The sequence below is a fragment of the Bdellovibrio sp. MYbb2 genome, assembly GCF_056175685.1.
Map to the genome: position 1 here is coordinate 1622803 of NZ_JBJKJI010000001.1, position 55857 is coordinate 1678659.

Annotated in this window: 54 protein-coding genes and 1 tRNA gene (2 of these 55 cut by a window edge); 23 read left to right on the forward strand and 32 right to left on the reverse strand. The window is 50.9% G+C overall.

From position 1 onward, the window contains the following. Positions 1-218, reverse strand: the 5' end (the start) of a protein-coding gene (locus tag AC04MQ_RS07835; protein WP_041577906.1) for an MFS transporter. Its footprint begins 1276 nt before the window's first position; only the first 218 of its 1494 coding nucleotides appear in the window; its start codon is at positions 216-218; the stop codon falls past the left edge of the window. A 258-nt stretch (positions 219-476) separates the two neighbouring features. On the opposite strand from AC04MQ_RS07835, the gene AC04MQ_RS07840 reads away from it, so the two are divergent. Continuing rightward, a complete protein-coding gene (locus tag AC04MQ_RS07840) occupies positions 477-1376 on the forward strand; it encodes a DUF4382 domain-containing protein (RefSeq protein ID WP_015091960.1) in 900 nt (299 codons plus the stop codon). 85 nt (positions 1377-1461) lie between these two features. Next, a complete protein-coding gene (locus tag AC04MQ_RS07845; protein WP_015091959.1) occupies positions 1462-3294 on the forward strand; it encodes a MutS family DNA mismatch repair protein in 1833 nt (610 codons plus the stop codon). Between the two features lie 210 nt (positions 3295-3504). Here the strand turns inward: AC04MQ_RS07845 and AC04MQ_RS07850 are convergent, their stop codons facing one another. Then, complete coding sequence (locus AC04MQ_RS07850) at positions 3505-4188, reverse strand: class I SAM-dependent methyltransferase (RefSeq protein ID WP_475391784.1); 684 nt, start codon at positions 4186-4188, stop codon at positions 3505-3507. Positions 4189-4379: 191 nt separating this feature from the next. On the opposite strand from AC04MQ_RS07850, the gene AC04MQ_RS07855 reads away from it, so the two are divergent. From AC04MQ_RS07855 to AC04MQ_RS07875, 5 genes are all read left to right on the forward strand, one after another. Further along, entirely contained in the window at positions 4380-5000 is a 621-nt protein-coding gene (locus tag AC04MQ_RS07855; protein WP_475391785.1) for an HdeD family acid-resistance protein, read from the forward strand. A gap of 37 nt (positions 5001-5037) precedes the next feature. Then, positions 5038-5988, forward strand: coding sequence for a hypothetical protein (locus tag AC04MQ_RS07860; protein ID WP_475391786.1), 951 nt, complete (start codon positions 5038-5040; stop codon positions 5986-5988). Positions 5989-6091: 103 nt separating this feature from the next. Next, positions 6092-6286 carry a hypothetical protein gene (locus tag AC04MQ_RS07865; protein WP_015091955.1) on the forward strand — a complete coding sequence of 65 codons (195 nt, stop codon included), beginning with the start codon at positions 6092-6094 and terminating at the stop codon, positions 6284-6286. Between the two features lie 163 nt (positions 6287-6449). Beyond that, positions 6450-7985 carry a L,D-transpeptidase family protein gene (locus AC04MQ_RS07870; protein ID WP_015091954.1) on the forward strand — a complete coding sequence of 512 codons (1536 nt, stop codon included), beginning with the start codon at positions 6450-6452 and terminating at the stop codon, positions 7983-7985. Between the two features lie 73 nt (positions 7986-8058). Next, a complete protein-coding gene (locus tag AC04MQ_RS07875) occupies positions 8059-9351 on the forward strand; it encodes a beta-sandwich domain-containing protein (protein ID WP_148278851.1) in 1293 nt (430 codons plus the stop codon). 73 nt (positions 9352-9424) lie between these two features. Here AC04MQ_RS07875 and AC04MQ_RS07880 read toward each other — a convergent pair whose 3' ends face one another. After that, positions 9425-9805 (reverse strand): hypothetical protein, encoded by a 381-nt coding sequence (locus AC04MQ_RS07880; RefSeq protein WP_015091952.1) that lies wholly within the window; start codon positions 9803-9805, stop codon positions 9425-9427. A gap of 101 nt (positions 9806-9906) precedes the next feature. Further along, positions 9907-11205 carry a hypothetical protein gene (locus AC04MQ_RS07885; RefSeq protein ID WP_475391787.1) on the reverse strand — a complete coding sequence of 433 codons (1299 nt, stop codon included), beginning with the start codon at positions 11203-11205 and terminating at the stop codon, positions 9907-9909. A 346-nt stretch (positions 11206-11551) separates the two neighbouring features. Here AC04MQ_RS07885 and AC04MQ_RS07890 point away from each other — a divergent pair, with 346 nt between their 5' ends. Both AC04MQ_RS07890 and AC04MQ_RS07895 read left to right on the forward strand, forming a co-directional pair. Further along, the gene (locus AC04MQ_RS07890) at positions 11552-12610 is read left to right on the forward strand and encodes a zinc-dependent metalloprotease family protein (RefSeq protein ID WP_475391788.1); all 1059 of its coding nucleotides are present in this window, start codon (positions 11552-11554) and stop codon (positions 12608-12610) included. Further along, the gene (locus AC04MQ_RS07895) at positions 12600-13067 is read left to right on the forward strand and encodes a hypothetical protein (RefSeq protein WP_475391789.1); all 468 of its coding nucleotides are present in this window, start codon (positions 12600-12602) and stop codon (positions 13065-13067) included. The genes AC04MQ_RS07890 and AC04MQ_RS07895 overlap by 11 nt, the downstream gene beginning before the upstream one ends. Before the next feature lie 78 nt (positions 13068-13145). Here AC04MQ_RS07895 and AC04MQ_RS07900 read toward each other — a convergent pair whose 3' ends face one another. Beyond that, complete coding sequence (locus AC04MQ_RS07900; RefSeq protein ID WP_015091947.1) at positions 13146-13646, reverse strand: fascin domain-containing protein; 501 nt, start codon at positions 13644-13646, stop codon at positions 13146-13148. Between the two features lie 135 nt (positions 13647-13781). Here AC04MQ_RS07900 and pepT point away from each other — a divergent pair, with 135 nt between their 5' ends. Continuing rightward, complete coding sequence (pepT, locus tag AC04MQ_RS07905; protein WP_475391790.1) at positions 13782-15008, forward strand: peptidase T; 1227 nt, start codon at positions 13782-13784, stop codon at positions 15006-15008. Between the two features lie 202 nt (positions 15009-15210). Then, positions 15211-15287: transfer RNA gene (locus AC04MQ_RS07910), tRNA-Arg, on the forward strand. An 18-nt stretch (positions 15288-15305) separates the two neighbouring features. Here the strand turns inward: AC04MQ_RS07910 and AC04MQ_RS07915 are convergent. The 7 genes from AC04MQ_RS07915 to AC04MQ_RS07945 form a co-directional block, all read right to left on the reverse strand. Continuing rightward, the gene (locus AC04MQ_RS07915; RefSeq protein WP_475391791.1) at positions 15306-15902 is read right to left on the reverse strand and encodes a nucleotidyltransferase family protein; all 597 of its coding nucleotides are present in this window, start codon (positions 15900-15902) and stop codon (positions 15306-15308) included. Continuing rightward, entirely contained in the window at positions 15886-16245 is a 360-nt protein-coding gene (locus AC04MQ_RS07920) for a winged helix-turn-helix domain-containing protein (protein ID WP_475391792.1), read from the reverse strand. The genes AC04MQ_RS07915 and AC04MQ_RS07920 overlap by 17 nt, the downstream gene beginning before the upstream one ends. 217 nt (positions 16246-16462) lie before the next feature. Then, on the reverse strand, positions 16463-17314 hold the full coding sequence (locus tag AC04MQ_RS07925; RefSeq protein WP_475391793.1) for a YihY/virulence factor BrkB family protein: 852 nt from the start codon (positions 17312-17314) through the stop codon (positions 16463-16465). Beyond that, positions 17305-18210: an MBL fold metallo-hydrolase gene (locus AC04MQ_RS07930; protein WP_475391794.1), complete on the reverse strand. Its 906-nt coding sequence runs from the start codon at positions 18208-18210 to the stop codon at positions 17305-17307. The genes AC04MQ_RS07925 and AC04MQ_RS07930 overlap by 10 nt, the downstream gene beginning before the upstream one ends. Then, positions 18185-18955, reverse strand: a complete 771-nt coding sequence (locus tag AC04MQ_RS07935) for a lysophospholipid acyltransferase family protein (RefSeq protein WP_011165276.1) — start codon at positions 18953-18955, stop codon at positions 18185-18187. The genes AC04MQ_RS07930 and AC04MQ_RS07935 overlap by 26 nt, the downstream gene beginning before the upstream one ends. Continuing rightward, on the reverse strand, positions 18952-19896 hold the full coding sequence (locus AC04MQ_RS07940; RefSeq protein ID WP_475391795.1) for a phosphatidate cytidylyltransferase: 945 nt from the start codon (positions 19894-19896) through the stop codon (positions 18952-18954). Before AC04MQ_RS07940 ends, AC04MQ_RS07935 begins: the two co-directional genes overlap by 4 nt. Beyond that, positions 19896-21254 carry a sigma-54-dependent transcriptional regulator gene (locus AC04MQ_RS07945; RefSeq protein WP_041577899.1) on the reverse strand — a complete coding sequence of 453 codons (1359 nt, stop codon included), beginning with the start codon at positions 21252-21254 and terminating at the stop codon, positions 19896-19898. The genes AC04MQ_RS07940 and AC04MQ_RS07945 overlap by 1 nt, the downstream gene beginning before the upstream one ends. Positions 21255-21364: 110 nt before the next feature. Here AC04MQ_RS07945 and serA point away from each other — a divergent pair, with 110 nt between their 5' ends. Next, positions 21365-22570 (forward strand): phosphoglycerate dehydrogenase, encoded by a 1206-nt coding sequence (gene serA / locus AC04MQ_RS07950; RefSeq protein WP_475391796.1) that lies wholly within the window; start codon positions 21365-21367, stop codon positions 22568-22570. Positions 22571-22572: 2 nt separating this feature from the next. Here serA and AC04MQ_RS07955 read toward each other — a convergent pair whose 3' ends face one another. From AC04MQ_RS07955 to AC04MQ_RS07975, 5 genes are all read right to left on the reverse strand, one after another. Beyond that, positions 22573-25299, reverse strand: coding sequence for a fibronectin type III domain-containing protein (locus tag AC04MQ_RS07955; RefSeq protein WP_235046140.1), 2727 nt, complete (start codon positions 25297-25299; stop codon positions 22573-22575). A gap of 133 nt (positions 25300-25432) precedes the next feature. Beyond that, positions 25433-26818: an FAD-binding oxidoreductase gene (locus tag AC04MQ_RS07960; RefSeq protein ID WP_015091935.1), complete on the reverse strand. Its 1386-nt coding sequence runs from the start codon at positions 26816-26818 to the stop codon at positions 25433-25435. Between the two features lie 11 nt (positions 26819-26829). Beyond that, a complete protein-coding gene (locus AC04MQ_RS07965; protein ID WP_011165270.1) occupies positions 26830-27036 on the reverse strand; it encodes a YgaP family membrane protein in 207 nt (68 codons plus the stop codon). Between the two features lies 1 nt (position 27037). Next, complete coding sequence (gene grxD / locus AC04MQ_RS07970; protein WP_015091934.1) at positions 27038-27343, reverse strand: Grx4 family monothiol glutaredoxin; 306 nt, start codon at positions 27341-27343, stop codon at positions 27038-27040. 14 nt (positions 27344-27357) lie between these two features. Further along, positions 27358-27588 carry a BolA/IbaG family iron-sulfur metabolism protein gene (locus tag AC04MQ_RS07975; protein WP_015091933.1) on the reverse strand — a complete coding sequence of 77 codons (231 nt, stop codon included), beginning with the start codon at positions 27586-27588 and terminating at the stop codon, positions 27358-27360. 123 nt (positions 27589-27711) lie between these two features. On the opposite strand from AC04MQ_RS07975, the gene AC04MQ_RS07980 reads away from it, so the two are divergent. Beyond that, a complete protein-coding gene (locus AC04MQ_RS07980) occupies positions 27712-29649 on the forward strand; it encodes an LTA synthase family protein (RefSeq protein ID WP_015091932.1) in 1938 nt (645 codons plus the stop codon). A gap of 40 nt (positions 29650-29689) precedes the next feature. Here the strand turns inward: AC04MQ_RS07980 and AC04MQ_RS07985 are convergent, their stop codons facing one another. Then, positions 29690-30103: a CBS domain-containing protein gene (locus AC04MQ_RS07985; RefSeq protein ID WP_015091931.1), complete on the reverse strand. Its 414-nt coding sequence runs from the start codon at positions 30101-30103 to the stop codon at positions 29690-29692. Between the two features lie 125 nt (positions 30104-30228). On the opposite strand from AC04MQ_RS07985, the gene AC04MQ_RS07990 reads away from it, so the two are divergent. Further along, positions 30229-30837, forward strand: coding sequence for a DUF4337 domain-containing protein (locus AC04MQ_RS07990; RefSeq protein ID WP_015091930.1), 609 nt, complete (start codon positions 30229-30231; stop codon positions 30835-30837). Here the strand turns inward: AC04MQ_RS07990 and AC04MQ_RS07995 are convergent. After that, positions 30834-31520, reverse strand: coding sequence for a PilZ domain-containing protein (locus AC04MQ_RS07995; protein ID WP_015091929.1), 687 nt, complete (start codon positions 31518-31520; stop codon positions 30834-30836). The genes AC04MQ_RS07990 and AC04MQ_RS07995 overlap by 4 nt on opposite strands. Before the next feature lies 1 nt (position 31521). Next, positions 31522-32664: a cyclic nucleotide-binding domain-containing protein gene (locus tag AC04MQ_RS08000; protein ID WP_015091928.1), complete on the reverse strand. Its 1143-nt coding sequence runs from the start codon at positions 32662-32664 to the stop codon at positions 31522-31524. Positions 32665-32774: 110 nt separating this feature from the next. Between AC04MQ_RS08000 and AC04MQ_RS08005 the strand changes: the two genes are divergently transcribed. Continuing rightward, a complete protein-coding gene (locus AC04MQ_RS08005; RefSeq protein WP_015091927.1) occupies positions 32775-33104 on the forward strand; it encodes an HNH endonuclease in 330 nt (109 codons plus the stop codon). A gap of 11 nt (positions 33105-33115) precedes the next feature. Here the strand turns inward: AC04MQ_RS08005 and AC04MQ_RS08010 are convergent, their stop codons facing one another. From AC04MQ_RS08010 to AC04MQ_RS08035, 6 genes are all read right to left on the reverse strand, one after another. After that, positions 33116-33880 (reverse strand): substrate-binding periplasmic protein, encoded by a 765-nt coding sequence (locus AC04MQ_RS08010; protein ID WP_015091926.1) that lies wholly within the window; start codon positions 33878-33880, stop codon positions 33116-33118. A 26-nt stretch (positions 33881-33906) separates the two neighbouring features. Continuing rightward, a complete protein-coding gene (locus AC04MQ_RS08015; RefSeq protein ID WP_015091925.1) occupies positions 33907-34560 on the reverse strand; it encodes a hypothetical protein in 654 nt (217 codons plus the stop codon). 96 nt (positions 34561-34656) lie between these two features. Further along, on the reverse strand, positions 34657-35880 hold the full coding sequence (locus AC04MQ_RS08020) for a hypothetical protein (RefSeq protein WP_015091924.1): 1224 nt from the start codon (positions 35878-35880) through the stop codon (positions 34657-34659). Further along, positions 35877-36209, reverse strand: a complete 333-nt coding sequence (locus AC04MQ_RS08025) for a pentapeptide repeat-containing protein (RefSeq protein ID WP_475391797.1) — start codon at positions 36207-36209, stop codon at positions 35877-35879. The genes AC04MQ_RS08020 and AC04MQ_RS08025 overlap by 4 nt, the downstream gene beginning before the upstream one ends. Before the next feature lie 108 nt (positions 36210-36317). Beyond that, positions 36318-38135, reverse strand: a complete 1818-nt coding sequence (locus tag AC04MQ_RS08030) for a hypothetical protein (RefSeq protein ID WP_080602418.1) — start codon at positions 38133-38135, stop codon at positions 36318-36320. A gap of 138 nt (positions 38136-38273) precedes the next feature. Then, positions 38274-38897 carry a hypothetical protein gene (locus tag AC04MQ_RS08035; RefSeq protein WP_475391798.1) on the reverse strand — a complete coding sequence of 208 codons (624 nt, stop codon included), beginning with the start codon at positions 38895-38897 and terminating at the stop codon, positions 38274-38276. 125 nt (positions 38898-39022) lie between these two features. Here AC04MQ_RS08035 and AC04MQ_RS08040 point away from each other — a divergent pair, with 125 nt between their 5' ends. After that, positions 39023-39655 carry a hypothetical protein gene (locus tag AC04MQ_RS08040; RefSeq protein WP_015091920.1) on the forward strand — a complete coding sequence of 211 codons (633 nt, stop codon included), beginning with the start codon at positions 39023-39025 and terminating at the stop codon, positions 39653-39655. Here AC04MQ_RS08040 and AC04MQ_RS08045 read toward each other — a convergent pair. From AC04MQ_RS08045 to AC04MQ_RS08055, 3 genes are read right to left on the reverse strand one after another with little or no spacing between them, the layout of a single operon-like run. Beyond that, positions 39645-40916 (reverse strand): outer membrane protein assembly factor BamB family protein, encoded by a 1272-nt coding sequence (locus tag AC04MQ_RS08045; RefSeq protein WP_015091919.1) that lies wholly within the window; start codon positions 40914-40916, stop codon positions 39645-39647. The genes AC04MQ_RS08040 and AC04MQ_RS08045 overlap by 11 nt on opposite strands. Next, on the reverse strand, positions 40913-42064 hold the full coding sequence (locus AC04MQ_RS08050; RefSeq protein ID WP_015091918.1) for a hypothetical protein: 1152 nt from the start codon (positions 42062-42064) through the stop codon (positions 40913-40915). The genes AC04MQ_RS08045 and AC04MQ_RS08050 overlap by 4 nt, the downstream gene beginning before the upstream one ends. Further along, positions 42061-42498, reverse strand: a complete 438-nt coding sequence (locus AC04MQ_RS08055) for a pentapeptide repeat-containing protein (RefSeq protein WP_475391799.1) — start codon at positions 42496-42498, stop codon at positions 42061-42063. The genes AC04MQ_RS08050 and AC04MQ_RS08055 overlap by 4 nt, the downstream gene beginning before the upstream one ends. Before the next feature lie 176 nt (positions 42499-42674). Here AC04MQ_RS08055 and AC04MQ_RS08060 point away from each other — a divergent pair, with 176 nt between their 5' ends. From AC04MQ_RS08060 to AC04MQ_RS08075, 4 genes are all read left to right on the forward strand, one after another. Continuing rightward, positions 42675-46010, forward strand: coding sequence for an Ig-like domain-containing protein (locus AC04MQ_RS08060; protein ID WP_475391800.1), 3336 nt, complete (start codon positions 42675-42677; stop codon positions 46008-46010). A 183-nt stretch (positions 46011-46193) separates the two neighbouring features. Beyond that, a complete protein-coding gene (locus AC04MQ_RS08065; RefSeq protein ID WP_041577896.1) occupies positions 46194-47975 on the forward strand; it encodes a DNA topoisomerase VI subunit B in 1782 nt (593 codons plus the stop codon). Continuing rightward, positions 47975-49138, forward strand: a complete 1164-nt coding sequence (locus tag AC04MQ_RS08070) for a DNA topoisomerase IV subunit A (RefSeq protein WP_015091914.1) — start codon at positions 47975-47977, stop codon at positions 49136-49138. The genes AC04MQ_RS08065 and AC04MQ_RS08070 overlap by 1 nt, the downstream gene beginning before the upstream one ends. Positions 49139-49371: 233 nt before the next feature. Further along, entirely contained in the window at positions 49372-49773 is a 402-nt protein-coding gene (locus tag AC04MQ_RS08075) for a hypothetical protein (RefSeq protein WP_015091913.1), read from the forward strand. Between the two features lie 21 nt (positions 49774-49794). Here AC04MQ_RS08075 and AC04MQ_RS08080 read toward each other — a convergent pair whose 3' ends face one another. Then, entirely contained in the window at positions 49795-50436 is a 642-nt protein-coding gene (locus tag AC04MQ_RS08080) for an O-methyltransferase (RefSeq protein ID WP_015091912.1), read from the reverse strand. 158 nt (positions 50437-50594) lie between these two features. Between AC04MQ_RS08080 and AC04MQ_RS08085 the strand changes: the two genes are divergently transcribed. Then, entirely contained in the window at positions 50595-51263 is a 669-nt protein-coding gene (locus tag AC04MQ_RS08085; RefSeq protein WP_015091911.1) for an energy transducer TonB, read from the forward strand. 73 nt (positions 51264-51336) lie between these two features. Here the strand turns inward: AC04MQ_RS08085 and AC04MQ_RS08090 are convergent, their stop codons facing one another. Next, positions 51337-52914, reverse strand: coding sequence for an ArnT family glycosyltransferase (locus tag AC04MQ_RS08090; protein WP_475391801.1), 1578 nt, complete (start codon positions 52912-52914; stop codon positions 51337-51339). Positions 52915-53001: 87 nt separating this feature from the next. On the opposite strand from AC04MQ_RS08090, the gene AC04MQ_RS08095 reads away from it, so the two are divergent. After that, complete coding sequence (locus AC04MQ_RS08095; protein ID WP_015091909.1) at positions 53002-54042, forward strand: MBL fold metallo-hydrolase; 1041 nt, start codon at positions 53002-53004, stop codon at positions 54040-54042. A gap of 14 nt (positions 54043-54056) precedes the next feature. Continuing rightward, positions 54057-55475 carry an aspartate ammonia-lyase gene (aspA, locus tag AC04MQ_RS08100; RefSeq protein WP_475391802.1) on the forward strand — a complete coding sequence of 473 codons (1419 nt, stop codon included), beginning with the start codon at positions 54057-54059 and terminating at the stop codon, positions 55473-55475. Here the strand turns inward: aspA and AC04MQ_RS08105 are convergent. After that, a protein-coding gene (locus AC04MQ_RS08105) for an FUSC family protein (protein WP_015091907.1) crosses the window boundary here: on the reverse strand, positions 55472-55857 show its final stretch. The gene runs 649 nt beyond the window's last position; 386 of the gene's 1035 nt are visible here — the last part of the coding sequence; the start codon falls outside the window, past its right edge; the stop codon is at positions 55472-55474. The genes aspA and AC04MQ_RS08105 overlap by 4 nt on opposite strands.

A 55857-nucleotide genomic window follows, 5' to 3' on the forward strand; every position in this document is an offset into this window, starting at 1 on the left:
ATGATCCCGAACTGTTCTTTGGTCATCATGTCGCCCATGGCGTTCTTTGACACATTCAGATTGTAGCGGGCCATGTACAGGAAGGCATAGCTCATGCCCAGTGGGAACCAGTTGACGAAGCGCCTGAAGATAAATTTTTTCGAGTGATTCAGAGGGTTGTTATTGAAATACAGAAAGATGACGGCGGCTAGACAGATGCTCACGAGTAAAAGGGCCATGGCGTCTCCGATACGTTTTGCGGCCACAGTAGGACTAAAACTTCAGCTTGGCAAACGATAGGTTGGAATATGAATGGATCTACGAAATCCACCGGGGGGATTGGGGGCATTTTCTTCAATCCTACGGAAGGCTTAAATCTATGGAAAACTGTCCAGGTCGTTGACAGCACTCTCAGAATGACTGAACCACTTTGGGTAATTTTGGGTATTTCGGATCCCGGGTGTACATTTAGGGAAAGATTCTGCCAGGAGGGTAGTATGAAAAATATGTTCTTAAAGACAGTAAGTCTTGGCGCGATGGTGGTGATCGCCGCTTGCAGTCAGAAAGTGTCAGAGTCCCCGTCGGACTCGTCAGCCTCAGGGCTGGGACAAAGCAATGCTGAAAAGGCTGTCGTCAGCTTCAACCTGACAGATGCGCCGAACAAGGACTTGAAATCCGTGGTGGTCGATATTGATCACATGGAGGTTGTGGTCGCCGGGGCAGGCAAAGCCGGAAGGCTTATTTTGGCCCAGGGGCTGGGGCCTGTGGATTTGCTGACTCTGCAAAACGGGGTGACCCTGCCTTTGCAGGATGTGGAAGCGCCAGCCGGGATTCGCATTCAGCAGATTCGCCTGGTTCTGAAACCATCCGGACACTATGCCGTGAAAGGTGACGATTCTGTCTGTGAATTGAAAACGCCCAGCGCCCAGAAAACGGGTGTGAAAATCATCCTGACTAACAAAGTGCAGTTCGAGGCTGGTCATCACTACAATATTGTGGTGGACTTCGATGCGCTTAAATCCGTAGTTGTGCAGGGAAATGGCGGCTGTCTGCTGAAGCCTGTTTTGAAACTGAAGTCGGCTTTCAAAACTCCGATCGTTCAACCCGAACCTCCAGTTGATAACGGTGGTGACACTGGTTCTGGTGGTGAAGACAGTGGCAGTGGTGAAGAGCCATCTGAGCCTGTTGTTGAAGAACCGGTGCAGCCTGAACAACCTGCAGTTGGAGAAGAAACCGGCAGCAATGAAGAATCCGGTGGTGAGTCATCTGAAGGTGAAGAGCTTGTCACTGAACCGGAGCAGAATGATCCTTCAGACGATGGTTGGGATTATACGCCAATTGTCGATGGTGAGGACTATCCTGTTGTGACCCAGGATGAACTGGGCCAGCTTCTGTAAAAATATGTGTGAACCCAACTTCTTCGGAAGGTGGGTTTTTTCTTTTGGGGTTGCCTGCATGAAATGGCGTCGGCATCATTAGGGCATGACAGACACAGCATCCATTCCCGGCACCCTGACCAAGTCTTTGAATAACGCCCAGGCCCTTCATCGGAAAGAGCAGCGTTTGAATCTGCTTCTGACAAGATGGCAGGCGAAACTGCAACGTCATCAAAGCGGGCGCCTGGTTTCTGGACTGCTGTTCTTTGCCAGCTTAATTCCATTGTCAATGAATGCCGAGGCTCGTGTCGGCTTTGCAGTTCCCGCAGTTGTTCTTTTGGTTTTCATTTATCTGGTGATTCGCACCCGCAATATCGGCCGCCATTTACTGCATTTACAAAGACTGCAACAGTTCGTGGGGCGCCAGAAAAAGCGCTGTCAGGGGCAAATGTCCGGGCGCAGTTGGAAGCAGGCGCTTGACGCTTCCGCGGAATATCCCCTGATTCGCGATCTGGGGTTGGTGGGGTCTCATTCCCTGTGGACGGTACTGGATGAAACTTTCTCGGAGGGTGGCTTGCGCCGCCTTTTGCACTGGATGAGTGTTGCGCCGTTAACTCCGGACTTATTGCAGAAAAGACAGCAGCAGATTCAGGCCCTGCGTCCGCAATCGTGGTTCTTTACCCGTCTGGGGATTCAGGCCAACTCCAACGAACTGAATCTTTCAACCCTGCAGATTCAGGAATTTTTGAAAAACTCTTTCGTGGGTCCCCAGTTTGTGAAACTGTTCGTGGCCAATCTTGTATTGTGGGTTCTGACGGTGTTGTTGCTGGTTTTTGCCGTGACCACCAAAACTGCCCTGCCGACGATTCTGTTTGCGGCATTCCCACTGCTAAGTTTGTTCAGCCTGGGGTCGGTGGGGCGTGCGTTCATGCAGGGAACGGGTCTTTCCCATCACCTGTCGGCCTTGGCGCCATTGTTTTTGTCCATTGAAAAGAAATGCGAAAGCAGCCCGGCTCTGGCACAGTTGTGCGCACAAATTTATAAAGTTCGCCCTTCACGAACTTCCCAAAAGCTCGATACTGTTCTGGGGTTCGTGGGAACGCAGACCAATCCGATTTTGCATTTCATTTTGAATGCGATGTTGCCGTGGACAGTGACCTCGGTTTTTTTCCTGGAACGCCTGCGCCAGAAAATGGTGAAGGACTTCCCGCAGTGTGTGGAAGAGCTTTCCGAGTTTGAAGTGCTGGGATCCCTGTTGATTTTTGATAAGTATCAGACACAAACTTATCCGGTCTTAAACGGAGCGATGAATCTGCAGTGCAAGCAGGTGTTCCATCCTCTTTTGGATCGCAACAAAGCTGTGGCCAATGATTTTGGGTTCCCGCACAGCAAATCGCTGGGTCTTTTGACGGGATCGAATATGTCAGGCAAGTCGACCTTCCTGCGTACTATGGGGATCAATCAGATTCTGGCCAATATGGGGGCGCCGGTCTTTGCCGACAGCTATCAGACTGTGCCGATGAAAGTGGAAACCTGTATTGAAGTCAGCGATTCCCTGCGTGATGGATATTCGTATTTCTATGCGGAAGTTCGTCGCCTGCGCGATATTCTGCAGACCGCAGCCACGAACACGCCGGTGCTGTATCTGATTGACGAAATCTTCCGCGGAACCAACAACCGCGAACGTCAGATTGGTTCGCGTGCAGTGATTCAAACTTTGGCCAATGAAAAGACTTCTTTGGGCTTTATTTCCACTCACGATCTGGAACTGACCGTTTTGGAACAAAGCAGTCCGTCGGTGATGAATCTGCACTTCCGTGAAGACATCGACAGCTCCGGTAAAATGGTTTTCCATTATCATCTGAATCAAGGCCCATGTCCTACGACCAACGCCCTAAGAATTATGGCCGCTGAAGGTATAAAGGTAGATGAAGTCTGATCCGAATTTTCTCGGGTAAAAAGCAGTGCTTGTTGGCATCACAGGCACTATGAAGACTGTTTTCAGCTATACTATGAATGAAACGGTACTTTTGGAGTTGAAGCGCAAATTTGGATTTTTCTTGATTTGTATAGCTTAAGTTTTCAATCCAAAAGGGATCGTCCGAGACGGGACTTGGCCGAAGGGTCGGGGCCCGTTTCCATTTTGGGTTTAGGTGATTTTTCTGAGGATGAAGCCTTGGGTAGAGAGGGACTGCACGAATTTGCCTTCTACTATCAAACCGTGGGGGGCGCAGATTTCTCTGAGGCGGTCTTCAGTAATCGGAAAGAACATGGAGCGCAGTCTTAAGGGGAAATTTCTTAAAGCGTCTTCGGGCATGCCGTTGTATTTGGCCCAGAAGTAAGTGGAAGCGATGTGTTTGTCGCCTACCGGGTCGGCTTGTTTCATCATATCAATGACAATTAATGGTGCGCCTAGTTTCAGCATTCCCGCCAGTGCGGCGAAATACTTTTCTTTTTGGCCGTCATCGGGCAGAAAATGTGACACCAAAACGGACAGGGCTCCATCGTACATTTCGTCAGTGTGGTAATCCTGGATGGTTGATTCGAAGAAACGCAGATTGCTTTTGAACTTTGTTTTTTGTGTACGACTGACCGCTGTGGCGATCATGGCGGCGGAAGGTTCAATCCCATCCATGCGCCAGTCTGGGTGCTGTGTGCCCAAGCGTAACATCTCTTCACCGGTGCCACTGCCAGCCACCAGCAAATGAGGGGCCGAGGCAAACTCGGTGTTCAGTACAGAAGCCAGCAGGTCCTGGATCAGATCGTATCCGGGGATCTTGCGGCGAATGTCCTGGTCATAATCCTGAGCTACGGCAGTGTCGAAGTTTTTCATTGCTGAACTTTGATCTGAAGGCCAAAAAACTGTCAATGGGTTCACATTCGCGGGACCTAAATGGTGCTGATTTCTCATCTGTGTTTCAGTCGGTTTTCATCTGGCGCGTCTTCGTCCGGGGACAGTGTCAACAATCTGCAATACCCCGCTCTCGGCCATTGTTATATTGAGGAAAAAGCGGGAGGTCTGCGATGAGAAGAATATCAACTCAGCTTATTTTTTTGGGATGTGTCTATCTGATTCTCGGGGCCACCGCCCTGGCATTTGCTTCGGCGGCGACCTTGGCATCAGTGATGGTCCTGGGGGTGGTTTTGTTCTGCGTGGGTGTTGCCCAGATCGTGTACGGGATCCAAGGGCGCAAGGAAGGGCAGCTGTGGCCTCATTTGGGGTTGGGATGTCTGGCGCTGGTGTGTGCTGCCTTGATTGCTCGCAACCCGATTGAAAACACTTTAGGACTGACCTTGGCTGTCAGCTTTCTGCTGATCGCCAGTGGGCTGACGAAGTTTATCGGTGCCGTAACCGAGCGTTCGTTGGGCTGGGGGTGGTTCGCGGGCAGTGGCTTGATCTCGCTTCTTTTGGGTGGATTGATACTGGCGACGTTCCCGGTGTCGGCGTTCTGGGCTATTGGAACGCTGGTGGGTGTGGATTTGGTCGCGGCAGGGATTGCCACCATGGGCCTTGGTATTTCGATCAAAGAGATACGCGAAGACCTGCGTGAAGCGGGTTATAACAGTTCCAAGATGACCAAGGCGGATCGACGTCACTATGAAAGGGACCGCGACGAGGATTCTCGCACGCCGCCGCTACATTAAGTTGAAAAAAGACCGGGGGCTGCATTAATGTAGCCTCATGGCAAAACGCAGAAGCACAAAAAAGCCTCTGACCGAGGCGCAAATAGAGGTCAATCACTTCGTCAAGGATCTGCAAATCCTGGGCGAGCAGCCTGTTTCCCGCAAGCATGCAAAACTGCTGCTGGAAGATTATCCTTTTGATGGTGCGATGCTGAATGCCAGCGCAGTTTACCGCAAAAGCCGCGAGCTTTATCTTTCATTGGGTGGCACGTTCACTGCCCGTGTGTGTTCGACGATGCGTTCTTTAAGTGCGCAGGATCTTTTCAAGGACAATATCGAGTTCACGCCGACAGCGGCAGAGCTTGTATGGTTTCGGGACTTCCACCACGAGGTGGCCGATCCGTTGAACGAGATTCAGTCCTTGATGCGCTTTAATGAAATATCTCTTTTCCATGAACAAAATCACCGCGTGATCTGGCGTCTATTGCCACCAGCCCCGACAGAACAGCGGGATATCAGCCGCTATCTGAATTTCGCGGAAAGTCTGGTCGTGACCCTGGATCTTGCCTTGGGAGACCAACTGGGTAAAAAGGTCTCGCCGGTTTATGAGCGCATGAAAGTGATCTATCGTTCGGGCGGGGAAGACACCTGGATGCAAAAGTCCAAGGCGGAATACCGTCAGTATCTGCTGGCGATGTTTGTTTCAACTTACTATCTGCTGGAAATGATCAATCCCGAAGACATTCTGAAAGCCGTTGACTATGTTTTGCCGGGTCAGAAAAAGATGAACAAAGACGCCGTTCGCCGCGGGCTTGAGCTGAGTGAGCTTTTCACCCGGGTCACCAATCCCTTGTGGCAGGATCGTTACTGGCAGACGGCGTCGACCAAGCTTCAAAAAATGCATGCCGACTCAACAGAAGATGCTTTGTATTTGCCGGAAGATCCGCTGGACTTTGAGGATTCTGAATTCTTCTTTGTTTACCGGGTGTTTGATTACTTCGGTCTTTGATCCTGAAAAGAGTCCAGTTCCTGTGTCTTGCCAGATGTAATTCACAGAAAGTGCCCGGCGACAGTTAAGCTGAGAGGACGTTCCTTTCCATGAAGGGGTAAGAATGATCCGAAAGCTCAGTCTACTGAAGAATCGTGTGGTGCAGTTTTATGATTTCCTCAAGGCCATGGATGAAATGCCCATGCGCCGCCTGTTAGGTGATTTTTACGAGGAAAAAGAACCCCGCCGCAAGGCCGTTCGCCGCGAAACTAAAACCTCGGTCGAAGATCTGCGTCCACAGAAGAATACCGAACAATAACATCGCCACCGCTCGTCACCCGTGCCGAGCGCCACGCATCCATTCGTTGTCCGACTGATTTTGGGCAACTGTCTCATATTCTCTTTAGCAACCAATAATAAAACGTTCAGAATCAAACGGCACCAAGGGCCTATCAACTTGATCATCCAAGGAGGGATACATCATGCGAGTGGCAGTGTCGTCACTGGTTCTGACTTTATTTGTACTTGTCTCCACGACAGCCAACGCCGCTGCCGTCGACTACAGTTCGGCATTAAGCCAACTGAGTCTTTCGGAAATGCGCCAGGCTGCATTGGGAATTTGGAAACATGGAATGAATCCGAAGACCTATTGGACTGACCGTCTGGAAACTTTGTATCGCAGCGGGGGAAATCTTGAAAAGACCCTGCGCCCGCAGGCCAATCAGGCTTTCTTGCGCATGCTGCGGGACCTGCAAATTGGCAGTGTTGATCCGGTGAACGTCGGTCGCGATGTCAAATTGGTGCGACGGGATTTTTTAACGCCCAAGCAGTTTCAAATGATCGCTTTGGCAGCGGGAAATGATGCTCAGAGCTTTGTAAATCTGGTGGCTCCGCAAAACGCTCCTTATATAGGTGTGCAGGCGGCGATGCAGAAAATATATCCCCACTGTATTGATGGCACCTGGCAGGAAATTGTGCCGCTGACGACGCCGTTGCGTTTGTATTCGATTCATCCGGTGATTCGTCAGATCAAGAGCCGTCTGGCTTTGCTGGGCTATCCGATGAACAACCTCGATGATCGCTTCGACGGCGATCTGCTGAAGGCTGTGACAGATATTCAGTGGAACATGCGCATTCGTCCTGATGGCGAGATTTCGCCCAAGGGTAAAGTCTGGTCGTTCTTAAGTGTGTCGTGCATGGATCGTGTCCGTCAGATTCAGGTGGATCTGGAAAAAATGCGCTGGTTCCCGCAGTACTTCGAAAAAAAGTACATCTTCGTGAACTTGGCGATGTCGTATTTCATCATGATGGATGTGGCGACCGAATGGCCCCGGGTGATGAGCTTCCGCACGATCAATGGTCGTCCGGCGCGCAAGTCTCCAACGATGCGTGATGAGATCACCAATGTGATTATCAACCCTTACTGGGTGGTGCCACCTACGATCTTTTATGAAGATAAGGTCAATGACCTGAAAGATCTGACCAGTGAGCAGATTCGGGAATACTTTGATTCCCACCACTATGAGGCCTGGGTGGGTGGCTTCCGCCGCAAGGTGGATCCGACCACGATTGACTGGAAGGGGATCGCGGACGGGACGGTGGATCCGGATATTATCATCCGTCAGCTGCCGCATCTGGGAAATGCCCTGGGAGTGCTTAAGTTTGATCTGACCAACAGCTTTGCGATCTATCTGCATGACACGAATCAGCGGGAGCTGTTTGATACGCCGATGCGCCAGCTTAGTTCCGGATGTGTACGTTTGGAAAAGCCACTGGATCTGGCCGAATACCTTTTGGAGGACACTCCGTGGGACCGGCAGACGATCGCATCGATGATGGCGCGGCCGGGGGAAGTGGTGGCAAAGCCCACCGAGATTCCGGTGCCATCTTACAAGCGCTTGCCGGTGTATACGGCGTATTTAACGTCGATGATGAACTCGGACGAAGTGGTGCGGTTTGTAGATGATATCTATGGTCAGAACAATGCGGTTCTGCGGTATTTGGATGGACGTTTTTAAAGAAGCCCGTTTGGGGCGAAAAGAAGCAGGAAAACTTAACAACGATATATCACAATAGTGAAAGGGGTTCGAAATGTTACTGAGTAGAGTACTCTTGTTCGTTTTAGCAGGGGCGCAGTTCAGCTTTGCGGCACCCGAGGCGGGTAATAAGCCGGATCTTCCAAAACCACCGGCACCTCCGTCTCAGCCTGCACCTCCTCCAGGTGAGACTCAGTATGAGGGGGTGGGGCGTATTGATCAGGTAACACGTGAAAAAGGCGGGGATCTGTATCGTCTGGATCTGATCAAGACTTTGCCTTTGGTGCGTATCGAGGCGAAATCCAAGCTGGGTCGCATGAAAATCTATTCTGTGTCACTGGTGACGGACAAGAATGAAAAAGTTCCGGTGCGCCAGTTGATGGGAGTGAATGTCGATGAGCCGATGGCACCGATCAGTTCCGAGATCTTCCAGACCAAAACCGGCATCACGGCTATCGAGATCCTGACCGAGGCCATGGGCGGTGAGGCCGCTTTGGAAATCAAGGCGTTTTCAACCAAGGAAGCGCCACGATTGGCGTTGGGATCCCGCATTCCGGCGTTTTCCTGCAAGCGCAATCTTGATGCGCTCTTGAAAGACAAGCTGGATCCGGTGCAATTGTGGGTGGGACGCGCGGAAGCGGCAGCTCCGGGTTCTGTCCAGGAAAAATTCGCGGGCAATCAGTTGCGTGACCAGGTAAAGGACTTTATCGCGACCATGAACACCGGTGGCACATATACGTCGACGTCGTATATCCTGACGCTGATGAACTTCTTCGTGGATCAGTACAATGCGGTTCGTGGTGGTGGCGTGTCTGAACCTGCCTATAAGGGTCTTCTGACCGGAACCTACGACATGCTGATTGTTTCCATCCAAAATGAGTTGCCATGCAGAAAGTTCCCAAGTGCAGATCTGATCAAAATGGCGATGGATTTTGCGAAGAAACACCAGTCCATGGCAGCAGATGCCCGCGGTCGTACACTGTTTGCGACAATGATGTCCAAAGTGCGTGACTATGCTCCGGATCAGTATCGCAAGGAATTGGCAGCGGCCAACATGACCTTCCGTGAAGCTGATGCTGAAGGTACCAAGTACTATAAAATGTACGTGGGCAGCAAAGACGGCGATTTCCTGAAAGACACCAACAAGAACATGAGCGCTTACGCGTTCATGATCGCCGAGCAGGCCTTGAAGGTGGAAGTTAAAATGATGGACATCGAGCAGAAGTATCAGCTGATCGTCGAGTATCAGGCGAAGTACAACTCGAACAACGAGTTCCCTCAGGCAGTGGCGATGCGCTATCTGAATATCCTGTCGGAAGAAACTTTTGGTCACCCAATGTTCTATTAAGAACTTGGGATGCGCTGAAAATAAAAAAGCCGGATCTTTCGGGATCTGGCTTTTTTATTTTGTGCAATCGGGATTAGTTGACGCGCTCAACTTCGCCCAGGGATTTGATACTGCGCACTCTAAGATAGTCACAGTCAAATTCGCCAGTCAGTTTAAGTCGCAGTTTGTGATCTTTTTCCGGAGAACGATAATTGGAGCGGTCAAACTTGATCACCAGTTCCGCAATGTACTCCTGATTGTAGGATCCCGGAGTCATGACCTCGTAGGAGGTTACTTCAATCCTGTCATTTTTACTCAGAACAAAGTTGAAGCGGTTGGAAGTGTCCACCACGTTGAAATAGGCTCTGGTGATCTGAGCCACGCGGGTTTCACACTGGACACCTTTGGAGTCTTTCAAAGCCCAGACATTTTGGGATACAAAAATCAGCCCCGCAATCAGCATCTTTTTTTTCATGGTGACTTCCTGCCTTTATAAAGCGCTTCTACCTCAGCAGCAGGGGAAACGGAATATGAGATTGCAGAAGCGAGGTCGCAGGCAGAAGCCACATGCAGAATTTACAGGTTCGGAGACCAGCCTCCCCAGGATGGGCAGTAGCGGGCATGGTCCGAGGGGCCGCGCAGAACGCCCCAGCGGTATTCGCCGCGCTCGTTGGGGTTGTTGGAAATCCAGCCCGCGAACAGCCTGCGTTTGAATTCGGCCATGTCCATGGTCCGACTTGAAAGATAGTTCACAACACAGACCGAGTCCTCGGTGATGCTTTGCTGCGGCATCTGGCGGGTTTCACTGGAGGCACTTTGATTTATATAAGGAAAGATCTTGGTCAATTCGGCCTTCTGATCTGTTGTCAGATTTTGTCCATTGTTGCGCTGAAGGATTTCTTTGTAGGTTCTTCTTAGCAGCATCAGGTCGTCAAAGATGCGTTCGTCCCGGCTGGGAGAAGAATAAATATCAAAAGCCTCATAGGACATGCAAGACGGGTATTGGCGTTTGTAGGAAAGAGCTTCGTTAACATAGGACACCCGGTCTTTGAACCCCACACAGACGTTTTCAACCAGACGCAGGATCATCGAGGTGTCGTCCTCTTGCTGGGTGGCCAGGCGGGACTGCAGCGTTTTAGTCCACTTCGATAAAGAGATCTGGAACTGTTCAGTGCTGTATCCCGGGACCTCCCAAACCGGTCTGCTTAAATATGAAGCCGGCCGCCAGTAGCGAAAGCCCGCGCCGCTGGAAGAACTGAAGTCCCCTTCAAAGACCCAGTTGGGATTGGGCCAGGACTTTCGTTCCTGCATGGTGAAGCCGGAGTGTGATCCCACGACGGAATTGTAAACCAGATAGGGCACTCCGATGGGCAGGATTTCTTTGATCGTCCAAGAGTGGTGGTTCACGGCAGTGGTGGCAAGGACCCCGCCTGCACGGATGGCTTTGCGGTTGATGGCCACCGGATAAGTGTCGCCGGGAAGAGACCGGGTGCTGGTGATTTCATGGATATAGTTCAGGAAGCTTCGCACGCGCTCGATTTCTCTTTGACGGTCCCAGCGGCTCATTTTGTTTGAAATTCTTGATCCTGAATAAGTCGGATCTTTAATGACGAATGGAAGCCGGTTTTCATAGGAAAATATCAGGCGCATCGAATAAACGGCATCGGCGCAGTCGACGCGAAATCCGTAATAGGGATTTGATTGTCCGTTGGGCAATAGTTGGCGTGAGAAAAAATATTTGTTCCATTCGTTCTTCACCCACGAAGAATATCGGCTTTCCCAGTCCTGAGACCACTGGTTGACGTCCGCCCAGACCGCGGATTTTGCTTCGGTGCTCATCATGATGGTCGCGATAAGTATCATCATTAGTTTCATGTTTCACTCCGTAGTTAATATGAAAACATGAACCCTTTGGTATGCGCAGGTCCTGTGCAGCAGATCAGTGGACTGCGGACTGTCAGATATTTTGACATTTCAATATGTCGTTCCTCCCATGAAATTCGGTGAACGCCACGTACAAGGCATCCCACTGTAGAGTCACTTGACGCTTTTCACTCTGAAAAAGGTAAAACACAACAGATCGCGAGGGGTTATGAGCAGAGTGTAAAGACTGTGAACCCTCGACACCCTGACGGGGGCTGTGCGCGAAATAAGAAGGCGCAGAGGCTGGATTTTCTTTTGCAATGAGCCTTTTCGGGGATTTTGAGATCAAGGGGGATGGATGAAAGCGTTGTGGGGAACTTTGGGGGCGGTGTTAATCTGTTCAGCGGCAACGGCTACGGAACAAGAGGATATCACCAGAGCGCATCTGCCAAAGATTGATGCCGAAGTGGAGTGGATCCTGGGGGACAAGACCCCAAAGCGTGCGACTGGAAACCAAGCCTGGTTTTACGGCAACAAATTCACTTTCGTCTATAACACGGGTTCTCCGGCGAATTCGGCGGATATTTCTGTGGGTTACTTTTTGTACCGCACTTATGACATGTACTGTGCTTTGAAAAAGCAAAAGGCATTCTGTCTGGGTTCGAAGCTGCATGTGACATTTTCGATGAAGGGCTCTGAAGCTGATGCCGGTCGCACGGTCTATGTGCGCACAGCCAAAGGCAGCTTTGCCAGCAATTACCTTCAAGAGGCGCGTCGTCGGTTCTTCGAACACTTGGAAGCCATCGGCGGCAATGTGCCGGATCGCAACCGTGTGTATGCTTTGTTGGATGCAGACAAAATCCTGCGTATTCGCACTGATATGGTTGTGACTTTCGATGACGCCGGAAATGGCAATACTGCATGGAAGAAATTCTTCTATTCCCGTGAAGTTCTGGCTCGCGCGGCTAAGGTGTTGGGGAATATCGTGGGATTTGATTTGAAATCCCGTTCGACTATTCGGTCAACTTCACTTTACAAGGACAAATCACAGTTGCCGCATCTGAAAAGAGCGCAAAGCGGTTCGGGTGGCAGCAAGATTCAGACGGTGGTGTCGGGTCCGGGTACGACAAGTTCTTCCGGCTTGTCTTGGGTGGGCAAGAACTATCGTCCGCACTTTGCCATGCGCTCAAGGTACAACGACTGGTCCAGCACCGCTAAATATGCAACAGCTTCGGCTTACGACAACACTGCCAAGATCTACTTGCATGAGCTGGGACACAACATGGGACTGGATCATTGCGGTAAAAACCAGAAGACCCTTTGTACAGATAACTTCTTTAACTTGAATGACGGCCGCTCTACTTTGTTGAATTATCTGAAACAGGTTGGTGGTGTGAAGGTGACTTATGCGTTCTAAGCTGATGATTGTTGCAGGATTGGTTGTGGTGGGCTGGCTTTGGTGCAGCCCTTTGCGGACAGGGCAAGAACCCAAAGCTGCTGAGCCCACCAAATCCTTTGCCGCGGAATCTCAGGTTGAAGAGCCTGAAACCATGACGGAATTTGCAAGTTTTGCTTCTGAAAGCCGCCCGAGGCACGATCATAAACATGAGCCGGGTCACGATTGCGAAGAGTCCCGTCGCTTTGCCGCTGAAGCGGCGGCGGGTAATGATGAAGGTCCCATGAGCAGTGAAGAGATCCTGCAAAGAGAAATGGGCACTGACTGGAAAGAGCAATTTGCCGTGACGGAACAGGATTTTGTGGGAACTGACGGTGAGCCTCTGGATCGTGCCGCATTCTTGCGGGAACAAGATGAGCAGGCTCGGCAAAATGCGACTTTGCCCATGGATTCATTGGCAGCTAAGGCGGGCCGATAATCACTTAACTATTCGCGATCGCCGGGCCTGCTGATTGCCGTGCAGCTTTATCGCAAGCCCGTTAAATCGCATGCCTGATCAGTTGCAGATAACTCTGAATTTCTCCCAGTTTCTTATTTGAGTCGCATCGCTGTGGATAGTGTCAGTGATGCGGCCGCCACCACCCACGGCTGTTAAGTAGTGACCACTGATGGTCTGGATGGCATAAGCACCATAGCCCAGCGAAATCAGTTTGAACTTTTCCCAAGCCTGCAGTTGAGTCGCATCAGAGTGGATCACATCGGTGATGCGTCCGCCACCGCCAACGGCTGTCAGATAGTTGCCGGTCGCTGTTTTAATTCCATAGTTGATCACTGAGTTTCCGTCGCAGGAATCCACCAAAGTGAAGCGTTCCCACGAGCCCACCTTGGTGGCATCCGTGTGAATGACATCAGTGAGCCGGCCTCCGCCGCCGACAGCGGTGACGTAGTTGCCAAGATAGGTTTTGATCACACACGAAATGGGCGCATTGCAGGCCTGAGCGGCAGGAGCGGCCATGCCCACAAATACAATCGCGGATAGAATAAATTTTATTTTCATTGGTTTCTCCTCGGGTCATCCATGACCTCTTCAGCCCTAGCTGATAGCAGGCGAGAGTGGGATTCAATATTTAGCTTGGGAAAATGTCGAGATAATGCTTCGGCTCGGTCGAGTCCTGTGTCAAAATGGAGGCCTATGATGCAAATTCAAAAACAACTGGTCGATCGTTTCTTTCGTTACCTGGCAGTCAGCTCACAAAGTGATGACAATGCTTTGGCATTGCCAAGCACTCCGGGACAACAGAAGCTCGCAGAGTTGTTGGCGCAGGAACTGAAAGATCTGGGACTGCAGAATATCGTGGTCGATCAGAATGCCACGGTGACGGCCGTGAAACCGGGCACTAAAAAAGGCGGCCCGCGCATTGGCTTCATCACCCATATCGACACGGTGGATGTGGGTTTGAGCCCTGATATTCACCCGCAGATTCTGAAATTCATGGGCGAAGATGTCTGTCTGAACAAAAAAGAAAATATCTATTTGAAAGTGTCCGAGCATCCCGAGATCAAACCTTATCAAGGGCAGGATATTATCTTTAGCGACGGCACCAGTGTGCTGGGGGCCGACAATAAAGCTGCTGTCAGCGTGGTAATGACCTTGCTGGCGAACCTGCGTGATGATCAACAGTATGGCGACATCGTTGTGGCCTTTGTACCCGACGAAGAAATCGGCCTGTTGGGTGCCAAAGCCATGGATCTGTCCCGCTTTGAAGTGGATTTTGCCTACACCATTGACTGTTGCGAACTGGGCGAAGTGGTGTATGAAAACTTCAATGCGGCAACCGCCGACATGACGTTCACCGGCGTGACCGCGCATCCGATGTCCGCCAAAGGTGTTTTGGTAAATCCGATTTTGATGGCCCAGGATTTTATGGCGCTGTTTGATCGGGCAGAGACGCCGGAAAACACCGCCGGCCGCGAGGGTTACATCTGGTTTAACGGCATGACCGCCACCCAGCAGGAAGCCAAGCTGACAGCTTCGATTCGGGACTTTGATGTGAACTCTTTTGCAAAACGAAAAGAGAAACTGGCAAAGGCCACGGAATCGATTCAAGCCAAGTATCCAACCGCCCAGGTGCAGCTTAAGATCACCGACACCTACAGCAATATCAGCTCCGCGATCGGCGAAGATCGCCGCGCGATTGACCTGATTTTTACGGGTCTTAAAGAGATCGGCGTTGAGCCCAAGGTCATTCCCATGCGTGGGGGCACGGATGGAGCAGCTCTTTCTGCCAAGGGAATTTTGACTCCGAATTTCTTCACCGGTGCTTTAAACTTTCACTCCAAATACGAGTTCCTGCCTATTCCGTCGTTTGTGAAGTCCTATGAACTGGCCGAGAAAATCTGCCTGCTGGCGGCTCGCTGAGCAGAAAAGAAGGATTCTTGGGTTTGATCTCAAGTTATTGATATTACTGATGTTTGTGATGCCCGCAATAAAGGCATCTGAGCTGGGCGTGGGCTTATCTGCGTGAGGGTAAAAGTTTTCTCCGCAGTCTGAAAGTCCAAAGAAGTACTTGAAAACAGGGGGTAAAACCCCTATAAAGGAACCTCACTTCAAGTGAGACCGTGGTTCCGTAGCTCAGCTGGATAGAGCATCTCCCTTCTAAGGAGAGGGTCGTACGTTCGAGTCGTACCGGAATCACCATTTTTCCTTAGCCAAATATCATTTATCTTGTGACTTATTGTATTTCTCGATTGCGGTCTTGCATGTGTTTATAATGCGTTGATACTGATCATCGTTGGCCATAGCATCAGTCTTTGCCCACTTCTCAATGGCACTAAGATTTACCATATGTCTTTCGCAGATTTCACGGGCTTGATCCAGCCCTTGAGGATCTTTGCTTGCTATGTAGTGAAGTAGGCGATCCATCACGGATTGAGTTGGGCTCAAAATGCGAATAGTGCCACCCTCTATTTGTTGCTCTGGGATGTGTTCATATCGAATCGGAGATCCACCCAGATTTACGGGGCCAGTGGGAAATTCGACTAATATTTTTGTATCAGGGTGGGTTAAATGCTTATGTGTCGGTCTGGCTTTTTTGAATCCAATTATTTCCATTACTTCCATGATTTTTTGGTGATCGGCAGGGCTTATGAAATCCAAATCTCTGGATTCATAAAAATTGGCATCCGTATAAATTGTAACAACAGAGCCGCCAGAAAGTACCGATATGATCCCATGAGATTTGAGGTGTTCAGATATGATGACGGCCAGCTTTGCAATTGAGATGTTTTCGTCGATTTTATTTTGATCGCTCATAAGCTCCACCTAATTTTTTCCCGCGACTGCGTGGTCTTTTGCGAATGAGATAGAAGTCAGGGTTGGATTCTTTGGGCATATTTGTGTCGATGTATTTTTCCAGCAATGCGCGCAGTTCGTTTTTGATAGGCGAGCGAGGGTTGAAGAAGTAAATGCGTAAATTTCCAATCTCGCGGCTTGAAAGAATTCCTGCATCTTCTAGTTTGGTTAGTTGTTGGTAGAGTTGAGTTTTTGAAACATGAAATGCTTTGGCCATTTCGCTTACCGCAGCCTCTTCATAGCGAGCTAGAAAAAGCAGTGCAGATGCGGCAGTCTGGTTTCCGAATAGCTTATCTAACATCATATCATCTCCTGCTTTTTATTATAGCAGTTATCGTCATTAAATCAGTAATGATTAACATTAAATTAATATTATTCGATAGTAAATCAAGTTCATTAATCTTGTAAGATATTGATATTATTTGTATAATGTCTGTAATATTATAACACATTAAAGAGCTGTGATAGGTATTAAGTCAAATATATGAGATTTGATGGCAGCGTGGGGAAACCTAATGCCCTTATGCCACGTGCCTCTTCTGCAGGCTAGCGCACAAGGCAACGCCGCCAAGAATCACGTACCACAATGTCAGAATCCACAACAGCAACAACGGCAGGGCTGCAAAAGAGCCATACAGCTTGTTATAAGCGAAGAACTTTTTAGCAAGAAGCACATAGCCTTTGTGAACTCCGAACAGGGTCACAGAGGCTAGAAACGCGCTGATAAACGCCGCCCGGGTTCGCACATGAACATCCGGAACCATTTTGTAAACCAAAAACAGCGTTCCGACCAGCACCAGCGAATTTGAAACCTTTGCCGGAATCAGGCTGTGAACAAACTGAAACTGTTCAAGCGACGTAAAGCCCACGTAAATAGCCAGGAACACCGGGATCGCCAGGACAAGGCCCCAATGATAGATCAGGCGTTTATAGAACGGTCGGGTGTTGCGCTGGTTCCACACACGGTGAATTCCGACTTCCATGTCGTGGATCAGACGGATGGACGTGATAAACAGGAACACGGCCCCGGCGGTACCGAGTTTGCCGGCATTCACGTTTTTTAAAACCACTTTCATCATTTTCGTGAATCCGCTGCCTGCGGCTTCCTTCATGTTTGAAAGCAGCAACGCTTCGACTTTAGGGTAAAAGGCCTCAAGGCCTCCGATGGACTGAAAGGTCGCCAGTACAACGGCGATAAAAGGAACCAGCGCCAGAGCGGTGGAAAAAGACAGGGAGGCGGCCACCAGCTGCAGCTCGCCATCGCGCATTTGTTGAATAGTGTCCTTGAGTACACTCCAAAGTCGTTTAAACAAAATGAAGTCCAGTTCCGCGGTTGCCCGCTGCACATCCTGCGCGGACGCGCTTAAAGCCAAAATCTCGTTTTAACGGCAAAATCGTTTCCTTGTCTTTCGATCTGAGCAGCGTCGCAGTAAGGATCGTGCTCAAAGAAAAGATACCATGATTGGTCGGCCGCTTCACCTAGATACTTCTGTTTTTCTTCGATCAGCATCAGCGGGTGCAGGTCGTAACCCATCACCCAAGGCAGTTTCACGTGAGTGCTGGTGGGAACCATGTCACCGCAATAAAGCAGTGTCGTGGATCCATCGGTGATCTTCACCACCTGTTGCGCCAGTGTGTGGCCGTTGCTGATGATCGCGGAAATGCCCGGCAGGAAGTTGTCTTGGGCGCCGTCCATGATGTTCAGTACGCCGGCATCAATCAAGGGCTGGAAGTTGGCAGCATAGTAGCTGGCCTTTTCGCGCACATTGGGATGGCTGGCGGTTTCAAGATTGCCTTTTTGCACCCAGTATTTTGCATTCGGGAAGGTTGGCACAAGCTTGCCGTTTTTTTCGGTCGTAGCGCCACCGGCATGATCAAAATGCAGGTGAGTCAGAACCACGTGATGAACGTCTTCCGGCTTCAGGCCATGGAACTGTAAAGACTTCAGCAGGGAAGGGCCGTCGGATTGGATATTGAACAAGTCCGCAAACTTGCTGCCCATCTTGTCGCCGTACTTGGCAACAAAGTCACCCCCGTTACCAGTGTCGATCAGGATATTGCATCCCGGGGACTTTAACAGCAATCCGCGGGCTTCCATCGAAATGCGGTTTTTCTCATCAGGGGGATTGCTTCTTTCCCAAAGGACTTTGGGAACTGTGCCGAACATCGCACCGCCATCCAGGCCAAAAAGACCCGTGGGGATCGGGCACACCTCATAGGGCCCGATTTTCAGTTTCTTGTTTTCAATTTGAATCGTTGTCTGGCTCATGGGGTTTTTCCTCCACGGGAACGGCTGGGAAAGCATCCGGATTGATCGTCAGCACCCAGCTCTTATAAGCAGCATACACCTCTTGGATCGGCCCTGGGGGATGAACCGGACCTACGTGCAGGATCAGTTTTCCCGGGCGGGGCATGGATTGACCTTTGGGCCAAAGTTCCATCACACCATCCAGATAGGTGAACAACAGCGGTGTCTGCGTGCGCTCCGAAAATATAGATACGCCACGTTTGAATTCCTGAATTTTGCCGTCTTTGGAACGTGTGCCTTCCGGGAAGATGATCAGCCACATGCGGGGCAGTTCAGTCAGAAGCTTCAGGATCAGATTGATGGCTTCACCTTTACGGTCTTTGCGGTCAATCGGAATGGCGCCCAAACAGTGCTGGGAAAAGAACATGAACACCGGGTTGCTGAAAAAATAATCCTTCGCCGCCGCGATGTACAGATTCAGCCAGTAACGTCTTGGGATGGAGGCTGCGATAGACACGGCATCCAGGTGACTGGCGTGATTGCTGATGATGATCAGTTTGGGCTGGGTTCTGTAAATTTCAGCAAACGGGGTGCCGCGAACTTCCAGACGGATATAGAACTTGTACAGGATGTTCTTCAGGATCACAGACCACAGAAAACGCATGCACACACTGAACAAGTCAATGTGGCGGGTGAAAAGCGGCAGGTGCTTCAGATAAGTGGGAAGCTTCGTCCACTGTTCGTTTTCGTAGTTCCAATCCTTCATAGAATTACCGTCATCACGTAATAATAAATCGGCGCCACAAAGATCAAACGATCCATGCGGTGAAGGAAGTCCCCACGGCCAATGATGAACGGGCCCACGGTTTTCATGCCGGCATCACGGCGAACCACAGTCATCAGGTAATCCCCAACGAAACCACCCATGGAAGCCACAAGACCTGAAGCCAACCAGTACTTTTCAGATCCATCCGGCAACAGGAAGCGCATACAACCCGCAAGGAACAGCGTCAGCAGAGCAGATACGATGGTACTGCCGACAGTACGGCGCGGGTTGATGCCCGGGAACATTTTCCAGCCACCAATATAACGGCTGACCGCCAAGTTGGTGTTATCGCAGAACTCGGTCAGGATCACCAGGTACATAACCTGAAAAACGCCGTTCGGCATTTTCATGATCAGACCCAGGTGCATGAAGGACCAGCCCAGGAAGATGAACGCCAGCAAGGTCAGGGAAATATACTGAATCATGCGTTTGTACGAGTTCTTCACCAGCGGCACCAAGCAGGAAAGCCCCAGTACCACCATCGGCATGGCATTATAAATATCCAGACGGTCATACCAAGCACAGACCCCCAGGCCGATAATGCCGGCATAACAGATCATCACGAAGTAGCTGCGATGGAACATTCCCATGATCTGGAAGAAAATCTTTGCTCCCAGAATCGCCAGGGCGGTCAAAGCCACCAAGGGCCACGGTTCCGGCATTCCCATGGCAAGGAACATCAGCGGAGCGGCAATCAGCCAGGATTTGATGCTGGCCCAGGATTGAACGAAGTAATAGTTCTTCTGACGGAAGAAAAAGACGATCAGGCCGGAAGCAAAGATGATCGACAGAACGATCAGAACTGTCTGGCGGTAAATGTGGTTTTCCCAGGCGGTGGGCATGGCCATGCGGATGGGAAGATCCAGATCAAAAAAATCCATTACGAAGGTTCCTCTTCAATTTTGTAGTCTTTGATTTTCTTGTAAAGGCTTGAGCGCGAGATTTGCAAAATACGCGCAGCCTCTTCGATATCCTTGGTCTGTTTCAGGCAGGTCTTGATGGCGTGGGCTTCGAACTCCTCGACCAGATTGTTTAAACCTTTGTTGAAATCAATGACCGTGTAAGACGGGGCCGTGGTTGCAGTGGCTGCTGGCTTCAGCCAGGCGGCCACGTCTTCACCGCGAATAAACGGCAGTGGTGATGTCAGGCTCAGCTGTTCGCACACGCGCTTTAGTTCGCGCACGTTTCCTGGCCAGTTGTACTTTTTCAAAGCTTCCAGGCCGTCTTCAGTGAATGATTTGTTACGGCGCGGGCGTTCAGCATCCAGAAAGTGCGCGGCCAGTTCGTTGATGTCTTCAAGACGGTCACGCAACGGGGTCAGCTGAATGCGCTGGGAAGCCAGACGATACAAAAGGTCTTCGCGGAATTCTCCAAGGGCCACCATTTTTTCCAGCGGTTTGTTGCTGGCCACGATCACGCGGGTTTTCACCTGCGTCGTTTCTTTGGCGCCGACTTTGCGAACTTCGCCGGTTTCCAGGAAGCGCAAAAGTTTTGCCTGTTGGGTCAAAGGCAGAGCCTCGATTTCATCCAGGAACAAATCCCCACCGTGGGCCGCTTCCGTCAGACCCACTTTGTTTTGATCAGCACCCGTGAAGGCGCCTTTGATATGACCAAACATTTCAGATTCAAAAAGATTGTCCGGGATGCTGGCAACGTTCACTGCGATGAACGGGCGTTCGCCTTCTTGTTCATGCAGCAGGCGGGAAACAACTTCCTTACCGCAGCCGGTTTCACCCTCGATCAAAACGGGGCTGGTTTCACCTCGCAGATCCGCGATACGTTTTTTGATTTTTTGGGAAGCATCAGATGCTCCCACCCAACGCGTGGATTTGCGGTTGGAGGCAGGGTCCACACTGCGCAGATCCCACAGGGCTTCGATTTTTTCCAGCACCAGCAGAGTCTCTTCCGGCATCAGGGGCTTGGCCAAAAATCTTTGCGCGCCGGCTTTAAGGCAGCTTTCCATCAGGGGACGGCTCAGGTCCCCGGACATCGCCACGACTTCCAGTTGATTGTTATGCTTAACCAGCTTTTCAATCACCGTCGGACCCACGGCTTTGGTAGAGCCCGGCTCCAAATGCATATCGACGAAAGCCGCATGATAAAAACGCTCGTATTGAATGGCTTCCAAAGTTGGAGCCGAGAAAACCTTCCAATGGTTTGGCAGGGACAGCTTCAAGGACTGATGGATCAGTGGATCATCATCGACGATAAGTAGAGAGAATACTCGAGTTGTTGCCATAGGACTTTAGCATACCCGACGGCCCTTAATTAGCCATCATTAGCACGCCTCGTCACCGTGAATAGTGACGAAGGACGGGAACAGAGTTACCATTTTCCAGTGGAGGCCCTATGAGCGCTCAAAGAATCTTGTTGGTTGAAAATATTCACACCGTTGCGAAGGAAAGGCTGGAGGAAGAAGGCTACAAAGTCGATCTTATTGCTCATGCACCTTCCGAAGACGAGCTGCTGAAACTTCTGCCAAACTATGATGTTCTGGGCATTCGCTCTAAAACTGAAATCACCAAAAAAGTTCTGGATTCCAACAAGCACCTCGTCACGATTGGCTGCTTCTGTATCGGAACAAATCAAGTGGATCTTCTGACCGCGCGTGAACAGGGGATTCCGGTGTTCAATGCTCCTCATTCGAACACTCGTTCTGTGGCAGAGCTTGTAATCGCAGAAATGATTTCCCTGTCCCGTCAACTGGGCGACCGAAACACTCAAGCTCATCTGGGCGAATGGGTGAAGTCTGCCGTGGGCTCGAAAGAAGTCCGTGGCAAAACTTTGGGAATCGTGGGTTATGGTCACATCGGAAGTCAGGTCAGTGTCCTGGCGGAATCCATGGGCTTGAAAGTGCTGTTCTATGATGTGCTGAAAAAACTTCCTTTGGGGAATGCCATGGTACAGAACTCGCTGGAAGATCTTTTGCGCAGTTCAGACTTTGTGACCTTGCACGTTCCTGAAACGCCGGAAACGAAAGACATGATCGGTGCGCGAGAACTGTCGATGATGAAAAAAGGCAGCTTCCTGATCAATGCCAGCCGCGGCACCGTGGTGGTGATTGAAGATCTGGTAAAGTCCCTTCAGGAAAAACATCTGGGCGGTTGTGCGATCGACGTGTTCCCGGAAGAGCCGGCTTCCAACAAAGAAAAATTCAAATCCCCATTGCAGGGAATTCCCAACGTGATTCTGACCCCGCACATCGCGGGCAGCACCGAGGAAGCCCAGTATGCCATCGGTCTTGAGGTGGCGGAAAGCTTCCGTCGTTATTTGAAAATTGGTTCTTCGCCGGGGGCAGTGAATTTCCCGAATGTGGATCTGCCAGTGAAGCAGGGGACATCGCGTATTTTGAACGTCCACCGCAACGAACCGGGGGTCTTGGGTGAAATCAACGGTTTGATCTCCAAAGCCGGGGCCAATATCGAAGGTCAATATCTGTCGACGGATGAAAAGATCGGTTATCTGGTGATGGATCTGCATTCCAGTCAGGCGCACACGCTGGCGGCGGATATCGAGAAGTTGTCCCGTTCCATCCGCACACGTGTGGTTTACTAGATTTAGTTGTTCTGAGTGGCCAAAGCTTTGATTTGGTCGTTCGCAAGTTCCTGATTCCAGATCAGGATTTCTTTCGTAATGCCGCGAATCGGATTGCTGGCACCAGCTGTCCCGCCGGCAAAGACATGCAGGGGAGTTCCTCCAGCCGGAGCAGCATAGGCCGTCATATTCCCGGTGGCTCTTGTTGCAGCGGCGGATGCTCCCACCGTTGCCGTAATCACATCTCGTTTCATCGTTGAAGTGTTGACCACAAGGGCAAGCCCCCGTTCGCTGGCGCTGCTTGCTGCTCCTGTCGTGGTTTCCCAGGTGTTGCCATCAAGGGCCGTGAGGCCCAGCCAAGTGCCGGTGGTGCCGGTGTTCTTGCTCAGATGGAATCCGGATCGGGAACCAGCTTCATGTGTTCCGTACGAGAAAAGCTCTTTAAGCACACTGTCGGCCGTATAGAAGAAATTCATATAAATCGTGTTCGCGGTGGACGCCGGGAAATTTGGCACCGTCAGCGCATGGGCTGCTGTGGAGGTGGTGATATTTAAAATCCCCGCCGTCGTAATGCTGACGTTGGGCTGATAGGCCGCCGTTGTTTGGACAGCATCAATGCCGTTGCCACTTTGATCATACCATCTTACCAGGGTCGGCGTGCCGCCGCTTCTGAAAGTGTCGAAAGCGGTTTTATTCACCAGGCCGTTGCTGTCAAAATAAATGTCTGCTTCAGCATTGTCGGCTGTGCGACGAACACGAATGGCCGGGCCGCCGTAAGACCCGTATTTTTTCCAGGAATAGATTCTTTGCGCCGCTGGCAGACGGTACACACTCAAGTTCGTCGTGGAGCTGGCCTGACCGTCAGAAACAACAATGGAAACCGTGGCAAATCCGGAAGAGCCTGCCGCCGGAGTGACAGAAATATTGCAGTTTAATCCGCTGCCGCCAATGACGATATTTCCCTGCGGAACAATCGTGGGATCGGAAGTCGTCGCAGTCACAGAGCTAGCGCAATCCACGTTGTCTTCGGGATCAGGATCAGCAATGGTGAAATTACGCGTGGTGATGCTGTTCAGGGCGGCAATCGTTGTGGTCAATTGCCCTGTCCAGGTCAGTGTCGGTGGATTGCTGACCGGAGTTCCCGTGCGATTCGTCGATGTGGTGGTTCCGTAGGCGTTCACAGCTTCAACCCGGAAATTGTACAAAGTTCCGTTGGTCAGACTTTCAATCACATAAGGGGAGGTGGCAGATGCCGAGGCCACGGTGGTCGGCGGATTTGTGGTGCCGTATTTCACGGTGAAAGAATTTGCGCCGCTTCCGCCGGTCCAGGTCAAAGTTGCTTTCTTGTTCCCCATGGTCGGTGCGCCAAAAGTGGCGGCGACAGGAACGGCAAGGCTGCAGGCAATGTTGCCAGTGGCAGGACCGGTGCCGACAGAATTGATGGCTTCGATCGTGTAGTTGTATGTCCCGCCGGAAAGCCCTTCTTCAGAGCATGTTCTGGTGGCGATATTTTCGCAAATCACTACATTCACACTTGGATTCACAATACGGCGAACGGTGTAAGTGATGGGTGGAGCCCCGCTGGCGGGCGGCATCCAGTTCAGCGTGCACTTGCCGATCTCTGGCACGGTCACAGTCGGCGTCAAGGGAACCGTTGGAGGAATGTTCGGGGTGGCGCTAAGCGTGTTGGTGGAAATTTTCGAACCCACCGCATTTGTTGCCGTCACCGAGAAATAGTACGGAACCATGTTGGTCAGACCGGTGACGATGTACGGGGATGTCGCCGTGGTTGAGGCCACTGTGTTTATAGTGCCGACACTGGTTCCATAACGAACGGTGTAGGCAGTCGCAAGACTGCTGGCTTCCCAAGTCAGGGTTGTACGGCCATCACCCGGCGTCGCGGTCAGCATTTGGAATGCTCCCGGCAGTCCGACCGGGCAGGACACCTCACTTGATTTGGCTCCAGTGCCAGAAGCATTTGTGGCTTCCACGGTATATTGATAGTTGCCTGCGGCGATGGTTTCTTCACAAGCCAGAAGGGGAGTGTTGGTGCAAACAGCCACATCGGTGCCCGGACCTGTCACACGACGGACCGTGTACACGAAGGGCGCTGTGCCAGTGGCGGGAGCTTCCCAGGTCAGCGTGCACTTCGTGGAAGCGGCGGTCGCCGTCAGGTTCAGCGGTGCTGTCGGCGGAGGACTTGGTGTGGCAGACAGGGTGTTTGTCGAAGTGGCATTGCCAACCGAGTTCTTGGCGATGACAGAGAAATAGTAAGTCGTGCCGTTATCAAGTGTGGATACTGTTTTCGCCGTGGTCAGTGAATTTCCGGCCGAGGTTGTCATGCTGCCTGCGCTGGTGCCATACATCACCGTGTAAGAGGAAGCTTCGGGGCTGGCTTCCCAGGTCAGAGCCACCTGGTTGTTTCCAGGCAAGACGGTGAGCAGGGCAAATTCGCCCGGAGCGCCCATGTACGGATAGCTTTTCTCAGAGGAAGAATCCACTGTACCAATTTCATTGCTGGCAGTGACGCGGAAGTAATAAGTCGTTCCCGGCACAAGGCCGCTTTCAATCACAACCGGGGACTTGCTGGCTTTGATTGAATTGGTATAAGTGCCGGCAGTCGTTCCGTATTTTAATTCGTAAGAAGAAGCACCTTTGGAAGTGCTCCAGGAAACCAGCAGCTGGTGATCAAATCGCTGAATGGTCGCAAGGTTGAATGCGCCCGGTGCTTCGGTGGAAGGTTGATCCAACGGATCTTCTTCGCCCAAGGGTTTGGTACACGAAACGCACAATAAAAATAGAAGAAGTATTAGCTTACGCACAGCCCTTTCAGTCTATCAGTGCAGACTGGAAAGAGCCATGGGTGCAGGTCCTAGGGTGGGTCTAGATAACTTTGCCCGGATTGATGATGTTGTCCGGGTCGAAGACTTTCTTAATTCCGCGCATAAGCTGGATTTCAGCTTCAGAGCGAGTGTAATTCAGGAAGGTCTTTTTGGTCAGGCCCACGCCGTGTTCGGCAGAAATGGATCCTTTGTACTTTTTAACTGCATCAAAGACCATCACGTCGACCTTGCGGCATTCTTTGACGAATTCTTCCTTGGTCATGCCCTCTGGGCGCAGGATATTGATGTGCAGATTCCCGTCGCCAATGTGACCGAACCAGACCACTTCCCAGTTCGGATAAGCCTTGGACAGGACCTGGTCCAGGTCTTCCATGAATGGCGGAACTTTGGAAATCGCCACGGCGATGTCGTTTTTGTATGGGGAATATTTCGCCAAAGATTCAGAGATGTCCTCGCGGTATCTCCAGAAGGTCTTGGCTTGAACTTCCGACTGGGAAATCACGCCATCCAGAACCCAGCCTTCTTCAAGGCACTTTTCAAACACGCCCAAAGCGTGTTCCTGGTCCTGTTCGTTGCGGGTTTCAACTTCCGCCAGAACATAGAACGGGCACTCGGTCGCCAGCGGAGCCGACAAACCTGTGCTGTCCAAAACTTTGCTCAAAGCTTTGTCTGAGAACATCTCAAACGCCACCAGCGGAGTTTTGGTTTTGAATTCCGCAAAGATTTTCATCACGGCATCAAGCCCGGTCACACCCATCACCAGAACATTCATTGGCGGGGGATTGGCAGCAAGCTTGATGGTGGCTTCAGTGATAAAGCCCAAAGTTCCTTCAGAACCGATGAACAGATGGCGCAGATCATAGCCCGTGGCATTTTTCACAAGGCCGTTGTTCAGCTCCAGAACTTCACCGGTACCAGTCACCACAGTCAGACCCACAACCCAGTCACGAGTCAGGCCGTAACGAACGACTTTGATGCCTCCGGCATTGGTCGCGATGTTGCCACCCATTTGGGAAGAACCGCGTGCCGCAAAATCCACCGGATAGAAAAGCTGTTTGGAATGCGCGAACTGTTGCAAAGCCTCAGTCACAACACCCGGTTCAATCACCACGGTTTGATCCACGGAATTGAACTCTTTGATTTTGTTCATTTGATCAAAAGACACGACCACTTCGCCTTGGGTGGCGACCGCGGCGCCGGAAAGACCGGTGCGGCCCCCGGAAGGAATCAGAGCAATTTTGTTTTGACGGGCCCATTGAACCAGCGCAACCACGTCAGCGGTGGAGTGAGGAAAAACAATGGCGCTGGCTTTGATATCGAAATAGGTTGTCCAGTCCCGGCCCCAGTATTTCAGACTCTCTTCGTCGGTTTTGATTTGGTCTTTCTTCAAGATGCTTTCAAGGTCGCGGAGAGCTGTGGTGGACATGGGCTACAATCCTATTCTTCGTTGATCGGGCGGTGATAATCTTTCAGAGTTCTGATTCTAAAGAAAGCATAGACGGGACACAAGCCCCAAGCGGCCGTGATCAGACCATAGACCCCAATGTACGCCCAGAAAGGACCGCCTGCCACAGCGTAAGCGGTCAAACCCACGCCGAACAGAAATCTTAGAATGCGGTCCCACAGGGCGACATTGCATCTCATGTTACTTCAGAAGTTCCTGAAGTTCACCGGACTGGTACATTTCCATCATGATGTCGCTGCCGCCAACCAACTGGTGGTTGATGTAAAGCTGTGGAATTGTCGGCCAGTTGCCGTAGTCTTTGATGCCCTGACGGATTTCGTCGTCATCAAGTACGTTCACATCGTGGAACTGAACGCCCATATCCTGAAGGATTGCGCATGCACGTGCAGAGAAACCGCACATTGGGAACTGTTGGGTCCCTTTCATGAACAATACGATTTTGTTACCTTTAACAATCTGATCAATTCTTTCGTGTGTCGTTGCCATTTTAACGGTCCTTTTTATGATTTAATCTTAGTCTTGATTGACAGGGCATGAACCTCGCCGGTCTTCAATTCTGGACCAAAGCAAGCCATCACGTTCTGGTGCTGCTGAATGCGGGACATGCCGGCAAATACAGTGCTTTCCACGAATACTTCCCAGTGATCCTGAGTTCCGGTCAGATCGAAAACTTCGATCGTGGATTGAGGATAATGCTTCTCTAAACGTTCTTTCATTTGTTCTGCTGTCATAGAAGGGGAAACTAGCAGAGGGGCCTCCCTCTGTCCAGCCTTCGCCAAGGCAGAGGACTCGTCACGCCAAAGCTTTAGCGACGGCGGATTGAATGACGCGCGCCGCCAGTGTACTATGGGCCCATGTTTGGACCGTCCTACCGCCTGATTAAGATATTCTCTCTGGTATTGCTGACTGTGCTCTTCTATTTCTTCGCAAGAGCCGAGTTCCTTATTTGGAATTGGAGTTTATTCAAAAACAAACCCGCCCAGGACATTTTGTGGTCCTTTATTGTGGGTCTGCGCTTTGATGTGGCGGCCATCCTCAGTCTGACGGCGCCTTTGTTGCTACTGGCTTTTGTGCCGTGGCCCAAGGCCTGGAACGGACTTTGGGCGACAGTGACGTGGGTGGTTTTCAGTATTTTGCAGGTGCCCTTCCTGATTCTGAACCTGGGCGACACCGAGTTCATCAACTTCGTCGGCCGCCGCTTCACTTTTGACAGCCTGTTTGTGGTAAATGAAATCCCCGGCAAAGTCTGGAACTTCGTCAGCAGTTACTGGCTGCTGTTCTTGGTGAACACCCTGATTGTGCTGTTGTTCGTGCTGCTGGTGCGCAAGGTGACACTGGCAGGTTTTGAGAAGCTGCAATGGAGCGGCAAAGATGGAAAAGAAAAAGCCAGGCTGTGGCTGGCTCATGGTTTCCTTTGTTTTGTGGCGCTGGCGATTTCGGTGATCGGTATCCGCGGGGGGCTTCAGGCCAAACCCGTCAGTTTTGTGAACGCCAACGTTTTCACTGCGCCCTTGCTGAATAATCTGGTGCTGAATTCCACTTTCACGTTTATCAAAAGTTACGGTGCCAAAGGGCTTAGCAAAGATAAATACTTTGAAGACCAGCACGAAATGCTGTCCCTGCTGAATGGATCTTTGCGTGGCTCCCTGATGGAAGGCCGCCGCCCGAAGGCCCCGCAGAATGTGGTGATCATTATTCTTGAAAGCTTCGGTGAAGAATACATCGGTCCGGTGAACGGCAAGTCCTACACTCCGTTTTTGGATTCTTTAAAAGCCAAGTCGCTTAGCTTTGAAAATGCCTATGCCAATGGCCGCCGTTCCATCGAAGGGGTGGGGGCGATCATGGGTGGGATTCCGGCGCTGATGAACGAACCGTTTATTTCCTCGCACTTTACCTCGAACTATTTCCTGGGCTTGGGCACGCTTCTGACTCCGGCGAAATATTCCACGAGCTTCTTCCATGGCGGGCACAACGGGACCATGTACTTTGATTCCTTCATGCAAAGTGCCGGGGTTGAAAAGTACTTCGGTGCGCGTGAATACGGTAACGGTGCGGATGATGACGGTGTCTGGGGCATCTGGGATGAACCATTCCTGCAATGGATGTTGACCCAGGTGGATCAGTTGCCACAGCCGTTTATGACTTCAGTGTTCACGCTCAGCTCGCATCAGCCATACAAGATTCCGGCTCAGTATCAGGACCGTTTCAAAGAAGGCCCGATCGAGATTTTGAAAACGGTGGAATACACCGACTTTGCTCTGGAAAAGTTCTTTGCCGAAGCCGGGAAAAAACCGTGGTTCAAAAATACGCTGTTCATTGTGACGGCTGATCACGCGTCCATGCACTATCGTCCCGAATTTGAAAACGAGCAGGGCAGCTATCGCATTCCTCTGTTCATGTATCATCCGGGTTACAAGTTCCCGGAAGTGGATACAAAGATGGTCGTGCAGCAGATCGACGTGTTGCCGACGGTTTTGGATTTCCTGGGGATATCAGACAAGGATCAGAACTATCTGGGAAGTTCTATTTTCATTCCGGGTGACAAGACCGCGGTGAACTTCATCGATGGTCGCTATCTGCTGTTTGCAAAGGACTATTTTGTGCGTTGGACTCCGGGGCATGGAGATCCGCAGATGTTTGCCATGGCCGACCGTGCGACCGAGCACGAGATCCCGGCCGATCAACCCGGCACCTCGCCGCGCCGACAGGTTCTGGAAAAAAAGCTTAAAGCCACCATCCAGTATTTCAATGAAGGCATGTGGGATAATAAGCTTTATTATCCATCAAAATAACGAAACATAAGAAAGGACCTCATGCAGAGGTCCTTTTGTTTTAGTGGGATACGTTGGACAGGATTTCGTGGGAAAGACTTTGATCGCGGGCCTTGCTGGCGATGTCACCCAGGCTGAGCATTCCCACCAGTCGTTTGCTTTCGTTGATCACCGGCATGCGACGGATTTTCTGGGACGCCATCATTTCGCCCACTTCCAGCAGGTTGTCGTCTTCAAAGCAATATTCAATGCCCTTGCTCATGCATTCGCTGACTTTTGTGACGTTGGGATCCAGGCCCTTGGCAACCACTCGCAGGGTGATGTCGCGGTCGGTGATCATGCCAATCATCCGGTCGTTTTCCTCGATGGGCAGACAACCGTAATCACCTTTCGCCATCATCTCGGCGGCTTCGCGCACGGTCCGTTCACGGTTGATATACTCTGCACGTTCATGCATGACGTCTTTCACTTTCATGGAAAACTCCTTGTTGGTTTGTCTAATGATATTTCTTTTGCTGAAACCGCAGAGGTGTATTTTGTCATTCGTGTGCTCAGGAAAAAGTTGACTGACACAGATGGAATGCTTTTAAATCTTTCGTCATGTCAGACGATAAATCTTCCAATTTTGAAATTCGTTGTGGTGTTGTGATTGCTGTTTTTGCGGCGGTCATGGCGGTGAGTGATCTGGTTGCGGGCAAGTACGGGGATGATGAGATCATCGGAACCAATGAAAAAGCCGCAGCTTACATGTGGTACCAGTCCAAAAGCGTGAAGGAAACGCTGGTCGAAGGGGAAAAATCCCTGCTGGAAAGCCTGAAGCACGCCGGGGCCCTGAAGCCAGGGACCGAAAAAGCCATCGACAGTCATCTGGTCACTTTGCAGAAACGCATTGTGCGCTATAAAAAAGAAAAGAATGAAATCCTTCGCGGGTCGCAGACCGTCGGCCAGGACAACTGGGTTCAGGACATCAATGGCGAGATGGGTAAAATCATCGGCGCACAAGAGATGGAATCCCATCTGGCAACTTTGTCGGTTGCCGGGGATCGTTTTGATATGTCCAGTTTGTTCTTCCAGCTGTGTCTGGTGCTGGGGGCGATGAGCTTGATTCTGAAAAAAGAAAGCCTGCAAAATGTGTTTTTTGCAGGCATGTGTGTTTTGGGAATGGTCGGCGCGGGAGTTTCCCTGTGGGCCTACCTTGGTGTTGCTTAACCCGTGCGACGGAAATAGATATCGCGTTGCAAGTCTGTGAGGGAAGCCACAATCTTACCCTCGCTGGCATTGGCCATGTGATTGAACTCAACGCCCAGAACCAGCGTTTCATCATTCTTCACGCGGATATTTTTAATAAGGCCCTGAACCACGATCGGGTCACGGTCGCCCAGGAAAATTTCGGCTTCCACCAGGTCTTCCAGATGAAGATTGGCTTCGGTCTGTGGGATTTCAACGGCACAGCCTTCCGTGGATAAATCCAGCAGACGGCAGGTGTGTGAACACACGGACTGATTCAAATACGTCACCACGAACTCGGCGGAATAATCCGCCGGGATCACATAGCGATAGTTTTTTCTTTTTTGCAGATGGAACAGGTTCAGAACCGTCAGGGTGATGTTGGTTTCGTTGATCACCGGGTGGGTTTCAAACAGGTACTTTTCACCTTTGATGGAAAAGCTGGCGGTGAACCTTGCAGAATCCTCGGTGTTCATGGCCGTGGATTCTGGCGGGTGGCATTTGATCTGCAGTTTGTCGTTCACGCCCATGGTGCGCAGGGTGATGCTGCGATCGAACTTGTCTCTAAGGACGATCGTTTCACCGCTGTTCACCAGACGTTGCAACAGGGTCTGTTTTTCGGCTTCATTGTGAATGGCTTTAAAAACGATCAGGGATTCACTCATGTTAAGCCGCCGCAGTCATCTTATGGCCACATTCGTGGCAGAATTTGGCGCCGGCCTGAACATCGGCACTACAAGCCGGGCAGGCAGGACCACTGGATTTTTTCTTTGGTTTTTCTTCTTTTTCGTCCATGTCGACGAAGCCTTTTTCATTCCATTTTTCAATCTCGCGCAGCATCTTCCAGCTTTGCAGGATTGAACGGAATTCTTTGACTTCAAACTGCAGGACAACGCCTGTGCCGGCATTTTTACGCTTCATAAAGACGCCTTTGCCTTCCAAGCGGGCAAAGTGGTCATTGTTCAGATTGATGCCGATTTCCTCTTTGCAGAATTCGCTGAACTTCGCAAAATCAGCACCCACGATGCCGAAACGGTCGGGCTGTTCATTTTCTGAAAGTTTCAGAATCGCACCCAGCATCTGCACGCACAGCTCATCGACTTTCAAAAGGTCGGATCGGCCGCCTTTGAAATAGTAGTATTGATAGAATTCGAAGAAGCTTTCCACCAGGCCCAGATCCAGGAAGTGAACCTTCTGAATTTCTTCCGGTCCATCCGGGTTTGTCGGGTCTTTGCCCATTTCGTACAAAGCCAGTTTTAGTTTCACCAGAATGTTGATGGCTTGTTCGATACGTTTCGGGGAATCTCCCATCACGCGCTGGCAGTATTGCTTCATCATGTTCCAGTCCACAATCACGCGACCGGCCTGGGATCTGTCACCCTTGTGATTGGCTGTGTGGAAGATCGCGCCGTACACCTTCGCCACCTGATCTTCAGGGCAAGGGGACGAGTCTTTTTCCAGCTTGCTGGAACGAACATCATTCATAGCCAGGCGCAGACGGTCTGCCAGGGATTTGATGATCACCTTCAGCATTTGTGGCGCGCCTTCGTATTGCTGTTTCAGAGTTTCAACCGGAATTTCCAGCACCTTGGTTTCAGTGGTTGCAACAGCCGACGTGGGGTGAGTGGCTTGCCCCAGAATCACCTGATCACCAAGAATATGAGAAGAACCCAGTTGGAAAAGGTCGATGGTTTTCTTGCCGCGGATCAGACATTGATTCGCACCACCGGATTGGATCAGATAAACGGCCGTAATTTTATCGCCGTCTTTATAGATCACTTCGCCTTTTTTAAAGGTTTTTACAGACATAGCATCCCACTCCTTAAAGAAATCACATGGTTATATCGGCTGGAAAGGGCCTAAAATTGAGTTCAGTCAGGGGCTTGCGAGGTCCAGTTTCATACGTTATAACCGGGGCAATGGATTACTTCTTTTCGGCGGCTCCTCCGGAGCATCAAAAACGTGAAAAAGCCAAGGCTCGCGAGCTGCGCCAAAGCCAATGGTGGAAGCAGGAGCTGGGCAAAGGTCTGTGTTATCACTGCGGTGAACGTTTCAAACCGGCCGATCTCACAATGGATCACCTGATCCCGATCGCCCGCGGGGGCAAATCCAACAAGAACAATTGCGTTCCGTCCTGTAAGGACTGCAACAGCAAAAAGGGTTATAAAACCCGGGCGGAAATGGCTTTGGAGGAGTTAAAAAGTTCCTCAGCGCCGACACCAGAATCCGACGACGACAGTCAGGAATAAAAAAACGCCCTTTAGTGGGCGTTTTCTTTTTCAATGCGTGTCAGATAATCATCGATGTGCTTTTTGAATTCTGCTGAATTTTCATTCAGGGTTTTAATCAGAGCTGCCGAATGCGGCGACTTTTTAAGGGCGGCACCATAGCGTTCAATGACGATGGGCTTGGCATTCAGCTGCAGTCTTGCCCGGTATGGTTTCAGACTTGGATCAGTTGCCATTAGATAGCGAAAGACATAAAAGTCAGTAAAGACAAAGTCCACCCGTTTGGTTGCGAGCTTCAGGATGTTGTTATTCTGGCTGGTGGTGGTTTCGATCTTCAGCTGGCCTTGATCGGCCAGTTCTTTGACTCCGGGGCGCAACTCCACACCTTGAACATTCCCTGCGACGTATTTGCTCAGATCGCGCATGTGGTTCCAGACGATGGGCTTTTCTTTGCGTTCGGCAATGACCCAGGGGCTTTCAAACACAAAATCTGAAAATTCAAATACGTCTGAATTTTCGACTGTGCGAAAAGGGGCGTAGCCATCCACCTCTTTGTCTTTGAGGGCATTCATTTTGGCCCGCACCCAGGACGGGGCGAAGGTGACTTTCAGATCAAAACCGGATTTTTTAAAGACCTGGCGAAGGGCATAGAAAACCGCCCCCTGATCGGGCAGAGATTCTGACATATAGGGAGGTGCCTCGTGAGTGATCAGAGTGATGGTTTTTTTACTGGTCGCATGGGCCATGTTTGCGGCTAACGCCAGAATCAAAAGCGCCAGCTTTGCTATAGCTGTCATGGGAACTCCTCCGGGAGTATTCTATATTATGGAAGACGGCTAGTGGCCACCGTGAGGATGTAGGAATCTTCTTTGGTGTTGGAAAACAGAGGGCTGAACCACAGAATTTGCGTAATGATTTCATTTCGCTCCAGCGAAGTGGTTGCTCGGATGGTGTGTTCTGGAGCAGTCCCTTTTATCGTGCGCAGGGGGCTGTTGGAATAATAAAGCCCTATTTCCGCCTCAAGTTTTTCCTGATCTTCAGGGGTGCGCTGGTACAGGTGATACCACTTGCGGCAGTACAGATCCTCAAGTGAATAGCTGCATACTTCGAAAAACTTCAGACTGCGGAAAATCTGGGTCTGTGATTGAGTGTAAATCTCAATCAAATGATGGGGTTCTATCAAATCCAGAATTGCCGGATCTGCGGTCACCCCAATACGCGCGATCGCTTTTTCCGTGAACAGCCGGGTGTCTTTCAAACTGCTGCCCTGGGATTTTACATCGGTGCACACTTGAAAGAAGGTCAGGATGTCTTTCAGGACGCGTTCTTGTTCTTCGATGGAAAGTAGATTGAAGTACGGAAGCGTGGCGTGCCCATAGGGACGAACCAGAAGTCCTTCTTCTTCGATAATGGCACTGATGTTTTCACTCAGTATTTTAAAACGTGCATGGCGACTGAGCCCGGATGACGACTGCATAGATCTTAGTTTATGCACAAGCCATCGTTCTTGCCAAGTTACATACAGAAGTGCCCAAAATCTGTGAATAAATTTTTTTAACAGTGATGAAGCAGGTCACTTGGACCCATTTATCTGAAAGTCCTTCTGAAACTTCGCAATCCACGAATTGGGGAAGAAGCTTGAATAGGTCAGCGGCTTCTTACAGATGTCAGTGGCGGAAACCAAAGGTTGCCACTGGGTTTCACCTTGATAGCGGACCGGTACCGTCAGGTCCGCCTGAAGAACTGCTGGATCTTTGGTCACCCATTGGCAGATATGTTCAGACAACCGCATATAAACCAACGGATCACAAGCCGTGCGGGTCATCAGCCAGGGTGGCGTCAGTGGTACGGTTTCTTTGCTTTGATCTTTTTTCCATAAGGTCACATGGGGTTCACACTGCACACGGCCATCATACATGATCAAGGCATACATACGGCCTTCGCCCGTTAAAGCGGCATCTCCCGGCAGATAATACTGCGGCAGTTGCAAAGACAGGAAAATCACGGTCAGGACTGCCGCGCTTCGTGTGGCGAAGACTTTTTTGAACGTGTCGGAAATAGTCCATTCAGACACCAGCGGCCGGGTGACCAGTGGGATTCCCAAAAGCAGCAGCATCACCGAAGGATAGAAGAACCGGGTCAAATGCCAGGAATACAGATGAAACAATACAAGCTGCGCAAAAACGAAATAGAACCAGCGGTCCTTTTTCGCAAAAAGCAGAAAGATCAAGCCCAGCTCCAGCACCAGGACATACCAGACACCCAGATCGGTGAATACCGACGGGAACAGTCGTTCGTTGATGGAAGAGCCACCCAGCCATTGCGGATTTAGTTTTAGTAACCCGGCAGTGAAATAGAGAACGAAGAAAGTCATCGGCAGTGAGCGCGCACGATCCGGGATCAGCAAAAATGCCAGCGTCAACAGAGTGGGGATATAATGATAGTTCCCGGTCAGGCGATAGTCCTGCAGAATGAAAGCGGACTTAATGAACAAAAGAACCCATAGCAGCGTGATGGCCCCTTGAGATTTTTTCTTAAGGCCCCAGAGCGCCGCTGAAGCCAAGGCCAGCACGGCATAGGTGGCCAGAAGTATCTGCAATATTTCAGGACTGGGTTTGAAGGTTTCACATTGTGAAAACAGAGGCCAGCACACGGACGGTGTGGACGGGGAAAGAATCAGCAGCAACGGTCTTTCCGTCAGCCAGAAAAAAACTGTCAGCAGATGTTCCAGACTTAAGATAACACCCACCATCCACAGGGCAGGCTGTTTGAGCAATTCAGACTTTAAGGTTTTCATCTTTGCTCTCGCATTCCCAAAGACCGCGCGGTTTCCGATGAAAACGGCAGGCGAGTGCCAGAGTCGAACAAGGCTCCATCCAACTGGCTTCCATAAAGCAGAGCCTGGGAAAGATTGGTGCCTTTCAGGTTGGCGCCACGCAAGTCTGCAAAGCTCAGGTTGGATTTTGAAAGATTTTTGGCTGAAAGATCCTGGTCGCGTAACACCACAAAGGGCGCAAAAAGATTTTCCTGCAAGACGATTTCAGCCGCCGGGAATTGGGGTACGGCTCCGGGGGCCAGCACCGGCAAAGCGGGATTGAAAGTTTGTTCCACAGACGGAAAATTCAATGTGCGAATTTTGGGAGCTGGAAACAGCTCGTGGCCATGGGGAAGAAAGTATCCCCCCAGAATGACCACGCAAATGATGAGATAATAAGAAGTCAGTGCTTTCACCGTTTAGAAACCGTCGCCGTCACCGTCGCACCCGTTGGGAACCAGTACCGTGCCAATTGAAACGTTGCCACCGTTCAGACATTGAGTCACAGCTGCGGAACCACAGTTGACGGCCAGGGTGATTCGGCCGTGGGGAGTTCCTCCGCAGGCGGCACCAGCCGCCGCTGCCACGTTGCTGACAGCCGTGATGCGTCCCTGAGAATCCACATAGAATGTCGGAATGACAGTAGAGCTTCCGTACCATCCGGCACCGACCCCAGTATTGGTCAGGCCAAGTGAAACGGCTCCGGAAGAACCACCGCCGGTCAACCCTGTGCCGGCACCCACACTGGTGATGGTACCACCAGAGTTATTGTCTGTTTGTGGTGTCCACTGAGAACCATTCCATTTCAAAACCTGGCCTGCGCCCGGCCCGACGTTCGCAATAGAGCGTCCTTGCAGGGCGGTGACCACGGTGGAACTTTGGCCGCCAGTGACGTCACCGCTTAAGGCTCCGTTGAAGCCAGCCGCATTGCCGGGAATGTTGCCGGTGACTTTACTGCCAGAAACAGAATTGATTTTCGCGTCAGTCACGTTGCCATCGGCAATCTTTGCTGTCGTGATGGCGTTGTTCGCCAGATCTGCAGTGACAATGGTGCCATCATCAATCTTGGCACTGGTGACGGCCGAGTCAGCCACATCAGAAGTCACAATCGTACCGTCAGCGATCTTGGAACTGGTGATAGCAGAATCGGCCATATCCGCCGTGACAATACTGCCATCCAGAATCTTAGCGGAGGTGATGGCGGAATCGACAATTTTGGAAGTGCTGATGGCACCGTTGGCAATTTTATTGAACGTGATGGCGCCATCGGCAATTTTGGAGTTGGTCACCGACATGTTCATCAATTTATCTGAAGTAATGGCTTCATCCAGAATTTTATCCGTCGTGACGGCATTGCTGCTGATTTGTGCTGCGGTCACAGAATTGGATGCCAGATCCGCGGTGCCGATGGATCCGTCAGCAATATTGGAAGAACCGACAGTGGTGTTGCCGGTGACAATGGGCTGCCACTGCCCGCCGACGGAAACTTGCACGGTCTGTGTGTTTTCGTCATAGCGCATAAGACCATCGCGTGCCGGAGGCGCAGCCGTACCATCAGAAGAAGGAATACCGATAGAGCCCACCGAAGGCGGGGAGGCCGCCGGATTCAGAAGCGAAAGCAGGCCATCAAAGTTGGCTGGCAGGAACAAGGTGTCGGCCTTTTCCTGAGTCACATTTAACGAAGCTTGAATAAAATCAGCGGCTTTTTTTCCGCCCAAAGCCACGGCATTTTCAGATTCCAGGGCATATGGAACTGAACGCATCTGGAAATCCGGAGACAACGTGATGGTGTCGGCACCTACGGTGAAAGTGACCCGAACTTTACGGGCGTCACCCGGCTGCGGAACATAGGCGGTGTAACCCGCGGCACATGCAGTCAGTCCATTGATAGCAGAGGAATTTTTCAGGACCTGATGAATGGGCAGCAGCGGACCGGTGTTCACGACGGTGGCACCATTTTCACCGCTTCCCAAAGTGAAGTTGATGATCCCTTTGCTGTTGGTCATATTGACTGTGCGGTTTTCTTCAAACAGCACGCAGGACTCGGATCCTGGGGAAAGAACTTTGATATTGAAGGCCACATGAGAGTCTTCCAACGGAAGCCCGTTGGGTTGAATGATGCGACCCTGGACGGTAAGTCCCTGGGGCACTTCAGTCAGTGAGACATTGGCAAAGGCAGTAGAGGTCGCGCATAACAGCGCGATTGTGACGGCTCTTTTAAGAGTTGAGAATTCCATACCTTATGTCCTTCCAAAACGTTCAATACAAGGTCGAATAGTCGCTCAATACCTTATTTATCGGGTTATTTTCCCAACTACATTAATCAGGTGATAAAGCATTACCAATTTATACAGATCTTGTTTCAGCGCGAGACACTATTGGCGCGAGGACTTTGCGATGTTGCTTTTACAGGAAGGAGACAATTCGGACAGGCGTTTTTTCAAACAAACAAAATAGCTGGCTTCATTCGGGCAGAATCTTTTGATGTCATCGCCACATTCCTGATGGAATCGGTCGCGCACCGCTGCCAGTTGATTGAAGCAGGCCCGTGACAGCTGTTCTTTTTTACTGCGCAGGCAAGCCAGCGGATGTTCTGCTAAAAAGCGATTTTTCGTGCAATGCTCTTTGTATTCGTCATGACAGGCTGGAGTGTCTTTCATCAGGCTGCTGATGATACCGTCTGGGGATAAGGGTTTCTGCTCGACAGGTCCGCGCTGGAATTCTTTGGGAATGGCTGCAGCCTCGAAACTCATTCCGGCATCCGAATTGGCGGCAGTTGTTTTTTCTTTTGCGGCTGTCAGTGCAGGGTTCGGCGGCAGCTTTGCTGGAGCTGCGGGGTTTGATGGAAGCTGTGGGGCCGGCAAATTTTGTTGTGGAAGCTGAACGATTTGCGGTGTGGGTTCTGTTTTGGTTTGAGTCATACGCAGGGTGATAATCACCGATAGAACGGAGATTCCAACTGTCCCAAGAATGATGAGTATGACGTTCCGAATATTCATAGATCTTTGATATTTCGGATGTTTCGAAAGTTTTCTTGAATTGGGGCTGGATTCTAAACCTGATGTAATCTACAGAAAGTCCGCAATCCTGCCGATATAATAGACAGATAATCGGGGGCATTGGAATGTTTCGGAACCTTGCGATAAATCTTTTACCACTGCTTTTACTGCTGACCGGCTGTTCAATCGAAGCCAGTCTGCAGGATTTGGCAGGTTTGCGCGGCCCAAAACTGCCGCCGGGAATTGATATCACCAACAAACAACCTATTGCCGGTGTCGTCACTGATCCCTCGATCAGTGATTTTGCAAAGTCAGAAATTTTGGTCGGTCCTACCGGTAAAGCCGATGGAGTCACCGAACTTCAATTTGCGATTCAGCTGATGAATTCAGATAATACCGTGGTTGCGGGCTATGTTCCCCAGTTCACCGTGATTAAAGGGCTGGGCACGGTCCCGGTGGTTTGTACCCCGAGCGATGATTTTGGTTTTTCGGTTTGCAGTATTCGATCTTCGGAGCCTGGAATCAAAACTTTGCAGGTGACCAATCTTGGCGGCTTCAACGCTGAAAAAGACCTGTTATTTGATGCCGTCGTGAAAGAGGCCACTCGTATCGTCAGTTCTGGTGGCGAGGTGACTGTGGCGACACATCCCAGCGGCTGGCAGATGACGGGGACAGTGGGTTCCCAATTTGGCAGTGTGGTGGTTGAGAAGAACGGTTACAAACTTCGTCTGGGCGCCGGTGGTGCCGCTATTGAGTAAATATCAGCAGTCCATCCGGACCGGTTGTCGCCAGAAAAAGATGATTTTTAAAATAAACCGGCGAACCGGAAAAGTCCCCGGTTAATGTCAGGGACTGAAGTTCCCGGGCGTCTTTTAAATCATAAATACAGACTTTTCTGTTTTCACATAACATCACTACAGACTGCTGATGAGCATATGAAATGATCAAGGGACTTGCCTGTGCCCGTGATGTGCGGCCGGCAATGGCTTTTTCCCAAAGAATTTTTCCACCGGATGTTTCCAGCACAAAATTTTTCATAAAACCTGTGATGGCCAGCACAGTTCCGTCAGCATTGATTGAAGGGCAGCTCATGCTGCCGCCTTTGTCCAGTTCGGTTTTCCAAATCAAAGCTCCGGTATCAGCTTTGATGGCATAAATAAAACCATCCCAGGAACTGAAGTAAGCACGATCACCGTGAATCAATGCCGCACACTTGATGTCGCTGCCGGTGGCAAAGCCCCATCTTGCCTTTCCGTTCTTCAGTTCGTAGGCCTGCATCGCTCCGGTGTTGGAACCCATCAGAATCAGGCCGTGTGGAAGGTTTAGCGCTGGCGACGAATGGGGGTGGTTACCGATCAAGGGTGATGTCCACAGCCACTTTCCGTCGCGGGCGGAAATCGCCAGCAGATAGCCATCGGGTTTTGCCAGTTCAATTCCGACGTACAGGATGCCGTCCTTCATGAAGGGCGATGAACCAATAGTGACGCCGGTCTTGGTGATCCAGCGGATGGCACCGGTGTCTTTGTTCAGGCTGAATAGGTATCCGGCATAGTCACCCACATACACACTGTCTTCGTCCGTCAGTGGGGTGGAGTGAATTCCGCGGGAACTCACGCCTGAATAAAACTGCCAGCGCAGCGATCCAGTCCAGTCATAGGCTCTTAAAAAACCGGTGTCATCAGCGACGTAAAAGCCCTGGTCATCCACGGCCGGCGAGCTTTTGCTGGCCCGGTGGATGCCGTTGTTTAACTGCGGCACCTGCCACTTTAGTTGAAAGGCTTTGAAGTGATCCCCTGATGAAATCGCCAGACCAGAACGATTGGCATTTCCGCGATAGGTGGACTGCGGGGAACGGACTTCCCGCGAACTCAATTCGTAAGTCAGGGTGGCCCCGTGAACTGGTGAATGAAGTTGCTGAAAACCCAGGTCCTTTTCCAGCAAAGGCAGGGTGTTGAATTCGGCCCGAATCAGCAGCCCCAGTATGACAATACAGTAGATCCCAAATAAGGCGGATTTCATAGCACCTCCGCCCAGATCAGTTCCACACGGGATTTTTTGCACACATCGCGCACGATCAGACGGGTTTGCATCTGGAATTCGGTGGTGCGACGGGACTGCATCCAGAAATCAAAATTTTCACCGGAGTTTTGGCACAAAGATTCAATCTGGGAAAGAAACACCAGCGGGTCACACTGCGTCCGGGTGGACGGGGCTTTCACAAAGGGATTATACACTTCCTCGGCTCTGTCCTGATGGCGAATCAACAGAGTGTCGCATTCCATGCGGGCATCCAGCATGTTTAAGGACATCAACCTTGGTGCTCCCGAAGCGGCACTGTCTTTTACCAGAAGCAAGGGGAGTATCTGCAGCAGAGCCAGGGCCACAGTCAGGATCACGGCGGACTTTTTGTTTTGCAGGCTTTCATCCCAAAACGCCTGCCATGATTCCTGGTACAGGGGAACCAGTATGAAAATCCCCAGCAGTAACAGCATGGTCAGGGGATAGAAGTAGCCCACGATATGCCAGGAAAAAGCATGGAATAACACAAACTGCGCCAATGTCAGATAGCGAATCCAAGGGCGCTGGCTGAAAAGCCCCACGACCAGGATGCATTCCAGGATCACGGCATAGATCAAGCTTGCGTGCTGCAAAGGGGCCGGCAGAAAACTGGGATGAATCAAAGACACACCGGAAAGCCATTCGGGATCCAGCTTCAGAATCCCGGCGCCCCAGTAAAAGATTCCGATAAAGAACGGAATCACTGTGGTTTTGTGTGGCAGGAACAGGAACGCCACCTGCACAAAGAAGCTCATGTAGTGATAGTTCCCCATCAGTCCATAAGACAGGCTGGTAAAATAAAGCTTCATTCCCAATAATGCCAGCAGTAAGCCATACGCGGGTTTGATCTTTTTTGTCAGAAATAGAACGGCCGTAAACAAACCCAGTCCCGCATAAATCTGCAGATAGGTCGATGCTGTTCCGGAGTTTAAAAAACGCAGGCTTTCACAATAGGGCAAAAACGGCCAGCATAGTGACGAGGATCTGTCGGCACTTTGGACCACCAGATCCAGCGATCGGTCCATCCAGAAGTACGCCGACAGCACATGAGTCAAAGCCAGCAATGCACCATACATTTGCAGAGCCCGGGACTTCAGCAGCTCTTTCATGGCTGCTCCAGAATCGGCAGGTTCCATTTTTTCAGCATTGCAGGATGAACTGTCTTTGCCGTCGCAGCATCCACTGAGCAGCTTTCAAACCTGACACCAACAAAGTCAGCGCGGCTGAGGTCGGAATTTATAAACCGTGTGTTACTGAAGGTGCCACCCAGAAAGCGGGCGCCATCCAGACGGACCTTTCTGAATGTCGAATTCGTGAACCGGCAAAGATCGCACTTCAGTCCGCTGAGGTTTGAATCCACAAACTCAACGTCAGTGAACTCAGAACGGTTGCTCTGGGTGCCCATAATGCGGGTGTTTTCAAATCGTGTGTTGGTCAATGCGATCTGCATCCACGTGTTTTGCGCCAAAGAGCTGTCTTTGAAAGTGGCATTGATCACCTGTGCGTAGGCCAGGGCTCTTTGGTTAAATTCGAGATTAACCATTTTTTGACCGCTCCAGGGAGAAGCGCTGAGCGAAGTGGCTTGGGCACCACTGGTCCAGAGTAAGGCAATGAAAAGATATTCCGAATAAAACCGATTTCTCATTGTGAGATAAATGATGGCACCTTTTTAATATCAAAACAATCCAGTTTTACCAGAATAATCCGATAATATATAAGATGAGTACTGTACGTCTTGGATTGACCATCATCATGCTTCTGTCGCTTTCGGCGTGTATGAACGCCGATCTGGCTATTCTTACAAGTAAGCTTACTCAAACTCAAAGCTTGAATGCCGCCTATAAGTCCACATCTTTGGTGCCGGTGCGCTGGTCGACAGCGGATGCGGATATTCCACCTGATTATTTGAAGCTGGAAGCTTCCGCCGACGGTGGCAACACCTGGCTGGTGATTCAGGAGCGCATGTCCAACTCGGGTGCCTATGATTGGGATATTTCTCATTTGGCTGATGGCAGCACACACCACTTGCGGCTGATAGCTGTGGTGCGAGATGCCCGTGAAACTTTGCAATTGGGTTCGTTCCTGATTGATGATCAGCCTCCGGTGGCCGGGGCGGATCAGATGGAGTTGGTGACTGAAGACACCGCAGGTCCGTTTGTTTTAAACTCACCCAGTGACAATGATCAGTACAAAATTCAGATTGTCACAGCCCCGACGCGCGGTTCGTTGTCCGGCTGTGGTGGCAGCAGTGTTTTAAACTGCACCTACATTCCTTCTTTAAATAACGACATTGATGACACATTCACTTACAAGGTTGTGGATCGCGCCGGAAATGAATCAGCAACGGTCACAGTGACTTTGGATTTGCAGGCGGTGAATGATGTGCCGGTAATTACGACTTTGGCCTGTGCCGGCAGTATCGGTGAAAACTATGCCTATGCCTGCGGTATTAATGCGATAGATGTGGATCTGCCATCACCATTGACCCTAACTTATCATCTGGACGGTGCAACCACCTGCGGACCTTGGCTGGGAATTGATGCCAATACCGGCGCGGTGACGGGCACACCTTCAGCCGCGGAAGTGGGAACCACCTGTCATGTGGCGGTGTATGCTGAAGATGACGTCGCAGGACAATCTGCGATCTTTGCCTGGGAGCTGGAAGTAACCAATTCGGCACCGATCATCAATGTTACCGGCGGACCTTACAGTATTTCTGAAGATGCGGCTTTGGCCGAAGTGATTTCCGGCGCCAATGTTTCTTCCATCGAAGAGGCGGGCAGCACTTATGCATTGGTGACGCCGACCGTGGCCGGGGATCGTTGTGAAGATCACGCGATGGCGCCAGTCGTGACAAACTATAGCATTGACCCGGTGACCGGGGCGTTTTCGTTCCAGCCGGCGGCAGACTATCAAGGTGTCTGTCAGATTCGTATCGCTTTGACGGATGCGTTTCCTTCGACGGGTTATGCGGATGTGGCCATTACGGTGAATAACGTTCAGGATGCTCCTGCGATTGCCGCAGGTTTGACTCCATGTTCAGCCAATGTCGATGAAGATGATGAATACAACTGCATCGTGGCAGTAACCGACCCGGATCCTGAAACAGTGACGGTGTCCCGGGATGTTTCAGATACGTGCACCTGGTTGACGGCAACACCTTCCGGCAATGGTCGCGTGGTGACGATCAACGGGACACCAGATGATGATGACGTGGGAACCTGCCGTTTGGCTATTCATGCTGAAGATCCTCAAAGTGCCAGTGATGTTCAGTTTATCGATATCACAATTGCAAACACAGAACCGACGCTGACGATCGGAACACCGGCTGTACTGACTGAGGATGATCCCTTGTTCTCGGCTTTGGTGGATGTGCTCACTGCCGCGGGTGTAAGTTCTTTGGATGAGGGCTTGGGCACTTATTCCCTGGACTATACGGGTTTGACCGGTACTGCTTGTAATGACACTTCCGTGGTCGTGACACCTGCGACCGACTTTGTGATCAGTGCTGCTACAGGCGCTGTCAGTATCAAGCCGCGGGCCGAATACTTCGGAACTTGTTACGCCAGGATTCAGTTTGATGACGGCAATGCAGCGGGGAACTCGGTGGTCGAGCAGGAAATTGCCATCATCGTGCAGCCGGTGAATGATGCGCCAGTGATCACGTCGATTCCCACGACACATGAAATCCTGCTGACGCCGGGGTCGGCAACGCCTTCAAGCTTCTCGTTGACGGTGGATGTGGGGCCCGCCAATGAAAACACTCAGAATCTGGAATTGATCTGCACCAACTCCAACACTTCGCGCCTGACTGTGGATTGCACGCAGACACGCGTGGGGGATGGTAATCTGACGGTGAACCTGTCAGCCAGTGCGGGCGTTGATGCTTCGGCCACAGTGACTGTGAAGGTGCGTGATAACGGTGGTGGTAGCAATGAATCAGCTGTGGCAAGTATTGCCGTTTCAATGACCGATGCCGTGGTGCTGGCTCCGATTGCTGCCGACACTTTGAACTATAATATTTATGATCAGGCTGTGGCTCAGTACAGTGCCGCCGTGGCCGCGTCGACTCGTACATTTGTGGTGCGCGTGAATCCGACAGTGAAAGTGTCCAGCAATGATCCCGCTTTGCCAGCAATGCGCACGGGATCCTTGGCGGCCACTGCGCGGGTTCGTTTGATCAATGATGGATTGATCATTGGTGCTGCCGGTGCGGGCGGGCTTGCTCCGGCAGCAACTGCAGGTGCATTGCGCATGGGGCAGCACGGAGGAACAGCATTCAAAGTGGAGGCCCAGTACGCCAACGTCACGATCTTGAACAACGGAATGATCTATGGTGGTGGCGGCGGCGGCGGTCGCGGAGGCACGGACAACAGTGATGTCGGTGCAGGCGGTGCCGGAGGCGCGGGGGAAGGACCCGCAACTGCCGCGGTGAGCGGGACAGTCGGAGCTTCCAGTGGTGGTACCGGCGGATCTCCTGCCACAGGAGTTGCTGGTGGCGCATCTCCAGCTGGTGATTACACTCCTTCCAACGGAGTGGCGCGCACTCAAGGGGCTGCCGGTCAGGGTGGAAGCACTTGTTTGATTGGTTCTGCATTGGGAAACAATCCCGGCGAAGCGTTCTTTGGGCGCGGAGGATTCGGCGCGGGCTTTGGCGGTGGTGCCGGAGCTTGTGATATCACCTTTGGTGGCGGAGGCGCTGGCGGTCACTTCGGCGGTGGTGGTGGATCCGGTGGTCTTGCGGATATGAACGATGCTGGAAATCTCAACACCGATACCAATGGCTACAACGGTGGTAATGGGGGAGCCGCGATCGAAGTTCCCAATGCCGTCAGTGTGCCTGCTGATATTGCGATTTCAATTGTTCCAGGTGGCGGCAGTCAGATTGCCGGTTGCGTGTGGAATGATATTTCAGGAACCTATCTTTCAAATGTGGCGAGCGACACAGATATCAACAATCGTGTGTTGACCTACTCTTCCACAGCCAGCCAGAACGTTAACAGTCCATCCGGGTTGAAAATCTGGTCAAATGGGCGCGGAAAAGCCTATCGATAGCTATGAAAAAGGGGGGTTTTTAGACCCTTCCAGACCCCCTTTTTAAAGCCTATCAGTTCCTCGCATTTAAATTTACGCCAAGCATCACTAAGCCTTAAGTCTTGCTTTGACCCCCTGCGTTCGGCTTAACCTATCAAAGTCATTCATTAAAATTCGTTAACATCGTGTAAGGACCAAGCGACTGTGAGCAAAATTACCAAAAGTAGCACAGCTGAATATTTTGCTAAGAACCTCCAGCAGGTGGGTTTTTCATCTCCTTTGAAGGCCGTTTTGACGACCTTGAAAGAATCCGTGGATAACTCTCTGGATGCGTGTGAGTCTGCCGGCATTCTGCCTGATCTACTGGTTGAGATCTCCAAAGTGGGAGCAGGCTCAACTAAAAATACTGATTTAATTCGCATCGTTGTCGAAGATAACGGCCCTGGTATCGAAGGTGAAGACCTTGCCAAGGTTTACGGTGAATATCTGGCGTCTTCCAAATTTGGTCGTGGTCAGTGTTCTCGTGGTCAACAAGGTATCGGTATCTCTGCTGCGACCACTTGGGCGCAGATGACCAATGCCCGTGGTGTCAGTGTTGTTTCCAAAACCAAAAAAATGCGTAAAGCGATTTCCGCGCAAGTGGATGTCGACATCAAATCCAACACCGGTGTTCTGAAAAACAAAGAAACACTGGATTGGGACCGTGAACACGGCACCCGCGTTGAATTCGTTCTGGATGGACGTATTCAACTGAATGGTGACGGCGGTCTTTTGACTTACATTGAGGGCACCATCCTGGTGAATCCTCACATGACCATCACGTACAAGCTGACGGACGCGGACTTTGTGACTGTGACTCGCGTAAGCACGGAAGTGCCAAGAGTTCCGGAAGCATCTTTGCCCCATCCTCATACCTTCAAACTGGGTGAGTTCATCACGCATTCCACTTTGTTCGGTAAAACGACGCTGTCCAAGTTTTTAAAAACGGGTTTCTCCCGTATTTCTGATCAGTCCATTTCTGATTTCGTGAAAAAAGGCCTGCCAAAGGGTCTGCTTGAGAAGTCTTTGACTGCTTTGAGTGAAGAAGACTTCAAAAAAGTCTTCCAGGCTGTGCAAAACACAGACTTGATGGCTCCAAGCACGAAGTCTGTTCTGACCGTGGGTGAAGAGGCGTTGTCCAAATCCATCACTCGTCTGGGTGAAATCGACTTCTTCGCGGTTGTGACCCGTAAACCAACCATTTGTGACTTCAAACCGGTCGTGGTGGAAGTGGCATTGGCGCGTTTCAAAGACCGCAATCAGCAAAATGATTCCCCGGTGACTTTGCTTCGTTTTGCCAACCGTGTTCCGCTGCAATTTGATAAATCCGGTTGCGCGATCACATGGGCGATTGAATCTGTGAATTGGAAAGCCTATGGCCTGGGTCAGCCAAAAGACTCTTTGCCACTGGGGCCGTACATCTTCGCGGTTTCCATTGTGTCTCCGTTCATCAAGTTTAAAAATGCCTCCAAGGAAACGATCGACGCTTCCGAGGAACTGGTTGCTGAAATCCGTCTGGCATTGATCCAAGCCGGTCAAAAGCTGTCCCGTCACATCAAGAAAGAAGTGAAGGAAGCGGACCTTGAAAGAAAACTGGCGCACATCGAGCAGTTCGGTCCAATCCTGGTTGAAGGTTTGGCAAGAATCATCAAGGCACCAGAATCCCGTAAGAAAAAAGCCGAAGAAGGTCTGAAGAAACTTCTGGGCCGTGATTCCGAAGACGCGATGGCGGATCTGGAAGCAGCGGAATCCAAACTTCTTGAGCAGAAGAAACGCGACAAGAAAAAAGGCATCGCTCACGGTGACGAAGAAGAATTCGATGTGATTTCTTCCAGTGACCTGGTGGAAGAGGCTTCCGAGGAACCGCAGGGGACTAAAAAATCCACTGTGAAAACCACCACCAAAAAGACTGTAACCACTAAGAAAACCACTGGGAAAAAAGCGTAATGGCAAAACTACTCAGCATTCGCGATTTGAAAATTGATATTCCTAAAGAGGCCCGCATTCTTGCGGACAAGATGCTGAAAGACCTTGAGTCTTCCAAGCGTCCGGTTCTTGAAGCGGTGAAAACTTCTTTGGACAACTCTTTGTACAACGCCAAAGTGGGTTATCTGACTCCGGGTGATAAAGTTGTCCGTACCGAGCTGAACGTTTCTTCCGTACAAAAACTGGCGCGTGTGGTGTTCCTGTTGGAAATGCTTCTGCGCAATCTTGAAACCGGCACCGTGAATACGAAGCGTGAGCTTTATTACATGTGTAAAGGCGAGATCAAAGGCAACCCTCGTTTGAAACCTTTGGATTTCGACGATCAGCCTGAATCCGATGCGATCATCGACTTTATCGGTGATATGCTGGAAGTATACCGTGAAGAATTGAACGTTTTTGCCAATGACCGCGGTGGGCAGACTTATTCTCAGCAGCTGGTTGTGACTGAAACTTTGGCAGACGGGGAACGGGCCGTGATCGACCTTTCCACTTTGGGAACGTCACCGTTCCAGCCAAAGAACAAACCTCAGGCATTGAAGCTGAAGGCGAAAAAGAAAATCGACTTCTGTCTGATCGTAGAGTCTGAAGGTACCGCGAATACGCTGGTCACCATGGGCTTCACCAAGCGTAACAACTGTATTGTGATGGGTGCTCAAGGGGTTCCATCCAACGGTGTTCGTGGTTGGGCTAAACTGATCCAGGAAGAATTGGACGTTCCAATGTACTTCTTCGGGGATCTCGATGCGTACACCATGCAGAATATCTATCGTACTTTGAAAGCCGGTTCCGCGGCGTCTTTGATCCGTAATGCCGATTTCTCCGCTCCGAACGTAAAGTTCCTGGGCGTGTTGCCGGAAGACGTGAAAAAATACGATCTGCCTCACTACAAAGTGAAAGAATCCGATCCAGCTGAAGCACGCGCTTTGAAAAAAGCCAAAGACGCTTTGGAAAACGATCCGTTCTTCCTGGATAAAAAGAACAAGAACCTTTCCGATATCCTGCGCTGGTTGATCAAAGAAAAGATTCGTTGCGAGCAACAGTCCTTCTTCTCTGTTGACCCGAAAGATCCAATCAAGACAGAAAAACTGATCCTTGAGAAAATCAAACGCGGATCCTACGTTTAAGAGATTTTTAAAGTTAGAACCACCAAAGCCCCTGTCCTCATGGATGGGGGCTTTTTTTTCGGCGACAGCCCGCTGAAGCCCGCGGAACACTATAAACTCTTCAATTCCTCCAGCTATTTCCGGCATTTAGGCAGTTAGAAAGATGAAACTTCAGAAGGGTTCGGCAAAAGCCCTTTCGAAGTGCGGGGAATTTTGTTAAAAAACCCTCGAATTTTCAAAACGGGAGTTTTTCAATGAAAGCCATCGTATTTGCCTTTGCTGCGTTGTTTGTGTCTGTTGTCGCTCAAGCGGATGTTTTACCTGCAGTTGTTGCCAAGTGTTCCGGTCATCTGAATGACGACACGGCTGTTTCTTTCGTGATTCAGGACACAGCGGTTGTGAATTTGAAGCAAGGTATGCTGGCGACTTTCGATGGTGATTTCGCGGTGAACATGATCTGCAAAAAAGCGGATCGCCCAGAACAAAACATTCCGGATCGTTCGCCGGCTTACTCTTGCGTTGAAAACCGTGCAGGTGACGGCAAGTACATCATCAATCTTGTGTATGGTATCAGCGGTCGTTTGGTGGGTCAGATCCAGCAGGAACAAATCTTCCCATTGAAGCCACAAACCATCGGCTCGATCTTCTGCCGCTAGTCGGCCAGCCTCTTATTGTGGTTAGTTGATCAGAACCAAAGGCGTGCCGCGAATGTCGGCCACCTTTTGTATTTCACGGCGCCCGTTCAGCAGACGACGGGCTTCTTCCAGGGGATTCCAGCCGTGATCCTGTAAATCGCGCAGTAAGATGAAGGCGCGGCCTTGTGGTTTCAAAGCGGCATCAATTCCGCGAATCAAATTTGTAAAATCAGAATCAATAAAGAAGCGACAGCGGTTTTTAAACTCTGATGGCGATAGTTTTCCCTGATTGATGCGGAAGTAAGGCGGATTGCTCAGGATCAGATCATAGCGGGTGCTGAATTCTGGTGTCAGCAGGGACTCATAGTTCTGATTCACGAAATTCACGGAGGGCTGGTTGTCTCCAAACGCAGTCAGATTTTTTTCAAAGTGATCGCGGTAAACATCCTGCACTTCCATGAAATCAAAGCCGCAGGGATAGGCACGGTTTTCTGATTTGCAGTGATACAGAAAATCCAAGCCCACGATCCCGCAGCCTGAACACAGATCTAAAGCCGTCAGGGCGCTTAAATCCTCGTGCAAAAACTCAAACACCTGGCGCGCCAAAAACACCGAATCATGGGAAAAACGGTATTCCTCGGGTTGGGAGTAGTTAAAGGTAAAGTGCGGGTTCAGGGACGTCATCAGGGTTTAGGTTTTAGATTTCCCTCTGCCAAATGTCCATTTTTTCATTTCGCTTTCATTAGCGAAGGATCAAATCTAAATTAATTACATTTGAGCCCATTTTTGGGTCCCTGTATTGAGTTTTCAGGGGCAAGAATCTATAAATTTGCCCTAAGGCCATGTCCAATAAACAATTCTCATTTTCTTTCACTATCAACCGTTCCCTGATCCTGTCGGTGCTTTTGCATGGCGGGCTGTTTGCGTTGGCGGTGGGCATGGCGGCACCCAGCGTGCTTCCTTTGCCCGTAGGGGTAGAGCTTCAGTATGGGGATGGCGGCAGCGTTCAGGCGCCCAAACAAGAACAACAGGTCAAAGTCCCTAAAGCAAAGGCCCCGGTGGTTGCTGATAATTCTGAAGGCCCGGCTGTTAAAACTGAAAAAGTGACGGAGTCCGCTCCGCAACCGGTTCCAAACGGCAAGACCGCGGGTTCTTTGGCGGGAACGTCTGATCAGGGCGCACTGGAAGGCCGTGAAGGGGTTGCCAACGGGATAGAGGTGTCGCCAGAGCAGCGTTACCTTTACGAGATCAAAAAACTGCTGGAGCACCGTAAGCGCTATCCAATGCTGGCAAAAAAAATGGGTCAGACGGGGAAAGTCACCATGCGCTTTACTTTAGCGCAAGATGGTTCACTGCTGACCAGCGAAATCGTTGAAAAGACACCTTATGATTCTTTGAATCAGGCGGCCCTGGATCTGGTCAAAGGCATTCACGGCTTAAAGCCATTCCCGCAGGAAATCCAAAGAGGTTCCTGGTCGATCACAGTTCCTATCGAGTACGTGTTGAACTAAAGAGCACGCCTGCGCTGCGAGAGCTTGCCTCCGCCTTGCGCCGGAGGCATTTAATCCGATTTTAAAGGCAGGGTTATTTGGTGATGCCCTGGAAGTTGCGGCAGAAGTACACGTTGAACGTTCGGGCGTGGATGCCGTTGCGGAACGTCTTCAGCGTTTCTTTGTCGCAACCATCCCACGCGGCCCACTCCATCGGATCGGCCGGATATTTCTCCGTGCTGACGAAGATCGCGTTTTGACCCTTCAGGTTGTTCATTTCTTCCGGTGACTGCATCACAGTATAGTGACTGACGGTAGAGCTTAACATGTACACTTTCTGTTTTGTGCCCCAGGTGGTCTGCGCCGTGTTTTCATAGCGGTGAGCCGCGATGAACGGCTTGCTGCCGCTTTCGGCGTGGATTTCACGCTGGCGACGGTTCACATAACGACCCAGGTCTTCCCAGCCGGTGAATTCGTTACTGAAGTCATAGGTGGTCTGCCATTCGCCATTCGGGTTGAACAGTTTGTACGCTTTTGGAATCCACGGATAAGCAAACGGTGTGTAGCTGATCAATGCCAGCAGCACAAAGAAGGCGCCAATACCCCAGGTGAAGACTTTGCTTCGCGCCTGAACAATTTGGCGACGACCCCACACCAAACCTTGAGACCAGATCGCCCCCGCACCCATCAAAAGCAGGGTGTAGGCCGCGCCACTCCAGTGAGGCTTGTATTCAGCCCACAGAGGCTGTGGATAGAAGATCGCGATGGAAGGCAGGGTCAGACACAGCAGGAATCTCCAGCGTGCCTCGTGGCGTTTAATGAAGGAAGTAATAAACGCCAAAGCAATCATCACGTAAAGGAACGGGGTTGCAAACAGCAGTTGCGCACCAAAGAACACCAACCAGCGGCCGATATCAAATCGCGCACCGGTGTGACGGTCATGGAACTGATACTTGAAGCCCGGCCAGTCATGCAGGTGATTCCACAGGAAGATCGGTGTGGCCAAGGCGGTCGCAATCAGCAAACCCACCCACGGCCAAGGCGTCAAAAGATCTTTGCGGCGGGACGGAGTCGCCAGCAGGTACAAACCAAACCCCGGTGCCAAAAGCGCGATGATGAATTTGGAATTCAGCCCCAGGCCCATCAGGATTCCCAGCCAGATCCAGGTTTTTTTCACACTCCAGGCTTTGCCGTCTTCACGCACGCCCTGCCAGAACACGTAGGATGCCGCCACCCAACAGAACATGAACGGAGGTTCGGGTGATGCGACATAGCCGCCAAAGCCCCAGAACGGGGACCATAGCAAAACAAGGCCGACAAAAATCGCCGCCCAGTCGTCAAACAAGTCACGTGTCAGTTTGTAAAGCAAGATCACGGTGCCGACAAAACACAGGAAGCCCGGCAGGCGCACACCCAGATAGGTGTCACCAAAAGCGCTGGTGGTGATGGCTTCAAGCCATGCAATCATCGCCGGGTGGTCGAAATAGGAAAGCTGGGGCCATTTAGCCCAGGACCAGTGGTAAGCCTCGTCATCGATCAGCCCGATATGAAGCGAGAAAAAAGCCCGGAAAATCAGTGTCAAAATGAACAGGATGGTGACTTTTTGCGAGAGGTTTTGCTGCTTCCAGAATTCACGAATCACAGGGGTGTCCTTGCTGGGGTGTTCGGTCATTTTGTCAAAGCTCTGTCGTAATATCTTGGGGCGTCGGTGGCAACCAAATTCTTGCCTACAAAGCCTCTCGGTGAGACTCTGCGGGGCATGAAATTGACCTTGATCGCTGTGGCCGGGTTGTTTGTGTTTTTGGGGTGCCAAAGTTTCCGTTATCACGACCCCCAGAAACCGCATCGCGGGGAAACCCAGTTTTATAACAACTATGACAATTCTCCGAAAGCCAGCTTCTGGAAGTGGCAGTGGGAACGTCTGACGGGGCCGCACAAGGACGAGCCGCCGTTCAATCCGCCTGTTCTGAAGACGGACACGGATTTTTTGCGTCAGAATAAAAACCAAACCACACTGACCTGGATCGGGCACAGTTCGTTCCTGTTGCAACTTCAAGGAAAAAACATTGTCACCGATCCGGTTTTTTCAGACCGAGTTTCGCCAGTCAGTTTTATGGGTCCGAAGCGTCTGGTGGCGCTGCCGTTTGAACAAAAAGACCTGCCGCCGGTGGATGTGGTGCTGGTGTCTCACAGTCACTATGATCATCTGGATTTAAAAACTTTGCGTGATCTGAACAAGCAGAATCAGGGGAAGACCCTGTTCCTGGTTCCGCTGGGTAATGCCGATCTTTTGAAATCCGAAGGAATTGAAAACGTCAAAGAACTCGACTGGTGGGATCAGTTCACACTGGATGGGTTGACGATCACGTTCACTCCGGCCCAGCATTGGACTCAGCGCAGCCTTTGGGACCGCAATCAAAGCCTGTGGGGCGGCTGGCACGTGCAGTCAGAAAAATTCAAGTTCTTCTATACCGGCGACACTGGGTATTCGAAGGATTTTTCAGATGTGCACACCAAATTTGGTGATGTGGATCTGGCGCTGATCCCGATTGGCGCTTATGAGCCGCGCTGGTTCATGGGGCAGCAGCATGTGGATCCGGATGGAGCAGTTAAAATTCATAAGGATCTTCATTCCCGCCTGAGCATTGGGGTACACTGGGGCACTTTCCGTCTCAGTGACGAACCCATGGCCGAACCTCCTCAAGAGCTGGCAGCGGCAAGGGAACGCGCCGGAGTCGACGCAAGTGGATTCCGAGTGATGATGCACGGTGAAGTTTTGAAATTGGACAATAGAAAATAGACTTGGAGTTTGTGATGGAAAAGTTCCGCGTAGAAAAAGATTTGCTGGGTGAAAAGAAAGTCCCTGCGGAAGCTTATTACGGAATTCATACCGTGCGTGCGATGGAGAACTTTCAGATCTCTGGTGTCCCGGTAGGGGGCAATCAAAGTTTCGTGCGTGGTCTGGCGCTGGTGAAGAAAGCCTGCGCTTTGGCCAATGGTGAACTGGGCACAATCCCGGCGGATGTTTCCAAATCCCTGGTTGAAGCCTGTGACCTTGTTTTGCAAGACCCTAAAAAATGGGGTCAGCAGTTCCCTTCAGACGTGTATCAGGGTGGGGCGGGAACTTCCATCAACATGAATGCGAACGAAGTCATTGCCAATATCGCTCTGGAAAAACGTGGTCTGCAAAAAGGCAACTATGCAGTGATCAATCCAAATGATCACGTCAACAAATGCCAATCCACCAACGATGCTTATCCGACGGCTTTTCGTGTGGCGCTGTATGAACACCTGAATGGCACTTTGGCGGCTTTGGATTCATTGGCTTTGGCTTTCGAGAAAAAAGGCAAAGAATTCCAGGGCGTTTTGAAAATGGGCCGCACGCAGTTGCAGGATGCGGTTCCGATGTCCCTGGGACAGGAATTCAACGCCTTTGCAACGTTGCTGAAGGAAGACGGTCGTCTGACCCGCACAGTTCAGAAATTCATGCTTGAAGTGAACCTGGGTGCGACGGCTATTGGTACGGGTATTAACACGCCTCCGGGTTATGCCTCTTTGGCCGTGCAAAAACTGGCTGAAGTCACGGGCCATTCGTTTGTGCAGTCTGAAGACTACATCGAAGCCACCAGTGACTGTGGAGCTTACATCATCATCTCTGGCGCTTTGAAGCGCACGGCAGTGAAGCTGTCTAAAATCTGCAATGACTTGCGTTTGCTTAGTTCCGGTCCGCGCACGGGCTTGAAGGAAATCAACCTGCCAGAAATGCAGGCGGGATCTTCCATCATGCCGGCCAAAGTAAATCCGGTGATTCCGGAAGTGGTGAATCAGGTCAGCTTTAAAATCATCGGCAATGATCTGGCAATCACGCTGGCCGCGGAAGCAGGACAACTGCAGCTGAACGTGATGGAGCCAGTCATCGCCTCCAGTTTGTTTGAATCATTGGATCTTTTAAGAAATGCCTGTGAAACGCTAGAGCACAAATGTGTGAAGGGCATCACCGCGAATGCAGAACGCTGCCGCGATTACGTGATGAACAGCATCGGTATCGTCACTTATCTGGATCCGATTATTGGTCACGATGAGGGCGATCGCATTGGGAAAATTTGCGCAGAAACCGGTCGCAATGTGGCTGAAGTGGCCTTGGAGCGCGGAGTGGTGACTCAGGCCCAGCTGGATGAGTTGTTTTCAATGGAAAATCTGCTGAATCCGAAATACGTCGGTAAGAAGCACTAACTGCGGCGTCGGAAAAGCACCTGCGGGTTCACCAGCAGGATGCCCACCAGCGCCAGCAGGCAGCCGATGCCCGTGGCTGTCAGGCGAATCATCGGGGTGTGCAAATCACCCCTTTCCAGATTGGGCATGTCCAGAATCAGCAAAAGCATTACGGCCATCACCGCCGAACCCAGCCAGTAGCTGCGGATGATGGACCATGGTCCCCAGAAACTGACCAGAGCCAGAATCAGAATTGCCATCCACAAAGGCGGCTCGGCATAGATGATGACATCAGCCACAACCACACCCACCAATGTTCCCAGGAAACGCTGAATGCTGCGATAAACACTTTGTTTGATTTCCGGGCGCATAATAATCAATACCGTGCCGACGGCCCAGTATC

Bases quoted from the DNA above. Each gene is read 5' to 3' on its own strand.
- AC04MQ_RS07840 (WP_015091960.1), top strand. From the start codon at position 477: ATGAAAAATATGTTCTTAAAGACAGTAAGTCTTGGCGCGATGGTGGTG.
- AC04MQ_RS07845 (WP_015091959.1), top strand. From the start codon at position 1,462: ATGACAGACACAGCATCCATTCCCGGCACCCTGACCAAGTCTTTGAAT.
- AC04MQ_RS07850 (WP_475391784.1), bottom strand. From the start codon at position 4,188: ATGAAAAACTTCGACACTGCCGTAGCTCAGGATTATGACCAGGACATT.
- AC04MQ_RS07855 (WP_475391785.1), top strand. From the start codon at position 4,380: ATGAGAAGAATATCAACTCAGCTTATTTTTTTGGGATGTGTCTATCTG.
- AC04MQ_RS07860 (WP_475391786.1), top strand. From the start codon at position 5,038: ATGGCAAAACGCAGAAGCACAAAAAAGCCTCTGACCGAGGCGCAAATA.
- AC04MQ_RS07865 (WP_015091955.1), top strand. From the start codon at position 6,092: ATGATCCGAAAGCTCAGTCTACTGAAGAATCGTGTGGTGCAGTTTTAT.
- AC04MQ_RS07870 (WP_015091954.1), top strand. From the start codon at position 6,450: ATGCGAGTGGCAGTGTCGTCACTGGTTCTGACTTTATTTGTACTTGTC.
- AC04MQ_RS07875 (WP_148278851.1), top strand. From the start codon at position 8,059: ATGTTACTGAGTAGAGTACTCTTGTTCGTTTTAGCAGGGGCGCAGTTC.
- AC04MQ_RS07880 (WP_015091952.1), bottom strand. From the start codon at position 9,805: ATGAAAAAAAAGATGCTGATTGCGGGGCTGATTTTTGTATCCCAAAAT.
- AC04MQ_RS07885 (WP_475391787.1), bottom strand. From the start codon at position 11,205: ATGAAACTAATGATGATACTTATCGCGACCATCATGATGAGCACCGAA.
- AC04MQ_RS07890 (WP_475391788.1), top strand. From the start codon at position 11,552: ATGAAAGCGTTGTGGGGAACTTTGGGGGCGGTGTTAATCTGTTCAGCG.
- AC04MQ_RS07895 (WP_475391789.1), top strand. From the start codon at position 12,600: ATGCGTTCTAAGCTGATGATTGTTGCAGGATTGGTTGTGGTGGGCTGG.
- AC04MQ_RS07900 (WP_015091947.1), bottom strand. From the start codon at position 13,646: ATGAAAATAAAATTTATTCTATCCGCGATTGTATTTGTGGGCATGGCC.
- pepT (WP_475391790.1), top strand. From the start codon at position 13,782: ATGATGCAAATTCAAAAACAACTGGTCGATCGTTTCTTTCGTTACCTG.
- AC04MQ_RS07915 (WP_475391791.1), bottom strand. From the start codon at position 15,902: ATGAGCGATCAAAATAAAATCGACGAAAACATCTCAATTGCAAAGCTG.
- AC04MQ_RS07920 (WP_475391792.1), bottom strand. From the start codon at position 16,245: ATGATGTTAGATAAGCTATTCGGAAACCAGACTGCCGCATCTGCACTG.
- AC04MQ_RS07930 (WP_475391794.1), bottom strand. From the start codon at position 18,210: ATGAGCCAGACAACGATTCAAATTGAAAACAAGAAACTGAAAATCGGG.
- AC04MQ_RS07935 (WP_011165276.1), bottom strand. From the start codon at position 18,955: ATGAAGGATTGGAACTACGAAAACGAACAGTGGACGAAGCTTCCCACT.
- AC04MQ_RS07940 (WP_475391795.1), bottom strand. From the start codon at position 19,896: ATGGATTTTTTTGATCTGGATCTTCCCATCCGCATGGCCATGCCCACC.
- AC04MQ_RS07945 (WP_041577899.1), bottom strand. From the start codon at position 21,254: ATGGCAACAACTCGAGTATTCTCTCTACTTATCGTCGATGATGATCCA.
- serA (WP_475391796.1), top strand. From the start codon at position 21,365: ATGAGCGCTCAAAGAATCTTGTTGGTTGAAAATATTCACACCGTTGCG.
- AC04MQ_RS07960 (WP_015091935.1), bottom strand. From the start codon at position 26,818: ATGTCCACCACAGCTCTCCGCGACCTTGAAAGCATCTTGAAGAAAGAC.
- AC04MQ_RS07965 (WP_011165270.1), bottom strand. From the start codon at position 27,036: ATGAGATGCAATGTCGCCCTGTGGGACCGCATTCTAAGATTTCTGTTC.
- grxD (WP_015091934.1), bottom strand. From the start codon at position 27,343: ATGGCAACGACACACGAAAGAATTGATCAGATTGTTAAAGGTAACAAA.
- AC04MQ_RS07975 (WP_015091933.1), bottom strand. From the start codon at position 27,588: ATGACAGCAGAACAAATGAAAGAACGTTTAGAGAAGCATTATCCTCAA.
- AC04MQ_RS07980 (WP_015091932.1), top strand. From the start codon at position 27,712: ATGTTTGGACCGTCCTACCGCCTGATTAAGATATTCTCTCTGGTATTG.
- AC04MQ_RS07985 (WP_015091931.1), bottom strand. From the start codon at position 30,103: ATGAAAGTGAAAGACGTCATGCATGAACGTGCAGAGTATATCAACCGT.
- AC04MQ_RS07990 (WP_015091930.1), top strand. From the start codon at position 30,229: ATGTCAGACGATAAATCTTCCAATTTTGAAATTCGTTGTGGTGTTGTG.
- AC04MQ_RS07995 (WP_015091929.1), bottom strand. From the start codon at position 31,520: ATGAGTGAATCCCTGATCGTTTTTAAAGCCATTCACAATGAAGCCGAA.
- AC04MQ_RS08000 (WP_015091928.1), bottom strand. From the start codon at position 32,664: ATGTCTGTAAAAACCTTTAAAAAAGGCGAAGTGATCTATAAAGACGGC.
- AC04MQ_RS08005 (WP_015091927.1), top strand. From the start codon at position 32,775: ATGGATTACTTCTTTTCGGCGGCTCCTCCGGAGCATCAAAAACGTGAA.
- AC04MQ_RS08010 (WP_015091926.1), bottom strand. From the start codon at position 33,880: ATGACAGCTATAGCAAAGCTGGCGCTTTTGATTCTGGCGTTAGCCGCA.
- AC04MQ_RS08015 (WP_015091925.1), bottom strand. From the start codon at position 34,560: ATGCAGTCGTCATCCGGGCTCAGTCGCCATGCACGTTTTAAAATACTG.
- AC04MQ_RS08020 (WP_015091924.1), bottom strand. From the start codon at position 35,880: ATGAAAACCTTAAAGTCTGAATTGCTCAAACAGCCTGCCCTGTGGATG.
- AC04MQ_RS08030 (WP_080602418.1), bottom strand. From the start codon at position 38,135: ATGGAATTCTCAACTCTTAAAAGAGCCGTCACAATCGCGCTGTTATGC.
- AC04MQ_RS08035 (WP_475391798.1), bottom strand. From the start codon at position 38,897: ATGAATATTCGGAACGTCATACTCATCATTCTTGGGACAGTTGGAATC.
- AC04MQ_RS08040 (WP_015091920.1), top strand. From the start codon at position 39,023: ATGTTTCGGAACCTTGCGATAAATCTTTTACCACTGCTTTTACTGCTG.
- AC04MQ_RS08045 (WP_015091919.1), bottom strand. From the start codon at position 40,916: ATGAAATCCGCCTTATTTGGGATCTACTGTATTGTCATACTGGGGCTG.
- AC04MQ_RS08050 (WP_015091918.1), bottom strand. From the start codon at position 42,064: ATGAAAGAGCTGCTGAAGTCCCGGGCTCTGCAAATGTATGGTGCATTG.
- AC04MQ_RS08055 (WP_475391799.1), bottom strand. From the start codon at position 42,498: ATGGTTAATCTCGAATTTAACCAAAGAGCCCTGGCCTACGCACAGGTG.
- AC04MQ_RS08060 (WP_475391800.1), top strand. From the start codon at position 42,675: ATGAGTACTGTACGTCTTGGATTGACCATCATCATGCTTCTGTCGCTT.
- AC04MQ_RS08070 (WP_015091914.1), top strand. From the start codon at position 47,975: ATGGCAAAACTACTCAGCATTCGCGATTTGAAAATTGATATTCCTAAA.
- AC04MQ_RS08075 (WP_015091913.1), top strand. From the start codon at position 49,372: ATGAAAGCCATCGTATTTGCCTTTGCTGCGTTGTTTGTGTCTGTTGTC.
- AC04MQ_RS08080 (WP_015091912.1), bottom strand. From the start codon at position 50,436: ATGACGTCCCTGAACCCGCACTTTACCTTTAACTACTCCCAACCCGAG.
- AC04MQ_RS08085 (WP_015091911.1), top strand. From the start codon at position 50,595: ATGTCCAATAAACAATTCTCATTTTCTTTCACTATCAACCGTTCCCTG.
- AC04MQ_RS08090 (WP_475391801.1), bottom strand. From the start codon at position 52,914: ATGACCGAACACCCCAGCAAGGACACCCCTGTGATTCGTGAATTCTGG.
- AC04MQ_RS08095 (WP_015091909.1), top strand. From the start codon at position 53,002: ATGAAATTGACCTTGATCGCTGTGGCCGGGTTGTTTGTGTTTTTGGGG.
- aspA (WP_475391802.1), top strand. From the start codon at position 54,057: ATGGAAAAGTTCCGCGTAGAAAAAGATTTGCTGGGTGAAAAGAAAGTC.